This window comes from Liquorilactobacillus uvarum DSM 19971 (assembly GCF_001434935.1).
GTDB classification, from domain to species: Bacteria; Bacillota; Bacilli; order Lactobacillales; family Lactobacillaceae; genus Liquorilactobacillus; species Liquorilactobacillus uvarum.
In genome coordinates this window covers 57,672-114,427 of the sequence record NZ_AZEG01000008.1, presented here as the reverse complement: position 1 = coordinate 114,427, position 56,756 = coordinate 57,672, and the positions used below count along the sequence as shown (strand labels likewise).

55 protein-coding genes and 1 other annotated feature (1 of these 56 only partly in view) are annotated in these 56,756 nt (G+C 34.4%); of the genes, 12 read left to right on the top strand and 43 right to left on the bottom strand.

Annotated elements, in window-relative coordinates; genetic code table 11:
* Positions 1-413 precede the first annotated feature (413 nt).
* The 3 genes from FD20_RS05820 to FD20_RS05810 are packed head-to-tail and all read left to right on the top strand — an operon-like array spanning position 414 to position 2,740.
* The gene (locus FD20_RS05820) at positions 414-1,337 is read left to right on the top strand and encodes an ABC transporter ATP-binding protein (RefSeq protein ID WP_057736639.1); all 924 of its coding nucleotides are present in this window, start codon (positions 414-416) and stop codon (positions 1,335-1,337) included.
* A complete protein-coding gene (locus FD20_RS05815) occupies positions 1,327-2,100 on the top strand; it encodes an ABC transporter permease (RefSeq protein WP_057736637.1) in 774 nt (257 codons plus the stop codon). The genes FD20_RS05820 and FD20_RS05815 overlap by 11 nt, the downstream gene beginning before the upstream one ends.
* A gap of 1 nt (position 2,101) precedes the next feature.
* The gene (locus FD20_RS05810; RefSeq protein WP_057736635.1) at positions 2,102-2,740 is read left to right on the top strand and encodes a TetR/AcrR family transcriptional regulator; all 639 of its coding nucleotides are present in this window, start codon (positions 2,102-2,104) and stop codon (positions 2,738-2,740) included.
* A gap of 641 nt (positions 2,741-3,381) precedes the next feature.
* On the opposite strand, the gene FD20_RS05805 is transcribed toward FD20_RS05810, so the two are convergent.
* A complete protein-coding gene (locus FD20_RS05805; protein WP_057736633.1) occupies positions 3,382-4,296 on the bottom strand; it encodes a LysR family transcriptional regulator in 915 nt (304 codons plus the stop codon).
* A 171-nt stretch (positions 4,297-4,467) separates the two neighbouring features.
* On the opposite strand from FD20_RS05805, the gene FD20_RS05800 reads away from it, so the two are divergent.
* Positions 4,468-5,325 (top strand): DMT family transporter, encoded by an 858-nt coding sequence (locus tag FD20_RS05800; protein ID WP_057736631.1) that lies wholly within the window; start codon positions 4,468-4,470, stop codon positions 5,323-5,325.
* Positions 5,326-5,620: 295 nt separating this feature from the next.
* Positions 5,621-6,589 carry a DUF1307 domain-containing protein gene (locus tag FD20_RS05795; protein ID WP_057736629.1) on the top strand — a complete coding sequence of 323 codons (969 nt, stop codon included), beginning with the start codon at positions 5,621-5,623 and terminating at the stop codon, positions 6,587-6,589.
* 227 nt (positions 6,590-6,816) lie between these two features.
* On the opposite strand, the gene FD20_RS05790 is transcribed toward FD20_RS05795, so the two are convergent.
* From FD20_RS05790 to bioB, 14 genes are all read right to left on the bottom strand, one after another.
* Positions 6,817-7,731, bottom strand: coding sequence for an alpha/beta fold hydrolase (locus FD20_RS05790; protein WP_057736628.1), 915 nt, complete (start codon positions 7,729-7,731; stop codon positions 6,817-6,819).
* A 111-nt stretch (positions 7,732-7,842) separates the two neighbouring features.
* The gene (locus FD20_RS05785) at positions 7,843-8,241 is read right to left on the bottom strand and encodes a GNAT family N-acetyltransferase (RefSeq protein WP_057736626.1); all 399 of its coding nucleotides are present in this window, start codon (positions 8,239-8,241) and stop codon (positions 7,843-7,845) included.
* A gap of 225 nt (positions 8,242-8,466) precedes the next feature.
* The gene (locus FD20_RS05780) at positions 8,467-8,805 is read right to left on the bottom strand and encodes an AzlD domain-containing protein (protein WP_057736624.1); all 339 of its coding nucleotides are present in this window, start codon (positions 8,803-8,805) and stop codon (positions 8,467-8,469) included.
* A complete protein-coding gene (locus FD20_RS05775; RefSeq protein WP_057736622.1) occupies positions 8,806-9,543 on the bottom strand; it encodes an AzlC family ABC transporter permease in 738 nt (245 codons plus the stop codon).
* Between the two features lie 53 nt (positions 9,544-9,596).
* The gene (locus tag FD20_RS05770) at positions 9,597-10,523 is read right to left on the bottom strand and encodes an alpha/beta hydrolase (protein WP_162255625.1); all 927 of its coding nucleotides are present in this window, start codon (positions 10,521-10,523) and stop codon (positions 9,597-9,599) included.
* A 936-nt stretch (positions 10,524-11,459) separates the two neighbouring features.
* A complete protein-coding gene (locus FD20_RS05765) occupies positions 11,460-13,286 on the bottom strand; it encodes an FAD-dependent oxidoreductase (protein WP_057736618.1) in 1,827 nt (608 codons plus the stop codon).
* A gap of 293 nt (positions 13,287-13,579) precedes the next feature.
* Entirely contained in the window at positions 13,580-14,728 is a 1,149-nt protein-coding gene (locus tag FD20_RS05760; protein WP_057736616.1) for an MFS transporter, read from the bottom strand.
* Positions 14,729-15,205: 477 nt separating this feature from the next.
* The gene (gene asd, locus FD20_RS05755; RefSeq protein ID WP_057736614.1) at positions 15,206-16,297 is read right to left on the bottom strand and encodes an aspartate-semialdehyde dehydrogenase; all 1,092 of its coding nucleotides are present in this window, start codon (positions 16,295-16,297) and stop codon (positions 15,206-15,208) included.
* 534 nt (positions 16,298-16,831) lie between these two features.
* Positions 16,832-17,176 carry a fluoride efflux transporter CrcB gene (crcB, locus tag FD20_RS05750; RefSeq protein WP_057736653.1) on the bottom strand — a complete coding sequence of 115 codons (345 nt, stop codon included), beginning with the start codon at positions 17,174-17,176 and terminating at the stop codon, positions 16,832-16,834.
* A 10-nt stretch (positions 17,177-17,186) separates the two neighbouring features.
* Positions 17,187-17,579, bottom strand: coding sequence for a fluoride efflux transporter FluC (locus FD20_RS05745; protein WP_057736613.1), 393 nt, complete (start codon positions 17,577-17,579; stop codon positions 17,187-17,189).
* Between the two features lie 150 nt (positions 17,580-17,729).
* Positions 17,730-18,137, bottom strand: a complete 408-nt coding sequence (locus FD20_RS05740; RefSeq protein WP_057736611.1) for a VOC family protein — start codon at positions 18,135-18,137, stop codon at positions 17,730-17,732.
* A 69-nt stretch (positions 18,138-18,206) separates the two neighbouring features.
* Complete coding sequence (locus tag FD20_RS05735) at positions 18,207-19,403, bottom strand: MFS transporter (RefSeq protein WP_235807720.1); 1,197 nt, start codon at positions 19,401-19,403, stop codon at positions 18,207-18,209.
* A gap of 184 nt (positions 19,404-19,587) precedes the next feature.
* Positions 19,588-20,394, bottom strand: coding sequence for an alpha/beta fold hydrolase (locus tag FD20_RS05730; RefSeq protein ID WP_057736607.1), 807 nt, complete (start codon positions 20,392-20,394; stop codon positions 19,588-19,590).
* A 131-nt stretch (positions 20,395-20,525) separates the two neighbouring features.
* Positions 20,526-21,488, bottom strand: a complete 963-nt coding sequence (gene bioB / locus FD20_RS05725; RefSeq protein ID WP_057736651.1) for a biotin synthase BioB — start codon at positions 21,486-21,488, stop codon at positions 20,526-20,528.
* A 169-nt stretch (positions 21,489-21,657) separates the two neighbouring features.
* On the opposite strand from bioB, the gene FD20_RS05720 reads away from it, so the two are divergent.
* Positions 21,658-22,200 (top strand): biotin transporter BioY, encoded by a 543-nt coding sequence (locus FD20_RS05720; RefSeq protein WP_057736605.1) that lies wholly within the window; start codon positions 21,658-21,660, stop codon positions 22,198-22,200.
* A gap of 277 nt (positions 22,201-22,477) precedes the next feature.
* Here FD20_RS05720 and FD20_RS05715 read toward each other — a convergent pair whose 3' ends face one another.
* The 11 genes from FD20_RS05715 to FD20_RS05665 all read right to left on the bottom strand — a co-directional run bounded on the left by FD20_RS05715 (position 22,478) and on the right by FD20_RS05665 (position 34,039).
* On the bottom strand, positions 22,478-22,726 hold the full coding sequence (locus FD20_RS05715) for a hypothetical protein (RefSeq protein ID WP_057736603.1): 249 nt from the start codon (positions 22,724-22,726) through the stop codon (positions 22,478-22,480).
* A 604-nt stretch (positions 22,727-23,330) separates the two neighbouring features.
* Positions 23,331-23,906 (bottom strand): aggregation-promoting factor C-terminal-like domain-containing protein, encoded by a 576-nt coding sequence (locus FD20_RS13720; RefSeq protein WP_057736602.1) that lies wholly within the window; start codon positions 23,904-23,906, stop codon positions 23,331-23,333.
* Positions 23,907-24,374: 468 nt separating this feature from the next.
* A complete protein-coding gene (locus FD20_RS05705) occupies positions 24,375-25,769 on the bottom strand; it encodes an MFS transporter (protein ID WP_057736600.1) in 1,395 nt (464 codons plus the stop codon).
* A gap of 157 nt (positions 25,770-25,926) precedes the next feature.
* Positions 25,927-26,418: a GNAT family N-acetyltransferase gene (locus tag FD20_RS05700; protein WP_057736598.1), complete on the bottom strand. Its 492-nt coding sequence runs from the start codon at positions 26,416-26,418 to the stop codon at positions 25,927-25,929.
* 140 nt (positions 26,419-26,558) lie between these two features.
* Positions 26,559-27,512 carry a zinc-binding dehydrogenase gene (locus tag FD20_RS05695; protein WP_057736597.1) on the bottom strand — a complete coding sequence of 318 codons (954 nt, stop codon included), beginning with the start codon at positions 27,510-27,512 and terminating at the stop codon, positions 26,559-26,561.
* Positions 27,513-27,662: 150 nt separating this feature from the next.
* Complete coding sequence (locus FD20_RS05690; RefSeq protein WP_057736596.1) at positions 27,663-28,262, bottom strand: cadmium resistance transporter; 600 nt, start codon at positions 28,260-28,262, stop codon at positions 27,663-27,665.
* 487 nt (positions 28,263-28,749) lie between these two features.
* Complete coding sequence (locus FD20_RS05685) at positions 28,750-29,847, bottom strand: cysteine desulfurase family protein (protein WP_057736595.1); 1,098 nt, start codon at positions 29,845-29,847, stop codon at positions 28,750-28,752.
* 13 nt (positions 29,848-29,860) lie between these two features.
* Positions 29,861-30,958: a quinolinate synthase NadA gene (gene nadA / locus FD20_RS05680; protein WP_057736594.1), complete on the bottom strand. Its 1,098-nt coding sequence runs from the start codon at positions 30,956-30,958 to the stop codon at positions 29,861-29,863.
* Positions 30,955-31,791: a carboxylating nicotinate-nucleotide diphosphorylase gene (gene nadC, locus FD20_RS05675; protein ID WP_057736593.1), complete on the bottom strand. Its 837-nt coding sequence runs from the start codon at positions 31,789-31,791 to the stop codon at positions 30,955-30,957. Before nadC ends, nadA begins: the two co-directional genes overlap by 4 nt.
* Positions 31,792-31,797: 6 nt before the next feature.
* The gene (nadB, locus tag FD20_RS05670; RefSeq protein WP_057736592.1) at positions 31,798-33,264 is read right to left on the bottom strand and encodes an L-aspartate oxidase; all 1,467 of its coding nucleotides are present in this window, start codon (positions 33,262-33,264) and stop codon (positions 31,798-31,800) included.
* A gap of 553 nt (positions 33,265-33,817) precedes the next feature.
* Positions 33,818-34,039: a DUF3923 family protein gene (locus tag FD20_RS05665; protein ID WP_057736591.1), complete on the bottom strand. Its 222-nt coding sequence runs from the start codon at positions 34,037-34,039 to the stop codon at positions 33,818-33,820.
* An 81-nt stretch (positions 34,040-34,120) separates the two neighbouring features.
* Between FD20_RS05665 and FD20_RS13545 the strand changes: the two genes are divergently transcribed.
* Entirely contained in the window at positions 34,121-34,411 is a 291-nt protein-coding gene (locus tag FD20_RS13545; RefSeq protein ID WP_057736590.1) for a hypothetical protein, read from the top strand.
* A 57-nt stretch (positions 34,412-34,468) separates the two neighbouring features.
* On the opposite strand, the gene FD20_RS12945 is transcribed toward FD20_RS13545, so the two are convergent.
* The 5 genes from FD20_RS12945 to FD20_RS05640 form a co-directional block, all read right to left on the bottom strand.
* Positions 34,469-34,621: a helix-turn-helix domain-containing protein gene (locus FD20_RS12945; RefSeq protein WP_157060857.1), complete on the bottom strand. Its 153-nt coding sequence runs from the start codon at positions 34,619-34,621 to the stop codon at positions 34,469-34,471.
* A gap of 314 nt (positions 34,622-34,935) precedes the next feature.
* Complete coding sequence (locus tag FD20_RS05655; RefSeq protein ID WP_057736589.1) at positions 34,936-36,309, bottom strand: aspartate kinase; 1,374 nt, start codon at positions 36,307-36,309, stop codon at positions 34,936-34,938.
* 221 nt (positions 36,310-36,530) lie between these two features.
* A complete protein-coding gene (locus FD20_RS05650; RefSeq protein ID WP_057736588.1) occupies positions 36,531-37,067 on the bottom strand; it encodes a GNAT family N-acetyltransferase in 537 nt (178 codons plus the stop codon).
* Between the two features lie 141 nt (positions 37,068-37,208).
* Positions 37,209-37,526, bottom strand: a complete 318-nt coding sequence (locus tag FD20_RS05645; RefSeq protein WP_057736587.1) for a MazG nucleotide pyrophosphohydrolase domain-containing protein — start codon at positions 37,524-37,526, stop codon at positions 37,209-37,211.
* 157 nt (positions 37,527-37,683) lie between these two features.
* Positions 37,684-38,211, bottom strand: coding sequence for a nucleotidyltransferase family protein (locus FD20_RS05640; protein WP_235807719.1), 528 nt, complete (start codon positions 38,209-38,211; stop codon positions 37,684-37,686).
* A 288-nt stretch (positions 38,212-38,499) separates the two neighbouring features.
* Here FD20_RS05640 and FD20_RS05635 point away from each other — a divergent pair, with 288 nt between their 5' ends.
* Together FD20_RS05635 and FD20_RS05630 are read left to right on the top strand one after the other, a co-directional pair.
* Complete coding sequence (locus FD20_RS05635; protein ID WP_057736585.1) at positions 38,500-39,093, top strand: TetR/AcrR family transcriptional regulator; 594 nt, start codon at positions 38,500-38,502, stop codon at positions 39,091-39,093.
* Between the two features lie 119 nt (positions 39,094-39,212).
* Complete coding sequence (locus FD20_RS05630) at positions 39,213-39,815, top strand: ECF transporter S component (protein ID WP_057736584.1); 603 nt, start codon at positions 39,213-39,215, stop codon at positions 39,813-39,815.
* 177 nt (positions 39,816-39,992) lie between these two features.
* On the opposite strand, the gene FD20_RS05625 is transcribed toward FD20_RS05630, so the two are convergent.
* Both FD20_RS05625 and FD20_RS05620 read right to left on the bottom strand, forming a co-directional pair.
* Positions 39,993-40,961, bottom strand: a complete 969-nt coding sequence (locus FD20_RS05625) for a D-2-hydroxyacid dehydrogenase (protein WP_057736583.1) — start codon at positions 40,959-40,961, stop codon at positions 39,993-39,995.
* A 40-nt stretch (positions 40,962-41,001) separates the two neighbouring features.
* Entirely contained in the window at positions 41,002-41,511 is a 510-nt protein-coding gene (locus FD20_RS05620) for a 2-thiouracil desulfurase family protein (RefSeq protein WP_057736582.1), read from the bottom strand.
* A gap of 298 nt (positions 41,512-41,809) precedes the next feature.
* Positions 41,810-42,051: a binding site (T-box leader), on the top strand.
* Between the two features lie 74 nt (positions 42,052-42,125).
* On the opposite strand from FD20_RS05620, the gene FD20_RS05615 reads away from it, so the two are divergent.
* From FD20_RS05615 to FD20_RS05605, 3 genes are read left to right on the top strand one after another with little or no spacing between them, the layout of a single operon-like run.
* Positions 42,126-42,848 (top strand): hypothetical protein, encoded by a 723-nt coding sequence (locus tag FD20_RS05615; protein ID WP_057736581.1) that lies wholly within the window; start codon positions 42,126-42,128, stop codon positions 42,846-42,848.
* Positions 42,835-43,767, top strand: coding sequence for an isocitrate lyase/PEP mutase family protein (locus tag FD20_RS05610; RefSeq protein WP_057736580.1), 933 nt, complete (start codon positions 42,835-42,837; stop codon positions 43,765-43,767). The genes FD20_RS05615 and FD20_RS05610 overlap by 14 nt, the downstream gene beginning before the upstream one ends.
* Positions 43,767-45,065, top strand: a complete 1,299-nt coding sequence (locus tag FD20_RS05605; RefSeq protein ID WP_057736579.1) for an MFS transporter — start codon at positions 43,767-43,769, stop codon at positions 45,063-45,065. Before FD20_RS05610 ends, FD20_RS05605 begins: the two co-directional genes overlap by 1 nt.
* Positions 45,066-45,119: 54 nt before the next feature.
* On the opposite strand, the gene FD20_RS05600 is transcribed toward FD20_RS05605, so the two are convergent.
* The 10 genes from FD20_RS05600 to FD20_RS05555 all read right to left on the bottom strand — a co-directional run.
* A complete protein-coding gene (locus FD20_RS05600; RefSeq protein WP_057736578.1) occupies positions 45,120-47,378 on the bottom strand; it encodes an ATP-binding cassette domain-containing protein in 2,259 nt (752 codons plus the stop codon).
* Entirely contained in the window at positions 47,368-47,799 is a 432-nt protein-coding gene (locus FD20_RS05595; protein WP_083489050.1) for a MarR family winged helix-turn-helix transcriptional regulator, read from the bottom strand. The genes FD20_RS05600 and FD20_RS05595 overlap by 11 nt, the downstream gene beginning before the upstream one ends.
* A gap of 181 nt (positions 47,800-47,980) precedes the next feature.
* Positions 47,981-49,054 carry a S66 family peptidase gene (locus tag FD20_RS05590; RefSeq protein ID WP_057736576.1) on the bottom strand — a complete coding sequence of 358 codons (1,074 nt, stop codon included), beginning with the start codon at positions 49,052-49,054 and terminating at the stop codon, positions 47,981-47,983.
* Between the two features lie 611 nt (positions 49,055-49,665).
* Complete coding sequence (trpB, locus tag FD20_RS05585; RefSeq protein ID WP_057736575.1) at positions 49,666-50,856, bottom strand: tryptophan synthase subunit beta; 1,191 nt, start codon at positions 50,854-50,856, stop codon at positions 49,666-49,668.
* 394 nt (positions 50,857-51,250) lie between these two features.
* Positions 51,251-52,156 (bottom strand): magnesium transporter CorA family protein, encoded by a 906-nt coding sequence (locus tag FD20_RS05580; RefSeq protein WP_057736574.1) that lies wholly within the window; start codon positions 52,154-52,156, stop codon positions 51,251-51,253.
* A gap of 270 nt (positions 52,157-52,426) precedes the next feature.
* The gene (locus FD20_RS05575; RefSeq protein WP_057736573.1) at positions 52,427-53,029 is read right to left on the bottom strand and encodes an ATP-dependent Clp protease proteolytic subunit; all 603 of its coding nucleotides are present in this window, start codon (positions 53,027-53,029) and stop codon (positions 52,427-52,429) included.
* Positions 53,030-53,273: 244 nt separating this feature from the next.
* Positions 53,274-54,269 (bottom strand): HoxN/HupN/NixA family nickel/cobalt transporter, encoded by a 996-nt coding sequence (locus tag FD20_RS05570; RefSeq protein WP_057736572.1) that lies wholly within the window; start codon positions 54,267-54,269, stop codon positions 53,274-53,276.
* A 384-nt stretch (positions 54,270-54,653) separates the two neighbouring features.
* Positions 54,654-55,496 (bottom strand): D-amino-acid transaminase, encoded by an 843-nt coding sequence (gene dat / locus FD20_RS05565; protein WP_057736571.1) that lies wholly within the window; start codon positions 55,494-55,496, stop codon positions 54,654-54,656.
* A gap of 179 nt (positions 55,497-55,675) precedes the next feature.
* A complete protein-coding gene (locus FD20_RS05560) occupies positions 55,676-56,110 on the bottom strand; it encodes a MarR family winged helix-turn-helix transcriptional regulator (protein ID WP_057736570.1) in 435 nt (144 codons plus the stop codon).
* A 17-nt stretch (positions 56,111-56,127) separates the two neighbouring features.
* Positions 56,128-56,756: the 3' portion of an SIR2 family NAD-dependent protein deacylase gene (locus FD20_RS05555; protein ID WP_057736569.1), read on the bottom strand. 109 nt of this gene lie beyond the right edge of the window; the window shows 629 of its 738 coding nt (coding positions 110-738); its start codon lies off the right edge, out of view; its stop codon occupies positions 56,128-56,130.

Sequence of the window (56,756 nt, the reverse complement as noted above, 5' to 3'; positions counted from 1 at the left end):
AATTATGGCACAACTGTTCAGAAATTTATGTACCAAATACTAGGATAGGAGCATAATAACTGCCCTTCCTTTGTATAATATAGCGATAAGTATATCATAATTGTAATTAAAATATAATCTTCTTATCATACCACTATTACACATATGTAGATCAATTTGTAATGCCCTTTTTGGAGATCTGTAAGCATCCAATTTAGCTTCTGTGTAACTGTTAAAGTAAGATTTATGATACAATAATTACTTTTTTGAAAAAATGATAAAAACTTTTATGCGTGAAAATGAGTGTGCATATAATCTTAAAACACTTAAAAAAAATACATATTTTAAAAGTTATGCTTATTTTGATATTTGCATTTTATTCGATTATAGTTTACATTGTAAACATAGATTATATTGTAAACAAAGGAGAAAAAATGACATTAGCTATTAAATTGAGCCAAATCTATAAAAGTTTTAACAAGCACCCCATTTTAAATGGTGTAAATTTAGAAGTTCAGCAAGGTGAAATTATCGGTCTGTTAGGTCCTAATGGAGCGGGAAAGTCAACGTTGATTAAAGTTATGACTGGTCTAACAAATCCAGATTCTGGTGAGGTATGGCTATTAAATAACACATTATCTAAAAATAAACATCGATTAAGGAAGTACTTAGGCATAGCCCCGCAAGAATTAGGTATCTACCCACATTTAACAGTTAAACAAAATCTGCAGAGTTTTGGAGCGCTTAATGGTTTATCCACTAAACAGATTAAAGAAAAATATTTGCAAGTAATAGGAATTTTTAAATTAAAAAAATGCGAAAATCAAAAGGCAGTAAATCTGAGTGGTGGTCAAAAGCGCAGGCTTCATTCCGGTATCGCGTTAATGAGTCAAGCAAAGATTATTTTTCTTGATGAACCAACTGTAGGCGCGGACGTTGATTCGCGTAACCAGATCATTTGCGCCGTTAAATCACTTAGTAAACAAGGAGTTACAATTATTTATACAACGCATTATCTGCAAGAAATGGAAGCTCTCAATGCAAGAATTGTTTTTTTAAATCAAGGTATAGTTCAAACTACAGGAAGCTTGGAAAGGATTCTTCAGAAGTTTGCTCGACCATCACTGGAACTTTACTTTAATAACCAACTACCTGATTTGAAGGGCTGGGAAAGAGAAAATGATCATTTGAAGTTAATCAATTTAGAAAATAATCGAACCTATGTTGATTACTTGCAAGAAGCTCTTAATGATCCAGAAATTAAAAAAAATCAATTAACTAATGTTAAAATTTTGAAATCAAATTTAGAATCGGCTTATCATACGTTATTAGAAAAGAAGATTACCGGTGAGAATTAAACAAATATTAGCTGTTATTAAATTAAATACTCGTTTGCAATTATCCGAACCTACTGTACAATTTATTATGATTTTAATTCCCCTGATTATGGCTCCATTTATGTTACCTGCGGCTAAAAATCAATTAGTTGCAGAAGGTTATTTAGCTGCTAATGGATCTGAACAAGTCATTCCAGGTTTGGCGATTTTATTTTCATTTTTTTCGATTCAATTAATTATTCAAATGTTTTTTGATGAAACAAAATGGAATACTTGGGATCGCCAACAAATTTCAGCAACTTCATTAACTGAAATTATTACGGGAAAAGTGTTTGTATCCTATTTAATTCAATTGTTCCAGCTTACTGCAGTGATTTTGATCAGCAGTTTATTATTTAAGTTCTGTATCAATGGCAGCTGGAGTGCCTTTATCATTGTCATCATATCTTTTGCCGCAACACTGACTTTTTTTGGCATCTTACTAGTCAGCTGGACAAAATCTGCATCGATAGCGCTGGCTTTATCAAATTTTCTCGGCATTTTAATGGCTGGCTTGGGTGGAAGTTTATCGCCAGTTAGCACATTTCCTAATTGGGCAAAAGCTTTAGCGAAAATTGACCCCGCGTATTGGGGACTCACGGCTATTAAAAAAATTAGTCTTGACCAGGGGAATTTCAATACTGTTAGCCATTGTTTAATAGTACTTTGGAGTATGACGATAATTTTTTGTCTAGTGTCCCTGCTTGGTTTTTATCATCGACCGTTGAAAGAAGGAAATAATTAACATGAAACCTGTTAAGCCAACAAAGGAAACTTTAAGTCGAACTTACATCTTACAAATTGCACTTGATTTACTCGATCAAATAAGCCTTCAAAAGTTTACCATGCGCAAATTAGGACAAAAAATGAAAGTTTCACCGATGGCTGTTTATCGTTATTTTCCAAACCAAGGAGCACTTTTTGACGGAGTAGTCGAATTGATTTGGAAAAAAGCGTTGGTTTTCAAACCCAGCAAAGTGAACGATAGCTGGCAAGCACAGGTAATTACCTTGATGTCCCAATTACGACAAACTTTACTAGAGCATCCGCATATACTGCCTTTGATCTCAACCCACCCAATAGTAACTAAGTCAGAATTTATGCTAATAGAAAAAATTTTGACTAAGTTAAAGACAAAAGGCATGGATATTCAACCAACAACAGTTTTTTTAATCAATTCATTGACTGTTTACACATTGGGGTTTGTTTGGGCTGAAGCGATTGAACCAGAAGACGGTGGGAAAGCAGATCCAAAAGTAATGAAAGAGTTACAGGATAATTCAGTCCTTTTAAGTGAGCTACTGCAAGCATTACAGACTGAACAATACACTGCTGATCAACAATTTTTGATGGGGCTTAAAGCTCTTTTGAATGGTTGGGAATAATGGAAGTCGGACTTTATAGAATGGTGATGCATATAAAAAAGCGTTCCTTTTCAGGGACGTTTTTTTATGTATTTAACTAATTGGTCTTTAGCCAGCCTTTCGCAGTATTGATCCATTCAGTAAAACTAGAGTGTTTTTCCAATTCAGACAGTGATAAGTTTATTGTACTATTCAAGCTTCCTCTTGCAGTGGATATTGTGTTAAATCGTTTAAGTGAAGCATTCAAGTAGACTTTTTCATTTTTATTAACTGTAAAGGAAGTCACAGCTCCAAGAACATATCAAATCGGTTGAGTAACTTGGTTGAAGGAAACCATCTTAGCTTCACTATGAAAAGTGCTTTGAATTTTTTATTATCAAACTTCACATCCCCGGCTATTGCAATCAAAATCGGGTGCTCGTTGACTAGCATTTATGTGCTTATTCGCGTTATCTATTATGGATAATTCATTAAAAACTTTATTTTAAGTAACCTATTATTTTTTGTATGGTAAGGGTTTTACTTTAACTGACACTATGTTCATATTATTTAGAAGCTGAAAACACACTATATCTATAATATCGTGTTAGTATTTAAATTTTTACTGACTTTTGAAACACATCCTGATTATTTAAACATCGGATTAATGCTTCCCAGCCCTACTAATTGATATCATAGGAAATCATCTCTTTTTCCCAATTCTTTGCCTCCTTTTTTACCAACTTAATGAAATTTTGAGTGGCAGGAGATAACCACTTGTTTCTATGATATACCATCTGTGTTCTAATTCTGTTTTCCTTTGTTAGAATGCAGGTTAGTTCGTGGTTCATCCATTCTTTTCTTACTGTAATTAATGGCAGAAATGAAGTACCTGATCCACAAATAATACATTGCTTTAAAGCTTCGATGCTCCAAAACTCAAGCGTTTCACTCGGAGTATAGGAATGTTTGTTCAATAATTCTTCAAAAAAATAACGATGATCGCACCCGCGACTAGTATATAAAATCACTTCGTTATCAGGAAGAAAGTCTTTCAATAGGTTTCCCGCTTTGGGGGACTGCTGATTTGATAATACAAGCGCCATTTTTTCAGTGACCAAAGGGATAGCAGTTAGTTCTTCGTTAGTGATTGATCTACCCATGAAAAAAGCAAGATCCAATTGACCTAGTTTCAGTTCTTCAAATATGTCTTCATCGGTCAACGGTTTGAGAACAATTTGAACTTGAGGAAAGTTTGCTTTGTAAGTACGAATAATTGGTGGAAGTCTATATGTTGTTAACGACTCAGATGCCCCAATCACGAGTGTTCCGCTGACTCCTTTATTGTTTGTAGATAATTGACTGGCCTTTTCTATTAACTCAATAATTTCATTAGTATAAACCAACAGCTGTTTCCCAGTTTCTGTAAGTACTATTTGACGCCCTAGCCTATCAAAAAGTGGTTTTCCTAACTCTTTCTCGATTTCCTGAATATGTCCAGTGACTGTAGATTGAGCATAATTCAGTTTAGCCGCGGCTTTCGTAAAACCGCCATTATTAACAATAGTTTGAAATGTTTTAAGTTGTCTGATTTCCATTAAAAAGTTCGCCTCCTAATTTATATAGTTCTATTAAACATCGTTTATTCCGATATATCAATTCGGAAACATCTATTTTACTGATAGATAATTTATTTTTATAATTATTTTATTGGTTACAAAAATATACGGACGAATATCTTTCGTCACATGAGAGGAAGTTGTTTAGCTATGGATAAAAAAACCTCATTTATTCAATTAAGCACGGCGATGATAATTTTTGGGACTATCGGTTTTTTTTCGCGCCTATCAGGTCTGCCTTCGATGGAACTTGTTTTTATTCGCTGTGTCAGCGCAGTGATCTTTTTGGCTATTTACTGGTTTTTTAGCGGATGGTATAAAAAAGAAATCTGGGCAATAAAAGAAACATCAATTGTTATAATTGGTGGAATACTACTTGTATTAAACTGGCTTTTATTTTTTTCTTCACTTGAACATACAGCAGTTACGATTGCAATTTCAATTTATAATCTTGCACCGATTATTGTTCTTTTAATTAGCTGGGTGTTTTTTAAGGCGCCAATTCAGAAGCTGGGATTGCTTTCTGTTGTGCTTGCATTTATAGGCTCCCTCTTTATCTCAGGAATCACACTAAAAGCAATGCAAAATGGCCAGTCCTTCGTTGGACCGCTAGATTCCATTGCTGCTGCATTTTTTTATGCTTTTGTTATTTTAACTGGAAAAAAGATCAAGCGGCTCAGCCCTTATGCTGTGACCTTAATACAAACCTTGACAGGAGTTGTCATGCTTTTTCCATTTGTTAATTACTCACTTTACACGGAACTAACATTGTCTGAGTGGTTTTACAGTATCCTTACAGGAGTTGTGCATACAGGAGTCGTTTATTTACTTTTTTACGGAGGGATCCGCCGACTCAAAGTGACAACTGTTTCTGCTCTTACTTACTTAGACCCTTTAGTTGCAATATTAATCGATGTATTTATAAGTGGATTTGTCCCTAGTTATCTTCAAGTCTTGGGAATTATAATTATTTTTGTAGCTCTTTCTTATACTTTGATTGATCATTGATATATCAGTTCTTAGAGTCATAATTTGTTGATATGCAAGAATAGTCTGTTTATTTAGGAGAATAATTGTTAAGTTTTTCAAAAACAAAGGGCAAACCTATAGAAATATTTATTTTTTGAATTAGCTTTTGGTAGTGGTTCCAATTTTTACAATACGATTCATATACAGTAAGAGTCTTGTAGGCTAATAAAGTAGTGAAGTAGGCTGTTAACTTTCCAAAGCTTTCCTCACCAAGTAAAATAAACTTGTAGAGATGTCGCTTAATACTATAAGTTGGTTAAGGGGGGAAATTAAAATGAAACGCTATCATTTTTGGGGGAGTATTTTATCAATTTTTGTCTTTATTTTTATATTAGCGGCCTGCAGCCTTTTACCAGAGAAACAGGTCCACTATCAGCGCTTTCGTAGCGGAACTGATACTCGATTGACATATTATGCGCGAAGAGACAAGGTTATGCGACAAGAAACGCAAAGTATAATTCTCTACTCTGCTTTAGGTGTCACTGACAAGGAAAGTGCACAGCAAATACTTGTTCCATTTTCAAAACGTTTCCAAGGAATTGATGGTTTGACCGAAAAAATCACTTATAAAAAAACATATGCTCAGGAGAAGTTAACAATAGACTATAGCAAAGTCGATATCGATAAGATTAGAAATCTTCCTGGTATGTATTATTCTTCCAATGCTAAAAATAATAATATTAGTTTGAAAAAGAGTGAAGAACTTCTGGAAAAAAACAGATTCGTTAAAATAACTGATGATAAATTTAAAAAATTTACTAAGAAAGAGTTAACGCAAAAACCTTATTCAATTAAAGACTTTAATAAAATCAAGCTTGCCTCCTCTAGTATTGACTCAGATGCCACAACTATTGCCGAACTAAGAAAACAACTTGGTAGACCCGATCGAACTCAAAAGACACAGACCGCCGGCGTGGAACGTAGTATGTATCTTTGGTATCTTTCTCAAAATAAGGCAGCGTATATATCTGTTTATGCAATCGGAGAACAAATCAGAACAAAGACCCTTAGCAGATATAGTGTCGCTGGAAAGAATATTTCGAGCACAGTTTTTGATTCTCTCGAAAATGGAACTGCTTATGATGCTGTAATTACGGTTTTAGGTGAACCCGCCAGAGTAACCGTGTTTTACAGTGGTACCAACTCTTACACAACGTTGATTTATCGCAATAGAACTACAAATAAAAATTACAGATTTTATTTTACTAACAATGAGCTTGTTTCGAAAAGTGAAAGTAATTAAATTAACTTTTTGGTTTTACTCATGATGCTTGGTTTAAGGGTCTTCCTCTATGTGCTGCGCATTTTATTTTTGTAGATCACAAGAAGAACCACCTACAAAAGATATTTAAACCCATTGTAGTCTTACTAGAATACTTTAAATATAAGCCGTCTCTTTTTGAGTTCGGTTTTTTTATATATTTTATCGACTCAACATACTGAACAAAGTATTGCACCAAACAACATAAATCATTTTTCTTTTTCTACAAACCGTCTAATTGCCCTTTTTACTTGGTCAGCATGTCCGTCAATAGTGTGACCCCCAGTTTCAAAAATGGCAGCTTCGGCTTTAACACGGATGAGTAAATTTTCTACGTTTTCATATTTTGCCATTGGATCGTCTTTTGCATGAATTACCAATATAGGTATTTCCAATCTCTCAATCGTATATTTTTCGTAATGCGACAGCATGTCCATATTTGTAATTTTAGTATCTGCTAAAATTCCCTGTTTGCGAGGCTTTACAGGGAGCATTGTTTTAAACAAGTCATTCTTGTTTACATCAGCTCCCATCATAGAGTTGAATATAAAACCAAAATATTTCGTAAAAAACCACATAAAAAAGTCATTGATTAGTAGTTTTGGCGGCCCCACTGTTCCGAGCGCTTTTACTTCATCTGTGTTTCTTTTTTTATCAGGTACACTTGATGATAAAAGAATCAACCCTTTTGACCTATCCGGGTACGTTAAAGCAAACTGGAACCCAGCAGCGCCACCAGCAGATGTTGCGAGTATGTATGCCTGTTTGATGCCCAATTCATCAAGTATTTCAATAAATACTTTTGCTTGGTTTTTCGGAGTTGGATTGTTAGGTAATTTCGATCCTGGGTAACCGAAACGTGAAATAGATACTTTTCTGTACTGTTCCCCTACTACTTGATTTAAGCTAGTGGAGCCCTGATCATATCCCCCAAAGATTCCGTGTGAAATAAGAATTACTTCACCTTTTCCTTCGTCGACATAAGACATTATTCCAAATTTTGTAGCCATAGTTTTTATATTATAGGATTCAAGTCTTTTATAAGCAGTTTTTATGTCCTTATGATATTGATGAACAATAATAATACCCAAAATAACGATTAATATAATTAAAATATATATCAATATTTTCTATACCTCCAATAGGCCTAGACTAGTAATTGCTAGTATGCCAATCATTTAAAAGAACATCCTCCATTAATGGCAATAAATTTGTATCATAAGCAAATAGTGCTGTCAAAAGGGCGTTCTTCTTTTCAGAAATGCATTATCGATCCTTTCAAAATTTACCTTTGGGTAATATTCTAACGCTGAAGGTGCTGATAAAAGAAGCAAGGAAACATCAGGTCCGATTTGTGAATGAAGGCTCTCAATTAACCTTCGCCCTATTCCATGGTGTTGATAAGTTTTATCAACAGCTAAATCCGATAGATAGCAAGCATAACTATAATCTGTTATTGCCCGAGCGATGCCAACAAGTTTTTGGTTATCCCATGCGGTCCAAAGAATATCAGCATTCTTGAGCATTAATTTTAATCGAGGTAAATCATCTACAGGACGATGAATACCTGAATTCTTAAAAATTTGTGCTAAATCAACAGCAGTTATTTCTTTTTTATTAGTATAACTAATCAAAAGTTTTCACCTCCAAGTATAAATAATTTATTTATTTCTAGTAATCATAGCGCTGAACGTTGAGTAAAACAATATGATTTTCAATGAACATTATTTGCTAAATCTTAAAAAATAAAAAGATACAAAGTAATGAAGTTCGAAAGTAGAACATACACCCAACACCACTCTAAAAAAATATTATATCTGTATATTTGCATTTAATAACATCAATTTCTTCAAGTGCTTTCATTGTAGTAAACAATTAGAAAAAAAGCGTAATAGCCCCATTGAGACAACTCCAATCACTACCACTAAAACCAGTGATCGTGTTAGCCAACCTAAAACAACTGCGGGTATGCTGGCTAAAAGAGCTAACAAATTAATTCCTGGAAGCTGGTTAGGATGAACGACAAAAAAGTTTTCTGCGAAGAGAGCTGTCATCATTGCTAAGGGTAAGTAACGTAAAAAGCGCAAAAGCCACTCGGGAAATTTGATAAATTTAGCAAAAATGAACGGGAATATTCGCGGAATCCAAGTAACAAGCGTACATAAAGTGATTACAGTATAAAATTTAGAAGAATTCATCTATGGGTTGCCCTCCTTCTTTTTAGTCAAGAAAGTAATGATAGCGCTCGCAGCAATAGAAGATGCCAATGTTGCCACTGCTGCAGAGGTAAGACATAGTAGAATCCACAATAGCCCAATTGTCAAAAGCACTGTTCCAATCAGCAAAAAACGAGACTGCTTATCTTGTTCCCACATAGCTCCAGCGGTAAGAACCCATAGACCGGCAAACATTGCGGTTAAAGCGAAGTCGAGCCCCCACTCCTTGGGATTAGTAAGTATTGTACCGAGCAATGATGATAATAAGCCGCTAATCCACCAAGCCATCCAGGAAGCTACATTTAAACCATGCATCCAACTGGCTGACGGATTTTTACCAGCTGCTTGTGCAAATGTCATAACACCGAAGGATTCATCAGTCATTAAGGTACCCATCGCTATCCCTGAAATGAAAGATTGTTTTGGAAAAAGCTGAGTTGCTGAAAGAGATTGTAAAAACATTCTGAAATTTACTAAAAAGACCATCAAAACAATTGAACTGGTAGAAGCTCCTGTTAGCAGCATGCTAACAACAATAAATTGTGCAGAACCAGCGTACAACACTGCAGAATATAAGAAAATCTGCCAAATCGAAAAACCTGCAGAACTGGCTACAACACCAAATGTGGTACTGATAGTAATATATCCAATTAAATTTGGAATTGCTGCACGAATTCCGTCCCCAAAACTTGAATATGCGGTTGCAGAATGAGATTTCATCTGGTCTTCTCCTTTTTTATAACAATCAATTTATATCACATAAATCAACTTTTTTACTTTTTAGCAATGGTTCGTTTGAAAAAATTCAACATTGCCAAGTTGGTCTCTTGACTTTCGGCCCATTCCCAATGTGTGACATTAAATACATGCTTCAAATGTGACCCTTGCGAATGTAACCATATCTTAGTTTGAAATCTGAGTTGGCTTTTTTTGAGAGCTTTTAAAAAAAGCTTCGTTTGCCACCAAAAGCTATCTTCTTCTCCTCCAATGACCATTATTGGTGGGAGGTCAATATTTTGGCATACTTGCGAAAAATCAATGGTGTCAGCAATTTCAGAGTCTTGGCCGATCATCAAGTCAAGCTGCAAATTGGCTGCTTGACTCATAATTCCCTTTCCTAAGGCTAGTTTGCTAGGTTCCATTACACCACAAACAACAGCCAGAGCATCAAAATTGAATTTAAGTGCCTCAACTTCATAAAGAGATTGCAACTGAAAATTTTTTTGAATACACAGTGTCAATCCAGCTAAATGTCCCCCCGCAGAATCGCCTACTAGTAGAACACGTGCGAGATCAAATCCCTTTTGTGGACCAAACTTTTCTAACCAATGCAGACTTTCAAAAATATCTTCTATTATTTTTTTGAGTCCAACCTGTGGAAGTAAGCGGTAGCTCATAGACATAACGGCATATCCTTGAGAAGCTAAAAAACGGCAATAATTGTCATTTAGATGACAATCACCATACATCCAACCACCACCATGAATATCTATAATGGTTGGTAGTTTTTCAGCACTTGAATTAGCAAGTGGAAAATACAGGTTAAGTTTTTGCAATGGATCTGCTTTACTAACATAAGAATAATTAGTTTGTGCAAAAGACCCGAGTGGCTTTTGCTGTCTGAGAATTCGTTTTTGGTCTTTTTTGGCAATCTCTTGCCAATTATGCATGAGTTGAACCAGCAGTGTATCACCTGCCACCATACAATCATCCCGTTTCATAATTATTAATCAAATCAAATATTAGTAAGTGTTAAATACATAAAAAACTAAATAATTGATACCATTATAACAAAAAAATCCTAGAAAATTTAATTATCTGTTATCTTTTTAAGTGTATGCTGCACAATTAAATGTTTCTTTCAAGCAACATATTTATGTGATAGAAATCAAGTTATTCAATACTAATTGTTTTAATAATAAATGTTTATTGACTCTAATAACTATTTACAATTTTTATTTTTAAATTTAAACCTTTGATCAGAACTTTTTTTGTTTTATGATATCATTATGATATCATAAAGATATATTTTGGCAAAGGAGAGGTTTAAATATTGTCGTGAAAATCGTTGGACTTGAGAGAGGTAAATATATTGGGGAATAATACTATTTAGAGCATTCTTTTTTATGATGAATCTTTGTTTTTTAAGAGTATAGTGAATTTAATTGTAGTTGTACTTGCCTTAATTATTACTTTTAGAGCTTTGGGGCATTTAGAATTATTAAAATAATGTTGAAACCAACTAAGAATCTCGTGATCTGGGGTGCTATTTTTGAGGAATCAATTTCTCAAGGTTTGTTTTTGTCAGGTTGGCTTGCATTTAATTTGTACGGAGATTCATCTCATAATCTCATAAACTGACTAAAGCATCGGTTTATTCCTCAGTTCTGAACAATTTTATATTTACTAAAAAACATTCACAGAGAACGTATTACAAGCTTCAACTATTGCTGGCGCTAGTCCGGATATCGTATGAGTATGTGCTAATTGAGGTGGTCTTAAAAAAGAGACGTGTTTTTTGTATATTATCCTTAAAACTAAATGAATATCGTTATATAAAAAATATCTCATATTCATTAGATTTTACCTAATAAGTATAAGACATTTAAATACAAAAAATTTGTGTTTTTTATTGTTTATAATGTTTCAATATACGATTTAGCATTTATTGATGCATGACGACCTGAGTTAACGTTGTGCGCGCATGCGGAACCACCCAAAGTAATGGTATATACATTACGATACTGCATTGCACTGTCCATTCCCGAGATGTAAAGGCCATTAATTCTTTCAAAATCGTCATCAATTACTTCGAATTTTTGATTTGAGCCAACTCCGCCAATGCCAATCAAATTTGAAGGATCTAGACGCGCAATATAAAATGGTCCCTCTTCAATTGGTATAATCATTTCGGCCTCTTTGGCAAATTCTTCATCTCGACCATTGTGTGCAAATTTATTATATTTCTTGATGGTTGCCACTAGATTCTTTTTAGGTACATCAATTTTTTGGGCAAGTTCCTCAATTGTAGCGGACTTATAGAGCGATTTTCCTTCATTTTTTTCAACTGCTTCGGCTAAAACAGCTTTCGCATTTGAAACATTTTTAGTAATCTCATCGTAAATCTTTTGAGTGAAAATTTGGTATGTTACTTTAGTCGCTCCGATAGCCATTCGTTGATAAAGTAGATTATATTTTTTGACATTTTCATTGACGAAACGCTTACCATTTTGATTAATCCATACAACGGGACCACCCGACGGTAATGACATAAAACCATTAATTGGATCAATATAGAGATGAACACCTTCATGTGGTAGAGCCTGAATGTAGTTCATCATAAACTCCGGCGATTCTCTCAGCATGTCTTTCGCTCTCAAAGACATGGCTATTTGATATCCATCTCCCGTGTTACTTGGCATTGAGCAGTAGTGCAAATTTTTAGTTGGCCAACCTTGCTTCTCGATTAGTTCTGGATTGTGACCAACACCTCCAGTTGCTAATAATGTAGCTTTCGCATTAATCTTTATGATACCTTCTGCTGTTTGAGCATACACACCTTTAACTCTGTTTTCATCAAAAATTACGCTTTTGGCCGATGTTCCAAGGAGAAAATTGACCCCTAATTCATCGGCACGTTTTTTCATAAAAGGAACATACCCCTCAGAAGCAAATCCCCCCTTATACCAGTGAAAAGTAGGAAACATACAAGTTCCATGATAATCATCAACCTTACTCAGCTGAACACCTTGTTTCACCAACCAATCAATATTATCAGCAGAATTGTTGACTAAGTCCACCCAGAAGGAGCCATCAACACGATATTGTCCCATCTCCGCTTCTTTGGCAATTATTTTTTCTTTTTGAACATGAATTCCGGCTGACTTTTGCATCTTTGTATTAATTCCAAAGATACCTTCAACGCCACCACCATTTCCAGCAACAAAACTGTTTTTTTCAATAACAAGGGTGTTCATCCCATCTAACCCTGCTTGAACTGCCGCCGCTAATCCAGAGATTCCTGCGCCAATAATTAAGAAGTCAGTATTAATTTCCTTACTGACATTTTCTGGAATTTTCCGCCAAATAGAGTAAGCATCTTCACGTATGTCAACGTCTGGTTTCAAAGTATTAAGCTTTTCAGCAGTATTTTTACTAGTTTGAAAGTTATGGAAACTATTTATATCTCCGCCTGCTTGAAGTACAGTTTCTTGAACTGCATCCAGTAATCCCTGACGAGAATGGGAAGCACCTGAAATCGCATCAACTTCGAGTGTTTGATTCTCTATGATTTGCTTAGGTAAATGTGTGAAAACTGTCTCCTCTAAACCTCCAGGGATCATTTTCTTTTGAGGAGTGATTTTGATGATTTTATTATTCTCAATTTCAATTTCAAGCGGAATCGTCTCTCCCTCATATTCCTTAGCAATAACTCGATATTTTCCAGATTTTAATTCTGACATATTAAATACCTCCTAGGCATAAAAACAACTGGTAAGGATACATAAAACTCTTTCAGTCTTATATGGTTACGCTTTCAATAAGTATATTACCATTTTAAAACGTTTTATTCAATCAACTTGTGATTAACATCACATATATTTTGCAATAATTTATGGTTGTTTGGGTTCCTATTACTTTATTACTTGCACAAAAAATCGTATTTAATAATAAAATTTTTATGCTAAATAAAAAAATACTCCTTTGCAAGAGTAATAATTTGTAGATGTTCGATTAAAAATATCATTTTTTAGTTTTATGTGTTGGGTTTCTGCAAAAACATGCCAAGTACTGCTATCACAGCGTGTAACAAAGCCATTAGAACAAAACCGAGAGCGAAATTGGTAAAAGTTACCACAGCCCCTCCAATCAATGGACCAATTGCTCTGCCAAGCGAAGCAGCAGTTCCCCCGATAGATTGAATGGAAGCACGATTATAATCTGTGGCGAACCTATTAAGAAGAGCGGGAGTTGTTGTTAAAGCAAGCATATCTCCAATTGATAACAACGTAATCCCAAGAACAAAACGCCAATATGACTCTGCTTCAAAAATGCTGAGATAGGAAGCTCCAAATAGCAAAATTCCTATAAGCATCCTTATTTTTTCATTTTTAAAAGTGTTTCTAAAAAAACGGTTGAGTACAGGTTGGAAAAACACAATTTCGATTGTTGAGATTGTGAAAAGAAAACTATATTGCTGAACGGAATTGTTTTTAGAAAGCATGTAGACAGATATATTGCTGTTCCATTGCTCATATCCAATCCAAATGACAATTAAAATTAAGCAAAGTGTTGTTAGACTAAATAGATTTTTTCTACTTTTTTTAAATGGCGTTTGTTGATTCATTTCTTTCGGTTGATGTTGAATTTTAATATTTGGAATAAATACTAGTGTCATAACAAAAGTCATAAAAAAAAGCAAAAATGCTCCCAGAAACACCGACTTTATATTGATTGAAAAAAGTATACCAGATAAGAATGTAGAAACACCCATGCCTAAATTAGCTAACCAATAAGCTGTTGTAAAAAGATTACTGTCATTTTTTTGTCTATAGGCTATGTATCCATTAATGCTTGAGTTAAGAATACCTAGTCCTAAGCTATACAAAACAAGCAACAATACATAAAGCGGCCATGTAGGAAAAAATGTGAGCAAAAGCATGGATGGTATAACGATTCCTTCACCTAGAAAACTTGTTAATTTGGGATGCCAGCGATCAAATAATTGGGCACCCAAAAGATTGCCCACCACCATAAAAATAGAAAAAGCCATCAAAACATAGCTAGATGTAACAAGACTCTTTCCTAAATCTTGATGAATATATAAGGTTGTAATTGGCATTATTAGACCAATTCCCATATTAACAAACATACTGGCGGAAAGAAGTGAAATGTTTTTTTTCATGCTATAACTCCAAGCGTCAGCGGTAATAAGAATCTAAATATACTGTTAGAGACAAGTAAATTTTATCTGATCATGCAGGTAGATTTAGTTCTTATCTACTGGATTGATTTTATAATATAAACAAATTCAGATCTATTGAGTAGTGTGATTTGGATAACGGTTTGTTGATATAACTGCATTTTTTCCTAGAAACTTGTTTATTCAATAGATCGTTCAAACGCAAAAATTTTGAATTTAATAAACATTTCATTATTAGACAAAAAAGGTTGATTCAAAACTTGAAATCTGAGCCAGCCTTTTATTATAGATGTGTTGTGTTCCATAAGTCAAAATTCTGTCTAATTTTTGAGCTACACATAAGCAAAAAAGCACGAGATTCGTAATTTGCGTTAGTGCTCTAATTTTACTGACTTACGGCAATATTTCTTTGTCACCACTTATATTTTAGTAACTAATTATTTTATTATCGTTCTTAAATTAATTTGCTGTAATGTACCCTTGAGCCTTTAACAATTCAGCGCATAGAATTGCTCCACCTGCTGCTCCACGAGCTGTATTATGTGAAAGACCAACAAATTTCCAATCAAAAATCTTATCAGTCCGTAAGCGGCCAATCGAAATCCCCATACCGTTCTCAAAATTAACATCAAAACGAACTTGCGGTCGATCATCTTCTGTCAAATATTGAATGAATTGTGCAGGTGCACTGGGTAGTTTCAATTCTTGCGGCACACCACGGTAGTTTTCGAGTGCCTCGATCAATTCTTCTTTAGTTGGTTTTTGCTTGAAATTAACAAAAGCTGCCGCTGTATGACCATATAAAACAGCTACTCGCAAACATTGACTTGTAATTATTGGCGAAGTTGCAGGAATAATTTCCCTTTTTTGATCATCGACTTGACCCCAAATTTTCAAAGGTTCTTTTTCGGATTTCTCTTCCTCACCGCTAATAAAAGGAACGACATTATTTAAAATTTCGGGTGCATCTTTAAATGTCTTGCCCGCACCAGAGATCGCTTGATATGTTGTTGCCACTACTTGAGTTGGTTCAAATTTGCGCCACGCTGACAAAGCAGGAGCATAACTTTGAATCGAGCAATTAGGTTTTACCGCAATAAACCCTCGTGTGGTTCCCAGCCGCTCGCGTTGATATTTGATAATGCGAGTATGATCTGGGTTAATTTCTGGAACGATCATTGGTACGTCAGGTGTCCAACGATGGGCACTATTATTAGAAACGACCGGTACTTCAGCTTTTGCATATGTTTCTTCAATCTTTTTGATTTCATCTTTGGACATACTGACAGCCGAAAAAACAAAATCGACCTGCTTTGCAATTTGACTAACTTGATTTACGTCCAAAATAGTTAGCTCTCTAACAGCCGTTGGTACAGCTTCATCCATTTTCCAGCGTCCAGCAACAGCTTGTTCATAAGTCTTGCCAGCGCTCCGTGAACTAGCAGCGACTAAGACAACTTCAAACCATGGATGATCCGCTAATAATGTAATGTAACGTTGACCAACCATACCGGTTGCCCCTAAAATACCAACTCTTAATTTCTTACTCATTGTTTTGACCTCACTTTATTTTTATACTCCATATCAATTTTACTTATCGTAGTCATAAAAGGCATTTGTGAACTGGTACTGAAGATCAAGCATGATTAGTAAAAAGATATACAGCTGTGTTATTGATAAGGAAGACATACTTAAACTAGCCGTTCTCAAAATGAATTTTAATAACTTCGAGTGTTTGTTTCAAGACGCTTAGAAATTAATGGTAGTAACAACAAACTTATTTCCTTTGCAATTTATCATCAGTGCATGAAAGAACTCATTTAGTATACACTAGACTAAGGCCCTCTAAAGCATTGTACCAGACAGGTTATGTACTTCATTTCGATAGTTATGAAGGTATGGTAGCACTACTAAAAAGGAATGTCAAAACAGCTTTTTAAAATGTATTCTGTAGACATATTAATATACTATGCGGTATCTTATAATTTTCAAAATATTAATTTAGAAAAAATTACAGTAATTCAAGTTATACAATGTGCGTAGATGAATTATCACTATTAAAAAATAATACTTTGTTTTTTGAGGCTATATCAACTTACCTAAAAAATATCCGGTAATAAGTAACCCGAAACCACCTAAATAACTAAATAGCATATAGTTTATTCCCACGTAAAGATGTTTATTGTTAAAAAGTCCTATTAACTCGGAATTCAAAGTTGAAAAAGTTGTAAATCCCCCTACTACTCCAGTTCCCCAAAAAAGAAAGTAATTCACTTGAAGATGAGAACCAAACATTAATCCAAGTAAAAATGCACCGCTAAGATTAATTAAAAAAGTTGCTAGTGGCCAGTTTTCTTTGAAATGTTTTTTTATTTTTAGTGTTAGTTCAAATCGCAGCAAAGATCCGATAGCAGCACCTAAACCAATCATATATATCAACTTATTCTTCTCCTCGTATCATTTTACTTCCTAGGCAGCTTCCTATAAGCGATCCTAAAAAAGCAAGTATAAGTCCTCCAAAAATGTTGCTTGTTAAATAGAAAAATAAATATTCAGAATTATGAAGGAGGGTTAATTTTAAAATATCAAGATTAAAACTTGAAAAAGTTGTAAATGATCCTACGAAACCGGTGCCCAAACCAATTGTTAACCATTCCGCAAAGTTTTTAAATGTTATAAAAAAATATGTCAAAAAGCTTAACAAAAAACAACCAATAAGATTGACAATAATAGTACCATTAAAGCTAAAACATACACTGCATAGGTAACGCAATATACCGCCCCAAAAAGCAAAGAATAGTACACTTAGAATATTTATTAGATTTTTTTTCAATCAATTATCCTCCTCTGAAATAATCATCCGTACTTTCCAAGGCCAAGTCTGTCTCAGAGAAAAGAGTTTTTAATTATAAGTAACTCGCTGCTAGGCAGAGCATGTTAATTTTAATGGTAATCATGTTTGTCAAAAAGCTATTAAGGCAAACTAATCTTCAACTACCAATTCTACTTTAATTCTATCAGGATCTTCAAAATAAAGAGCATAATGCTCATTTCCGCCTGCATAGGGATATTCATCTGCATATAGTTCCTTGTATTTTGAAGAATTCAATTCTGATTTTATATGAGCAAGAATTTCTTTATTTGAAATTGAAAATGCTAAGTGATTTAGACCAACTCTTGTCCGATTATAGGGTGGTAGCAGTTTACTTCTTTTGGCTTGAACAAAAACGATATAGCAAGAATCATCTTTAGTATAACTTATACCATTTTTCCATTGCTGATAAACCTTATAACCTAAATGTTTGACCAATAACCATTCCCAAAATTTTTTAGAAGTGTACAAATCTCTGACGTATATTTCTATATGATTAATCATTCCTGTTTTGCCCACGCTAACAGCCTCCGGTACATATTGCCTTTTAATTAACTTAATTTTTTGATAATGACACATTGAAACAATTCAATTTGAAAGCTTATTTTTTTTAAAATACAGTAGCAATGAGAAAAAAACTACTAAAAAGGTGCCTAAAACTACATAGGTCCATTGCTGCCAACTGCTAATAAAAAAGCCAAAAATAAAATCACCGACAGGTTGAACTCCATCAAAAAATAAAAAAGTTAAGCCAAATATTCTGCCTAAAAATTTAATGTCTGTTTCATTTTGAATAAAGGTAGTAATGCTGCCAAAAAATCTTGCTTGAAAAATACCATAGCTTAAAGCGATTAGAATCCAAGTAAATAGAGACAAAAAAGTTCCACAAATAATAAGCACGAAACCATAAATAAGTTGTTCGTAGTATATTCTTTGAGATGTAACTTCGCTTTTTTGGAATGTTAGCCATAAGCCCCCTAATAGAGCTCCAATAGCAGAAATTGTTAGAAACAAACCATAGCTTGTTGACACCCCTTCAAAAAAATGATGAGCAATATAAGGTGCGGCTAACAGAAAGCCAGCATAACAAAAATTAAAAAATCCCATAGCCAACATGTACATTAATAAATTGGGATGCCCTTTAACATATTTGAAGCCAATCAGCGTACTGGTAATAATCGACTCTCTCTTAATCTTTTTCTCTTTTTGATTCTTTTTATATGGAATTAATAAATTCATTAAAAGAGCACCAATATACGAGATAGCATTAATTATTAAAAATTCACTGAAATCAATATTCTTAACTGCTAGCAAGACTCCGCCAATAAGTGGTGCACCGACATTAGCCAAATTAAAAAAAGTATTAGAGACTGCATTAAATTTCTGCAAATGTGCTTTTTCGACCACTTCTGGTGCAATTGCCTTAGCTGCAGGGTAATTTAACGCAAGCATTAAATTCAGAATAAAAGTAATTACAACTAACAACCAAATTTGCGGTTGCTGATTATTTATGTAAAAACCACTTATAAAACACATTAACGCTGAGACGACATCTGTCCATATTAAAACTTTTTTTCGATTGTACTGGTCGACTAATAATCCAACTAAAAAATCTCCTAAAAGAAACGCTAAACCTCCAAGCCCTTCAATCAGTCCTAACAATTTAGTATTGCCGGTTGTCCGAACAATTAACCAATTGAGTCCCAATACGTAAATAGCAGAACCTAATTGTGAAGCAAATGGACTAAATACAAGTGGAAAATATGTTTTTTTTGATTTATTCATCATAATTACTAAGGATACATTAAAAAAAAGATGGAGACAATACTCATATCCCATTTAACAGCGGCACAACACTTTTTACAAAGCCAAAAAAATTAGAATTTTATAAATAAGATAAAATTTTTCAATCAATTAGTTAGTTTCATTTGCAATTTGTAGTATATGTAATGGGCTAGTGGCTAGTGTACTAACTAAAAAAAGTTTTGACACATGCCGAAAAAATGTTTCCCTGATCTATAGGCAGATTGTGCCCTGCATCTTTTAAAACCACTAGATTACTTTTTTTAAAGTTCGATTCTAACGCAGATTGTTCCTTATAGCCAACATCATGGTCGTGTTTGCCTAAAATAAAAAAGGTTGGAATTTCCGTGTGCCATTCTTTTATTTTTGGTTCGTCTGCTAATTCATAATATTTAAAATTATTATCCTGTAGTTCTTTAATAAAATTGAAATTGCATTTTTCTAGTCCAACAACAATTTCAGCAAGATACTTCTTCCAAGTTAATCCATTAATAACAATGTTCATCTTTAAAAAATCGGCGATATACTTACTTGATGCATGAGAGGAAAACATTTTTTGCTTAGTACGTAAATGTTTCTCGGTTATTCTCTTTTTTGAATTTGCAGTGACAACTGGACAAGATAAAAAAAGCCCTTTTACTCGAGCAGAAATTTTGTATGCAATTCCGAGAGCTAAGTACCCACCATATGAGTGTCCGCAAATATAAAATTTATCAATATTCAGTGTGTCAATAAGTTTTATAATCAATTCTACTAAATAGTCACTACTGGGATGAGGATCTGAAAAAGAGTCACTTTTTCCCATACCAGGGAGGTCAATGTATATTTGTTGATATTTTTCGCAATTAAGAAATTGGCTGTAATTGATTTTCATGAAGTTCAAGTCTAAACATAGACCGTGAAGCAAAACAACTGGCTGCCCCTGTCCTTCTATAATGTAGTGAATATTAATACCATCAATTGATCGTTTCATTTAAAATCTCTTTTCTTTAAAGGAGTAGATGTCTACCTTAAAATGCAGACAGCATTTGCTGCAGCGACACCTATGTAAAATTTCATTTAATTCACAAGATCACTCACAGTTTATTCTATATTAGTATTTTATCAGTTATTTTCTATATTTAAACCTAAAGTTCTAAGAATATCTAGATCTACGTTTTTATTTCCACCTTCTTCTGTCAGATAATCGCCTAGAAAAGTTGAATTTACTAACAAAAGTGCCATTGATTGCAAATATCCAAAATGTTTTTCTCGTCCGGCGCTTAGTCGAAGCTCCTTATTAGGAAAAATAAACCTCATCATAACCATTATTTTTAAGCACTTAAGTGGTGTCAATTCGTTTTTCCCTGCTAGGGGTGTTCCGTCAATTGCAAGCAGAAAATTAACCGGTATAGAAAAAGGATTTCTTCGTTTCAAATCAAAAGCAAGTTCCACTAATTCCTCGTCTGTTTCACCCATGCCGCAAATAAAGCCAGAACAAACATTAATTTGATGATCATGAACTTTTTCCAAAGTTGCACATCTATCATCATAATTATGTGTTGAAGCTATCTTGCGATAATTTTCTCTTGGTGTATTTAAGTTGTGATTTATTCGATCTATTCCAACGTTTTTGAGCTGCTCTAATTGCTTATCATCTACAAAACCAGCAGATAAACAAATTTCAAGATTAAGTCTTTTCTTTATAATAGGAATTATTTCGCAAAGTTGGTTCACCTCTTTTTTAGAGGGTTTCGTTCCGCTGAGTGCAATACAAAAAACAGTTGCATGATTCTTTTTCGCTAGAATTGCTTTTTTTAAAATTACAGCATTTGGAACTAAACCATATTTTTCAATTTTTTCAGTACTTCTTCGCGATTGGGCACAATACCCGCAATCTTCATTACAAATACCTTGTTTTGCGCTTAAAAGAACATTTAATCTTAAAGAATTTCGAGACACTTGATTTTTTAAATAAACACCTGCAGCAAAAATTGACCACCACTCTTCTTCACTGTGCAGGATGTTAAGCGCCTCCTCTTCTGTTATTTCTCTGTTTTCAATTAATATTTTTTGTGCCAGTTTCATATAATCCAATTTTATCTGTCCTTTCAGTTAACTATTTTTATAGATTTAGTTGACAATAAAATAATCACACATAAGGCGTAAAAAGGCAAGGTTTGGTTAACTGTATTTGACATTAAGGTTAACAAAGATGTATTGTTTAATTCGTAATTAATTATTTAGGAGGTCTCTTATGAAAATAAGAACGATAACGCAAGTTGCTTTAATGACTGCTATTTTAATTATGCTAGGGTTAATACCAGGCATTCCATTAGGTTTTATTCCAGTACCAATTGTTTTGCAAAACTTAGGAATTGTACTAGCAGGCGCTTTGTTAGGTTCAAAGAAAGGAACTTTAGCAGTTTTAATGTTACTTATTTTGGTAGCTTTGGGTTGCCCTTTTCTTCCCGGTGGTCGTGGCGGAATTGCAGTTTTTGTTGGCCCTTCCGGGGGTTATTTGGTCAGTTATTTACTTTGTCCTTTTATCATGGGAGAAGCTTTAAAATTATTTTCGAATAAAAACCAACTAGTGGATTTTGCTATAATTTGGATTATTGGCGTTGTTTTCATAAACACATGTGGAGCCATAGGTCTGAGCGTGATAACAGGAATACCGTTGCTGAAAGCTATATTTTCTGTCTTGGTTTTTATCCCTGGGGATACAATAAAAGCAATTGCAGCAGTATTTATATTTGAAAAACTAAAAGCTAATGCAGCTTTTAGGAGTAACATCTAGTTTGGTACAGGGTCATTAATTAGAGGGTTTTGAATTGAAAATTCTATAGCGTCGTATCATTTTTGAATAAAGGGCTATAAAATCAGTAGAGAATTAACATTGTTTAAATGTGAAATGTCTAAAATAAAAAAGTTGTGGCAGAATTGATATCGATCTCTGTGTCACAACTTTTTTAATATACAGTATACTTGCAAACTAAAAGACAATTATGCCAAGCGAATAAAGTTGAATGTCTCGTCAAACTGTCTAAGTAGGATTACGTATATGTTTTTTAGAATTAAAATGCTAAATTCTCGGTTGAAGCATCTAACCAGTCATACTGAATTAATTTTTTCATTTTTTTATTTACAGGAATCCAGAGACCGTTTCGCAAAAGATCAAACATAACTTGAGTGAAAAGTTTGTCATTTTTTAATTTGTCAGGTTTATTGATTAAAAGTAATTCATTAGTCTCTGTTTTACAGATAATTTGTTGCTTTCTGACCCCAACTATTTTAGCTGAAACAATATTCAGATTAATATTCATAAAATTATCTCCTTCTATAATTGACATTGCAGCCTTTGACTCAATGTAATTATTATAGGTGATAATTGTTAACATCTTTTGAAGCTAAGATTAGTTCTTTGATAAGAAAAGGCACGAGTTTAAGAAAAAAAGTTAAAAAGCAACTGGCGTTTAGATATTATTTGTAATTTTTATAGTAATTATACTTTTTGTTAATTTTAACGTTACATAATTCTCTAGTGCATTAACAAATTATCAATTAAACGTTTGAAATGAAGCCTATCTGTATTTTGCACAAATACAAATGTTGCCATTATATCTCTTGTCTACAGATTCGTGGATACTTTAATTATCAATGAAATTCTTGAGTTTAAGTGGTATTTTCAAAAGTACTACGGTATACAATTATTTTTTTGCATTTATCGAGGCTTTTATAAAAACACAAGAAGATTGAAATTGTATTAACAATTCAAAATTTTAAGTATTTGGAAACACCATCCAGATTATGCAATATCCTCAATTAAAGTTAAAAAAGAATATCAAAAATCAATTCTGATTTTTGATATTCTACAAAACATTAATTTAGCTTGATCAGAGAACTTAATTAATCCAATCAGCAATTCTTTTAATACCAACCATAAGTTTCCCAATGTGTTTTTGCAGCAACCCAAGATCCATAACGAGAGGCTACATATTGATTAGCAACTTTTTCTTGATTAGCGGCTGATAAGTCGCCATTCAAGTAACTAAGAGTTAATTGATATTTACCATAATACTGTCCATTTTGAGCAGTATATGAACCGCCTGATTCTTTTTGAGCGATCCAATCCTTAGCTGCCTCTTCTGCACTTGAACTAGATGATGTTGATGTGCTTGAATTTGACGTACTTGTATTATCACTTACGCTAGAACTTGAGGTAGCAGTGTTTGCTACTGTTGTTGTATTTGTATTCGAATTTGTTTGGTTTCCGTTACTGAAGCTGCTATTTGTGTGGTAAGCAGCAATACCTTTTACGGGATGATATTTATAGTGATAACTGTATCTATATTGTGAAGTTGATCTGTTATATTGTGCTGCAATTGGTTGTCGATTTCCACCATGATTCGGTTGAATATTGTCAGCGTTAGCTGTTGTGACTTTAAGGGCAAAAATACTAGTTGTTGCAAGAGCCACAGCAGTAAATTTTTTTCTTAATTTCATATGGTTATATTCCTCCTATTAGTTCCTTGACTTAATCGACTATGCTGACAAGTATGGACTAATAACATAACAGAGGTGTTTTAACAAGATTACTAATTTTTTAAGATTCTAAAATAAAGTCAAACTAGTGTAACATTAGTAATAAGGCATTCAAAGTTTAGCAAGAATTATTAAGTATTATTAATTGTTTGATTTAGTTTTTGTTAATTTGTATTAAAATAATGCTTCATCCTACTAACAGCAAGATACAGTACCATTTTTAGACGAAATATCAACAATAATTCTCCTATAACAAAAAAAGACTGTAAATTCTTTATTTAAAAGTATTTCACAGCCTTTGTGTGCAATTTTTATTGTGTAACTTTTCTAATTAGAGCCAATCAGATTGCAGTCTTTTAAATTATTCTTTTGCAGATAGCTAATGTACCTACCTTCTCAGCTGTTCAAAATGCTAATTATGTTTTGCAGTTATTTTTTTACGATACGTGCCACAGCCCAGAATAATATTAGTATTGCAACTAATATTATTACTGACAGTACTATGAGTGCCCTTTGGGTCCCAATAGCAGTCAAATAGACTTGATTGCCATTTTTGTTTTGGCTAAGTGCTACAATGGCAGAAACAATTGATGTACCAGTTGCTCCAGCAAATTGCTGTAATGTGTTTAAAATAGCATTGCCATCACTTTGCTGTTCCTCTGTTAGTACAGACAAACCGCTGGTCATTATATTACCAAAAGATAAGCCAATACCAAACATGTATAAAAAGTACATAATTAATATCATAATATTACTCATTTTCAAAGCTGAAAAAGAAAAAAGTAATAAAGCAGAAAAAGTAACAAGACTGCCAGTATAAATTGGCTTTTTAGGACCTAAAGAATCTAAAATACGTCCGCTGAACGGGGCCAATGCAGCCCCCAGCAAAGCACCAGGCAAGACCAATAATCCTGCTACGGTTGAGGAGGACTTGTTGACCAGCTGCACATAATTTGGAATAAGGAAAGATAAGCCTAACGCAGTGATTTGAAGGCAGAAAAAAGCGATGGCATGTCCCGAAAATATTCGGTTTCCTAATATATAAAAATTAATAGCGGGTTCTTTGATGGTTAAAGAGTGCCAAATTAACAATAACAAACTGAGCAAACCTAACACTAGTGCTCCCCCCAAGGACCAGTGCCAAAAGGGGCTACCTAGATGACTAAAACCAACAATTAGACCAGTGAAAGTTGTGATAAGCAGCAATACACTGAGAAAATCAAATTGTGAAGGCTGAATGCGCGTTTTTTGTTCAATGCTTTTGTAACCTATAATCAATGAAATCAAAATCAAGGGAATTAAAAGATAGAAGATATAGCGCCAACCAATACTAGCGACAACTATCCCTCCGAATGTAGGGCCAATTGCAGGTGCAATTGCTGTTATTAATGTACCTAATCCCATCATCATGCCGATCTGGTTATCCGGAATCTGTTCAAGAATGATGTTAAACATAAGCGGTAAAGCAATTCCGGTTCCACACCCTTGAATGATGCGACCGAATACTAATAAGGGAAAGTTTGCAGCGCAGGCATCAATAATCAAGCCACACAAAAAAAATAAATTAGCTGTTATGAATAATGAGCGCGTTTTAAACTGTCGTTTTAATGTGGCTGATAGTGGTACTATCATAGACACAGTCAACAAGTAACCGGTGGTCATCCATTGTACAATATTAGTGGTAACATTAAATTCAGTCATTAACACAGGAAAAGTGATATTCATCGCTGTTTCCACAACAACTCCAGCAAATGACATCAAACCAGTAGCAAGTATTGCAGCTATCACTCGTAGACGGATCCTCATATTTAATGATTCATTCATTATTATCTTCCTTACTTTACTTTTAAAACATAAAACAATTTTGTCTATTAAGCTGTCTAATCTCATTTACACTTCAAAAAACATAATTTTTTTAAAAAACTCTCGATTCTCATTGTAAAAAACGTTCTTTGCGAAAGCCCTAGCTGCAAAAGTTGCTTTAGTTTTTCGACCTACGCGGGTTGAACTTTTCCAATCTGTAAAGTTGTTCATCTAAAGTGGTAACCCCATTTTTGAATGAATACCCCATTTTTTGATAAAATTTTAATCCAGTAATTGAAGCGGGAATCTCAATTCTATTAGCACGTTTAAAATATTCATCTCGTTCTAAAGTCTCAATTAATCTTCTACCAATACCGTGTCCTTGATAGTTAGGTGAAACAAAAATATTAAACAAACTGCTCTGATCTTTTTTGCCCCAGTATGGTCCAATTGAACCAACCGCAACTATCTTGTGTGCAACGTCATCAATAAAAACATAGCAATGAAAGAATTTAGACTTTTCAATAAAATCACTGCTGGTTAGATTTTTAAGATCATCTTCTAAATATTCGCGTGAATAGTCTTTAATATTAGTTGTGAACATTGTTGTAGCGACCAATTCGGCTACCTCATCCGCGTCACTATTTTTAAATAAACGGCTTTTTATCACTGCTAATTTCCCTCTTTTCCCATGCATGTCTTCGTTATACAACTATCAACTGACATTATATCCTTGCAGCATTTCAGATAACTATTATAAGCTGAGTATTGAGTGCAAGATAGTCAACTACAATCAAAATTGCTTGTTAATCAATCGCACCTCATTAGAATTTTCCCGTTGCTTTGACCTGATTCAAGCAATGCATATGCTTTCTTACCTTCTGATAATGGAAATATTTTTGGATCATTAATAGTAATTTTCCCATTAGAAAAATAATTAGCTAGTCTGGAGAATCTAACTTGTCTTTCTTTTTGGCTGGTTAAATAATCCCACAGGTCTCCAGTCATAATGCTTTTTGAATTTTCAAGCAGTTTTATCATGTCGACTTTGTCCGGATCTCCACCGGCCATTCCGAAAAAGATAACCTTTCCTCTATGTTTAAGGAGTGAGATGCTCTGATTTAGGGTTTTTCCAACTCCATCGAAAACTGTATCAAATTGACCGTTTGCTTTGTTTTCCCAATTACTCGACCGCAGATAAACTTCGGTTGCTCCTTGCTGTAAGGCTAAATTTTGCTTCTTCTGAGTGGAAGTCACACCATAAACTTTGATACCATCTGCAACAAGCATTTGAAGAAGAATTTGTCCAACACCACCACTAATGCCTTGAATAAAAACTTGTGCATTCTTTTTATTTTTTGCTAAATCATGAACTAAAAAATCAGCCGTTAGACCTTGAAGCCCAATTGAAGCAATTGTTTTTTCTTCAATATAATTTGGAACCTTTATTATTTTTGAGGCCGATACAGCTACCAACTCTGCATTTGAAAACGGAGCATCAACAAAAAACACCTTATCTCCAAGGTGTAAATCAGTAGTTTTCTGACCTAATTTTACAATCTTACCTAATCCTTCGTAACCATTGATATATGGACTATGTGATTCAATATGGTAATCTCCTCTGCGCCTATAGATATCTGCAAAGTTTAGTCCAATGTATTTCATTTTTACCAAAACTTCATCGGTTTTTAACCTAGGATCAGGTAACATACCATATTGTAGAACAGAATTATCTCCAAAGTTTTCAAAATATAATGCTTTCATTGGATGAGTCCTTTCAAAAAGATTTATAATTATTGTTATTGTAACGATGAATAATGAGACGTTCAAGTTTTTCTTAATTAACTACAAAACAAACCATGCATCAATTATATACATGATTTGTTTTGTATGAAAACTTCATTTTTAATTATGTCAGTTTAAAAAATGCATCAAAGTGCCACTTTCCCAGAGAATATAGAAACCTAACCCAATATAAACAAAAGCCGTAATGTAGTCGCCGAATCTTTCCAAAAGATTTGCAACCCAAGGTATTTTGCTTAAAAGAAGACTAGTTAGGCAAAATAATGAAATCATAACTAAAAAGGTGAGTATCACAGTAATACTGCTAGCTAGCGTCATCTGGGCAAATAACGGGACGTAGATACCTATATTATCAGCACCACAAGTAACGATGGTGATAGTAGCTACACTCAGAAAAACATTTTTTTTACTTTGCAGATGTTTTTCCACAGCAGCTTCAGTATCCTCTTCGTTTGAGATGAGGAGATGAACTCCCATAAAAATTGGAATCAAACCTAATAAGCCAAGTAACCAATCTTCCGGTATTAATTTTAAAATATTTGCTATAAATAAACTAATTACAACTAAGACAGCAGTTCCAAATAAATTTCCCGCATAAACTGACCAATGATTTCTTTTGTTAACAGTCCCAAAAATAATCATCAGAACAACTAAGTAATCAATACTCGTTGAAATATATGCGGTAATTCCTGTAAAAATAGTTTGCAGCAATTTATTCCACCTGCTCTTTTACAATTTATTTCATATGTTATCATAAACATATGAAAACAGCAACATGTCAAATGCTGAAAAAGGCTTTTTTGAACAAGTCAAATTGTTTTAAGTAAAACAATTATTTAATAAATAATTTTCATTTGAAAGAGTCAGAACGAATATTAAAACTACTGAGCAATTCAACTTATTTGCAGCTGCTTAATATCCTTGAAAAAAGGCAGTTAAATGTTAGCGAAATCTATGAACTGCTAAAGGGCAGAATAATCTGTTTCTCACTTTATCTTGCTATTTTGTGCAACAACCAGTTGGTGAGTACAAAACGAGCTGGTAAAACTATCTGCTATCGGTTGGATAATCAACAAATTATTAGAACTGACCACGTAATTAGTGACGAGATTCACAATAAATAATTGATTACTTAGTATTTTAACAGTTTTGCATTAAAAAAACTGTCACTGTCATTTATTTTCTATTTTTAGATTCCTTATCCGTACAATTTATTCAATTTGTCAGTAAAAAGCCTTATTTCCGCAATAGTATTAACGGAACTAAACGAGATGCGAATATACCGTGTTGTTTCCTCTTCGGTCATTCCCAAGGACAACAAAGACCGATTAGGCCTTGGGTCTTTGATGCTGCAAGCACTCACAGTTGAAAAACAAAAACCTAATTGCCCCATCCTAGTCACTGCTTCTTGTGCCTGAACATGTGGCAATATCAATCCGCAAATTCCAGGATAAGTTCCATGTAAAACTTGAATTTTGGGTGAAATGTTTCTTTCAAGACTTTCTTGCAACTTTTTTAAAAGTGCATAATTTGTTTTAGTTTTGGGATATGCTTCTTGAAAAACAGTTGTCATGCTGACAATACCGGGCACATCCAAGGTTCCTGGTAGAAAACCATTTTGTTGGAAAACATTGTTATACTGTGGAACCGTTAGGGCGTTTGGTGAGATAAATAATAGACCGCTTCCCTTAGGACCATTAAATTTGTGCCCGCTACAACTGAAGCCAGTTATGCCGGAAAAATCTAGAGGAACCTTTGTTGCTGCCTGAACGGCATCTACAAATAGCGGTATATCGTTTTTAGCTGCAATATTTTTCAACGAACTAATGTCTTGAACAATTCCCGTAATGGAATTAACAGCTTGGATTACTATCAAAGCTGTTTTGGCAGAAACATTATTTTCCAAAATAGTTGGTGTAATTTTGCCTTTTCTGTCTACAGGAAGAATGCGAACTTGTGCTTGTTTTTCGTCTTTTAATCTATCCAAAATCTGATAAATCGATGAATGTTCAAGTGGACTTACTAAAATTTCATTTTTTCCATCCCTAATTCTTGCCAAGGCGCTAAGACCAACTTGGTTACTTTCTGTTCCACCACTGGTAAATATAAGACCATCTGGTATTACATTGAGTAATTTTGCAATAGTCTGTCGTGATTCATCAACCAATAAATTACTTTGATTGCCAAAAAAATGCAGACTTTCACTATTCCCATAAAAGTTTTCTGCCACTTCCTTATAGGCCTTTAAGGCAGACATACTCATTTTTGTTGTTGCTGCATTATCGAAATAAATCATTTGTATATCCATCCTAACTAAGATTTAACATTGTATCTAGAGCTTTTTTTGCCCAAAAGGCGGTCTCATCATTAACTTTGATAACATTCAAATCTGCTGAATTATTCACTAAACTATCCATCGTAAAAGCCAAGTGAGGAAGATCGATTCGATTCATCAAAACACAAGAACAGGCAATTGGATTCAACAACATTACTTTCTTATTGGTATATTCTTTCTGCAGCCGTTTTACTAAGTTATTGTCTGTTCCTACAGCGATCCTTGTACCCAATGGTGCTTGCTGGATGTATTTAATAATGGCAGCTGTAGAGCCCACTTCATCAGCTGCATTAACTACATCGTTTTTACATTCGGGATGAACAATAACTTTTATATCGGGATAAGCTAAACGTAATTTTTTTATTTGTGCTACATTAAATTGCTGATGTACAGAGCAGTATCCATTCCATAAAATAATCTTTAATGCTTGTGGATCATCCGCAAGCAATGTATCAGTTAACGGATTCCAGACTCCAAGTTCACTTTTGGCAATTCCTAGTTTTAAAGCTGTATTTCTCCCCAAGTGTTGATCTGGTAAAAAAAACAGTCTCTTTTTCTTTTTTAGAGCCCATGCAACTACTTTAAGTGCATTTCCTGATGTAACAACAATCCCATTCTTTTTTCCGACAAAGCTTTTGATGGCCGCGCTAGAGTTTACATAAGTTACAGGCATAATGTCTGTCCCATATTTTTGGGTTAAATAATTCCAGGCTGTGGTGACTTGAAAGGCATTAGCCATATCTGCCATTGAACAGCCAGCTGTTGGATCAGGAAGAATCACATCTTGATCGTTATCTGTTAAAATATCTGCTGTTTCAGCCATAAAATGCACACCACAAAAAACGATTTTACGTGCTTGTTTGTTTCTAGAGGCAACTTGAGCCAATTTGAGTGAATCGCCTGTTGCATCTGCAAATTGAACAATTTCGTCTTTCTGGTAATGATGTGCAACCAAAAAGAGATCTTTGCCAAATTCTCGCTTAATTTTATTAATACGTTTGACCTGCTCTTTAGGATCCTCATCATAGTATTGAGCTAATTTTAATTTCTCCGTAATATTTGGTAAATTCATGACTTGATAACACCATCCAATACGAAGCTGATATCTAGTGGCTTAACTTCATTGGTCAGGCAGCCAAGAGAAATAAAATCAACACCACAGTCTTTATAACGAGCAATGTTTTCAAGATTTATTCCCCCAGAAGCTTCTGTTGTTATATGCGCAGGTACCTCTTGCATCCATTCCTTAATTACCTTAGGTTCTTGATTATCAAACATTATAGCGTCAACAGTACTTTTAACAGCTACTGCAAGTTGTTCTTTTGTTTCAATTTCCACTTCAACCTTTGTCATTGGACCAATATTTTTGGCGACTAATGACAAAGCTTTTTTTATTCCGCCTTTTGCTGCTAAATGATTATCTTTTAACATTAGGCCAGCGCAAAGATCAAAACGATGATTCTGTCCGCCCCCAATTTTAACTGCATATTTGTCAAAATACCTGAGACCTGGTGCAGTTTTACGAGTATCCGTGATACTTATTGTTGAATCTCCCAATCTTTGAACTGATGTATTTGTAGCTGTTGCAATTCCACTCATTCTTTGCATTAAATTTAAAATAACTCTTTCACTGGCAAGAACATTCTTAGCTGCTCCATTGATTCTTCCAATAACAGTACCAGCCTTAACTTCTTGTCCTTCTGGAATAATATCTTGATAATTCATTCCTCGCAAAATATCACAAATGATACGCGGAATACCTTGCCCGCATACTATTCCACTCTTTTTTGCAATCAATGAACCACTGACTTTTTCAGACTCAAAGAAAAACTCACTGGCATCTCCAAAGGAAAGATCCTCCAGTAAAAATTCTTCGATCTTTTTTTTTGCTAATAAATAATTCATCAAATTCTAGACTCCCTTAATATAATTTGCACCTAAACTTTTTGGCTGTGCAAGTGCTGATTTAGCAATCAGTTCGGCGCATATGCATAGATTGGTGATAGTTAGGTTCTCAGATGATATTTTTTCAGGACTTAGCTCTTTATAATTAAACTTGTCAAGCCATTTTAAAAAAATATTTAAGTTATTTTTTGAACGAACAACACCAATTTGTTTCCAAGTCTTTTCCAACAACTCATCTTTTGAAGGTAAAACAGGCTCAATGTTGGATTTATATGTAAGATCATCATATTGCACGAAGTTTTTATTGTTGTTTGATGGTGCTTGCATAATTGATTGGGCTGCTTTATCTGCGCTAACCAGACAGTCTAGCAAAGAATTACTTGCAAGTCTGTTAGCACCATGAACTCCATTGCAGGCAACTTCTCCAATCGCATACAATCGTCTAATTGAGGTTTGTGCTTCAAGATTTGTTTTAATTCCTCCCATAAAAAAATGAGCTCCAGGTTGAATTGGAATCTTTTTTGTTGTTTCAAAATCGATTTGGTGATTTATTAAATTGCGGGTGACACCTGGAAATTTCTGTTTAAAAGACTGGATATGTGAAATATCAAGAAAAAGTTTGTGCCCCTTTTGTTGCCAAGCTTTAAGTTTTCTTGTTACAACGTCACGTGGAGCAAGGTCTTTTTGCGGAGTATTTTGCATTATTTTATTGCCGTTTTCGTCAATCAAAATAGCTCCGGCACCTCGGATTGCTTCTGTTATCAATCCGTAGCATTTACCCTTTTTCGTTAGCAATGTTGGATGAAACTGAACATATGCCATGTCTTTTAGTTCAACGTTGTTTCTAAAAGCAAGTGCTATTCCATCGCCTGTTATGGTCTGATCATTGGTGGTCAAGGGGTATAGATGTCCCAAACCGCCTGAAGCTAAAACAGTAAAATCAGCGTATTTGACCGTGACTTTCCCATTTTTATTCTTAGTTACAACACCTTTACACTCACCTTTTTCTATAACAAGATCTAAAACAGTTGTGTTTTCCTCCCACTTGATATCATTTCTGATTATACTTTGAACAAATTTTGTTAGCTCATGCCCTGTTTGGTCACCTTGCGCATGTAAAATTCTATGAAAACTGTGTGCACCTTCCAGACCAAACGCCAGCTGACCGTCACTCGATCTGTCAAAATTCATTCCTTGAGAAATTAAATTGTCAATCAGTTTTGGACCAAGATTAACAAGTTGTTTGACAGCTTGCTTGTCATTATGATAATTTCCAGCTTTTAGCGTATCTTTTTCATGCTCTTGAGGAGAATCTCCCTTATCAAGTGCAGCAGCAACCCCACCTTGAGCAAGCATTGAGTTACTATCTAAACGTGTTTTTTTCGTAATAATTGTTATATCGTAATCAGAAGGAAAAAGTGTTGCAATATAACTCCCAGCCAAACCAGCACCGACAATAATAACTTTTTTCATTTTGCATAAACCCTCTCAGTTTTTAAGTTAAAGCAATTATGAATTAAAAAAAGCAGGGTGTCAAGACACCCTGCTGATGTAAAAAATTATTTTTAATTTAAAGATAAAGTATATGAATACTAAATTATAGTTTAGCAATTAATCAACCAGCACGAAAAAGCGGATTTTTCTATAATCAACAAAGCTTCGTGTTTTACTTAAGATAGCCTGTTCAGCACTATTTTTGTTACAAACACCTCATACATAAACTCAACAGTCGAAGCCTTTTGTAGAATATAAAAATTGCTGAAATCAAAGGCAATTGATTTATAATCGAATCTGAGTTTTTTACGAAAAGAGTCTCTAACAAAATTATTTTTTGTCGCAAAACTCATTTTGTTCGTGTTATTTGTCCTCAAGTAGTAAGAACCAACAATCAAAATTGTTCATTATTTATAGTTCTCAACTTTTTTATGATAAATTTAAGATTAAATTCAGTACAAAAACTTCTTTAGCTGTTATACTGTGCGTGTATAACATACGAACTGCATTATTACTCACTAGTGACGGAAGACTAGTGAGTTTTTTTATTTTTTTTAATAAACAACCAAATTACAAATTGAATAATTGCAATTATTGCAAAAAAACAAATCAAAATAATTGATGTTAATATTCGAATCATTGGTGTTTGGATAACACCTGTTGCATCAACCTTTCGCAGTAAGATAAATGTTTCAGCAGTTAAAAAAATGATTATCCAGAATATGTTCAGGTAATGCCATATTTTAAAACTCATACACGCCCTCCTTTATGCATTAAATATTTGATTTTTAATGATCTAGAGAACTTTAAAATAAAGAAAAATTGACTGAACAGCATGGCTGAAGAAAGCAAACAGACAACGCGCAAACTAAAACTTATTGAAAAAACATTAATAAGACCTACACTGCAGCTAAAACAAAAACTCAGAAAAAGACTTGCAAGCCTGATGCTTCTTAATACTTTTTTCTTTTCCAAAATTAATATGCATAAAACTATCCTAATCAAAATATCTATTAAGACAATAGTATTAGTTGACATAGCTACAATCAACCGTCCCGTTAAAAGAATAATCAGCGCAACAGTTATTAATAACGTAGAGTCCTCAGATCTTGGCTGCTTGGAATGAAGTTGTTTTCTGCCTAAAAGTTCATCTGTTGAAATTTCGTAAAATCAACAAGTTTTGCTAATTTTTCAATATCTGGTAAATTCCGACCTGTTTCCCCAAACTAGAAATAGTTTTTCTAGATACGTGGAGTTTTTCTGCTACACTTTGTTGCGTTAATAGCCGTTGCTTACGAATCATTTTTAAATTCAAACTAAAGTTATCATTAACCATATTAAGAATCTCCATTCAGCATATTTTAATTTTGAGATTTTGTCGAGCTATCTTCTCTAGCATTACCTTGATACCAGGCCTGATACTTCTTTTTATAGCTAAACTTAGCTTTGCTTTTTCATGAGCGTCTCGCGATTGAGCGTAGAAGCCTGATTATTGAAACACCTTAATTCATATAATACAAGAATAAAAAAAGGAACTTGATCAAAATAATTTTGACCTAGTCCCTTGCTCAAGTGTCGATTTTGGATTGTTAAAAAAATAATCAGTAAAAGTAGCTAACCTTTTTTACATTTACAATTTTTTAAATGAATTTATTTTTCCACAGAAACCTCTGCTTTAAAAAAAGTTTCATACAAAGCGGTAATAGCGCGACTTTCATCAGCTGCAGCAATTCCAAATAACATACTGATCTCCGAAGAGCCTTGGTCAATCATTTTGAGGTTGATTCCAGTTTGAGCTAAAGCTGCCATGGCTTTAGCTGCTGTGCCGACAGTTGAAATCATACCCTCACCGACAATCATCAAAAGTGCAAGTTCTTTTTCTTGATAGACTTTATCAGCATTAAGTTTTTCTTGCAACTCTTGCAGTAATGCTTTTTCATCTGCTGCACTCTTGAACTGATCAGACCGTAAAATCAGCGTAATTTCATCTATGCCAGTGGGAATATGCTCAACGCTTAAATTGTGTTCAGCCATAATGTTCAATGCTCTTGCTCCAAAGCCTACTTCTTCATTCATCAAATACTTTGCAATAGAAATAGACATAAAGCCTCGTGAACTTGCGATTCCAGTAATGTGATAATCATTTTCAGAACGCGTTTTACTTATCAAAGTTCCAGGAAGTTCAGGCTTATTGGTATTTTTGACTCTAATAGGAATATCCGCCATGATTGCTGGTCGTAAAGCCTCATGATGCAACACCGAAAAACCAGCATATGAAAGCTCGCGCATCTCTTGGTACGTTAAATGATTGATTTTTTTCGGTTGACCAACAATTTGTGGATTAGCCGCAAAAATAGCGTCAACATCGGTAAAGTTTTCATACAGGTCTGCTTTCAGTCCCTTGGCAAGGATTGCCCCCGTAATATCAGAACCTCCGCGTGAGAAAGTAACACGCTGTTTGTCTTTCGAAATTCCAAAAAAGCCTGGAAATACGATGCGCTCTTGAGTCTGACTAAGCTGTTCTAAGTTAGCATAAGTTTCAGGCAAAACACGTGTATGCCCATTTTGAGCACAAACATAAAGCCCTGCCTCTTCTGGACTGACATATTTAGCTGGTAGTCCATTTTCATTAAAGTATGCAGCCACTAACTGCGCATTGTTATCTTCCCCGCTAGCCTTGAAAGCATTTAAAAGCTGTTCATACGAAGAATAAGAAGCAGTAATCATTTTCTTAAGATTTTTTTCCAATTGGTCTTTGATTTTTTGGTCAAGATCTAATTCCTTGATGATTGACATATAGCGCTCTTTGATAGCCGACAAGGTTTCTTCAATGTCTTGACCTGTCTGGACTTGCTTAGCCAAAGTGATTAGATTATCTGTTATTTTGGTATCAGAAGAAAAACGCTTGCCTGGTGCAGAAACTACTACAACTTTCCGATCTGAATCTGATTTTATAATATCAAAAACTTTTCTAATTTGTTTAGCATTGGCAAGTGAACTTCCACCGAATTTTGTTATTTTCAAGAATCACACATCCTAATAGTCTTTTATTTATTATGTTGATTAGAATATCAAAAGAATTGTTATAAAACAAGGAGTAATCTTTAATAAAACTTTTTTTAGCTTTCAGAATCGAAAATATCCGCTTAATAAGCGTTGTAGTAAACCAAAAATTTTATTCATAATTGAGAGTGAAAGTCTATTCTATTAATTAACTTTCACGAAAAAATTTTTTTAAACGCGTTCTACCCTTTTGCCCATTCTGAACGCAGAATATCCAAAATTAGAATATCAAATCTTTTGCCATCGCGCAAAACAGCTTCTCGTCTTCTGCCACCTAATTTGAAACCTAATTTTTCGTAAAGCATATGTGCAGCATGATTATATTCAACTACTTCTAAGTCAAGACGATCCAAGTTGAGTTCGTTAAACGCGTATTTCATCATTAATTTTAAAGCATCCGTGCCATACCCAAGATGCCTATCACTTTCGCAACCGACACCAATTGCGAGCGTCCCACTTCGATTGTTCCATTCGATATTATAGATTGAGACAAAACCAACTGGCGAATCATTCTCAAGCGGACATATCATAAGCTCAATTATATCATCATCCGCATCATACATAGATTTGATTTCGTCATTATTTTTTGGCAGTGCTATAGCAGTATCCACGTTTCTAAGAAAATAAGTATCCTCGTACCAATTTTCAATTATTTCAAAATCCTCTTCGCGTACTGCTCTAAGCTTAACTAACGAACCTTCAAACATTTTAAAATCCATTTTTTCTCCTTTTGAAATTGTGCTGTTTCATTTCTGGAAAAATTAATTTTTGTAAGCAATTTGATTCTATAGTTTTACATAAATGAGCCAAGCATACAAAAGGGTTATCGGACTTATGTAGTAAAGAAGCATGATCAATTATCAATCTTTGAAGCGGTTAGTTAGTTTTTTTTCACTAAAATCTAGTATTTCGCTCGGTTCGATATCATATTTTGAACATATGATCAAAGTTTGATCAATGACATCAGCTAATTCTTCTTTTAAATTCTCAAACGCTTCTTTTTGTGTTTTCTTCTTTTCTCCTGGGTGATCTCGTCCAATTTCATAAGTTCTGATAGCTCGGGCCAGTTCACCGATTTCTTCGCACAAAAAGTTCATCCTAATTTCCGGTGAGAACTTGTACCAGTCTCTTTTTTTGTAAAATGCAATTAACCACTTTTGATGGCTTTTTAACCCCATAAAAAATCCCCTCCGTATAATATGACTACTCATCAATTATACAATACGATTGCACTGAATAAAAACTTGCTTAAAGATAAAGCAACCCACTGCTTATTGTACGCTAAAAGTCTTTATTTTGATATTTTTGGTAAAATAAGTCATCTTTTTACAAAATTTAGAACTGTATTTTGAGTTGTGGATATTTTTCAACCCAATTCTTACGCTGAATCCGTTTTTTGAAAATGTTTATGTGTTGTTGGTCGCCACTAAACGCAGGTACTGGACGACAAATGCAATTAACTAAGTCATCCACTCCGTAAGGTATGATCAATTTAAGTATTCCATTTGTATCAATGTAAGCGCCGATACATGTTGATGTTTCAGCAAAATGTGCAATAGCATCTTCTATAGACTTGAAAGGTTGTTGATTTTTGAAATCATAATTATGCATGTAAACTTCATTCTTAAGTTGCCAATTATATTCAGGATACTTTTTTAAAAGTTGTTGTTCCACTAAGAAATCATACTCTTGCGGTTTTGAAGGATCAAAGTAAACAAGATCAACATCACTTTGGAAGAACACAGGTTGATTGCTTAAGGTTTGCCAAATACTATTACGAATACTTCCTGCAGCTAATACACCTTGTTTCAGATTGAGTCTCTTTATAATTTTTAGGATGTGTACTATGTCTTTATTCCCCAAAATAATTTTTTCACAATTATTTCATTCTGCAATGAGCACATTAAGATACTAACTTCCTTTCAAAAAATTTTTTCTTAAAGTATACCTTACTTTGTTTAATTTGCAATTTTTCAAAAATAATTTTCTCATATTCGTTTCGGATGATTTTAAAAGTTATTATTGAGCTTAATTAAAAAAATCCCTATCTGAATTGAAAGAAACGGGAAAATATAATTGACAAAGGCAGACTTTTAAAATAGACTTTCAATAAGGTGTCACGCGTGTTACTTTATATTTTAGGAGGTTCATATGGCTAGAAAAGCAAATGAAAAGTTACGGGAAGTTAAAAGATATGAAATATTAAAAAATGCACGTCAAATTTTATTGAAAAAGGGTTTTGCCAACACAACTATGAAAGATATCGCAAGTGCAATCAACCTCAGTCGCAGTGGACTATACCTTTATTTTTCTTCGACTGAAGAAATCATGCAAGCTATAATTACCGAACGTGAACACAAAAGATTTGACGTTGTTAGAGAAGATATACTGAGCAACAGATCTTTTGAAGAAGTTTTAGATAAATACCTGAGTCTGCAAAAAGAACGGTTGCTTAATATATCCAAGTCACTGTTGATGTCTGGTTATGAATATTATTCTGAAAATTCAGTTGAGGCTACGAACTTTTTATCCAAAAATTTAGACGAGATGCGCAGAACAATCTTAGGTGTCCTTAATTTGGGAGTTGTACAGCGTCAAATTGAAGAGAACCAATTGGCGACAATTGGCGATCATTTTATTTTGACTATTGAAGGTTTGAGTGTTTTTTGCTACCTCCACCAAGCATCAGAAAAATATATTGATGAACAACTTGATTTATTAAAAAAATTAATAAATTACAAATAAAAAATAGAGAAACTAGAAAGAACTCTAATTTTTGATCTATTTTTTGTCGATGTATTTTTTTTATAATTTCGATAACCTTAGAGTTTGTGTTTAAAATACGATAAAGAAGGTATTGTAAAATGTTAGATAATAGAAAAAAAATAAGGCGTATCACCATTTCTGGTATTGTTATGGCCATTATAATTGTTCAAAGTCTTTTCCCAATGCTGGGGTATGTTCCAATTGGATTAATCAATTTGACAACTATTCATATCACTGTCATCATTGTCGGAATTTTATTTGGATCTTTTGAGGGCACTGTAGCTGGAACGACTTGGGGCGTGTTTTCATTTATTAATGCATGGACAAGACCGACAAGTCTCGTTCAAACGCTTGTTTTTACGAATCCTTTGGTTTCGATTGTTCCTCGAATCATTGTTGGACTACTAGCAGCGGTCATCTTTAAAAGGCTTTCTCATTTTAGTTTAGTTGTTCGCTCAGTTATAACAGCTTTAATATGCTCAATGCTCAATACACTTTTAGTGCTGGGGACCATTTATATAGGTTTCCGCACGCCCGCTGTTGCACATGCATACGGGTTGAAAGATGCTGATTTGCTTGGAAAATTGCTATTAGGTGTTGTTGGAACAAATGGTATTCCAGAAGCGATTCTTGCGGGAATAGTTGTTCCAATTATTGTTAAATCTCTTTCGGTAATTTTGAAAAAAAATAATCTCGGTTAAAAATATTTTTGTGTCAGCAGGTCCAGTATAGTTTTCGACAAGTTGATTAATATGGTCAAAGTATTGTAGACTATTTGCACTATGCAATTTACTCGAAAATAATTGGTCAAAAAAACAACTCAAAAGCTTTATAATTAGGCTGTTTGCATATAGAAAAATGCAGTTAATCATCGTACTTTATTGATGATTAACTGCATTTTTTGTATTTCCAGCCAAAAAAGCTGTTATGTTATCAAGGCATATCTTTAGTAATCGCTGACGAGTTTCAACTGGGGCCCAAGCAATATGCGGGGTAATAAAACAATTTGGAGCAGAAAGCAACGGATTGTCCGTCTGAATTGGTTCGGATGAAACTACATCTACTCCAACAGCAGATATTTTGCCGCTATTTAAGGCAGCAGCAACTTCTTTTTCATTCAAAAGCCCTCCGCGTGCTGTATTGAGTAAAATAACTCCATCTTTCATTTTTGAAATTTTTTTCTGATCAATGAAACCGCTTGTTGACCTGGTTTGCGGAATATGCAAACTGATAACATCTGCTTGCATCAGCAAATTATCCAATGTTACCTGTTTTACCCAATCTATATCCACTTTTTTTGGTCTATGATTATAAAAAATAACTTTCATCCCCATTGCGTGAGCGATTTGTGCTGTTGCTTGTGCAATTCTTCCGAAACCAATCAAGCCAAAGGTTTTTCCGGCTAATTCGATTAACGGTGTTTTCCAAAAAGTAAAGTCAGGACTTCTTTGCCACTCATTTTCATGAACAGCTCTATTATGCAATCCAACTTGATTTGTGATTTCCAACAGTAATGCAAAAGTAGCCTGTGCAACGGCTTCGGTTCCATACGCTGGAATATTGGTAACCGTGACTCCATTTTCGTTTGCAGCTTCAACATCAATTACATTGTATCCAGTTGCTAACACACCAATATACTTGAGACTAGGCGCTTTTTCAATAATTTGACGGCTAATTGGAGTTTTATTTGTAAATATTATTTCCGCATTGCCAATTCTTTCTAGAATTTCAGACTCATCTGTATAAGATGTTCGAGCATATACCTTTAAATCCCCTAATTTTTCAAATTCTTTCCAGCTTAAATCGCCAGGGTTTAAAGCATAACCATCTAAAACTACTAATTTCATTTAATAATCATTCCTTTCAAAATTGTGCCGGCATGAAGTATCAGTGGATTTCGGATTTAAGCATTTTAGAAACATTTGCAGAAACAAAAGGCTTAACTTTTGCATAATTTAATTCTAAATCAGAATAGACTTGGATGCCCTCAGTTTTTAAAACATGTGCGGTTATGCCGCTTCCATGCAATAACTGTCCGTTAAAAAGACCAGTGTAAACATTGTTTACGCCGCAAGACGGACTGTTCTCCTTTAGAAAAGCTACTTGAACATTATTTCTTCGTACAATTTCCAAGACCATTTGCGCACCTGCAATATATTTAGCAGTCACATCATTTCCATTGCATTCTTTAACATATGCTTTTCCATTCAGGACATCCCCTGCACTACCTCCGACAATTTCTGCGGATGGTCTTGGAGTAGAAAAACCAGTCATTATTTCTGGACAAACAGTGATTGCCTGACCATGCGTAACAAGCCATCTCACTGTCATATTTTGTGCATCTGTTCCATTGTAGCGTACTTTAAAACCCGCTAGACAAGAGCTTACCAGAATCACTTTTTATCGACCTCACTTGCTAATTATGCCAATATTCATTATCAATCATTTTTTTATTAATGGTAGTATACCACACCAAATAAAACAACTGTTATTCGAATAATACTTAACCATGTTTAGATTTATCAATAATCTATTTAAAAAAACAAATTAAACTGAAGTAATCAGGAAAATTGGCTTTTAGTGTTAATCCCTAATAAATTTCGAAAATTGTTTATTGTTTAAAAATAATTATTTTTAATTTCCCTATTGACAAGCAGTTTTGAATTATCTATACTGCAATAAATTAGCAAATGATTATAAATCGTTGAGAGGAAGAGTAGATTTACTCATTTTTTTTAGAGAACCTGTGTTGGTGGGATCAGGTAAAAATGACTGATTGAAAGTAATCCTTGAGTTATCACTGCGACAGTATTGAGATTGAAGTGGTGATTGGGCTTGCCCATTACAGCAAATGCGCATGAATACGTGCGTAAGAGATGCAATTTCAATATTTGAGTTGCGAATTAAGGTGGTACCGCGTTTGTAAACGTCCTTTAGGTTATTAATAACCTAGAGGGCGTTTTTTTGCCTATAATCATAATCTAATTTATTTAAGAAAGGATGGAAATCTTATGCAATCAACAAGAATCATTCCAGTTGCTGCTGATGCAATTCTACTTCACCAACTAGAAAGAACAACAAATACTTCTGTGTTCGTTAGCGCGCGCCTGTTAGCACGTCAATTTACTGATCAAGACAATGAGGGGCTTCTATGTTTGTCAGAATACGCAAATTTTTTGCGTAATCTTAGGCTAACTACTTCAGCAGAACTTCTAGCTGATGGACAATCAGGCTTTGGAAACGCCTTGAACACATACTATACGGCATGCGAATTAGCTCGATCTGGAGCCGATCGGCTAGTATTAAATGATCAGTCTTTCCCTGCTCATAGTCTTACTCCACAACAGCCAGTTTCTTTACTGAATTTTGCGGGTAAGTTAAAAGCAGCTCAGGACGGTTTAAAGGGAAAGTCCGCGAAGTTAGTCGTGAAACTTGATGGAATTCAGTATTACGGTATTTCTGGAATTAAGGAAAGAATAAAGATCGCTAAAAAACTCGGTATTGCGAGTATTATAATTGGCCATCTAAATAATGAGTTATTTTTAGAACTTGAAAACAAGGTTTCACTTACGAATATTGGCTTAGCCCAAGACAACGAGCTTATTTCAAGAGCCGAGCTTGAACAAGCAGTCCCAGCGTTTATCATTCCAATCGCTGATTCAATTAAATATCAAGAAAAAATGACAGCTGAACTAATTTCACGACTGGAGGAAAAACAATATGAAAAACTTTGATCATTTAAGAAGATATTTTGATAAAGCTGTCCATACGGATAATCACATTACAGATATGATTGTTGCACCGGACAGCCTTTCAGCTAGAATAGCAGAAAGACTTGGTTTTAAGGCTATTTTCGCAGCCGGGTACGCTACAAGTGCCAGTAATTTGGCAATGCCAGATCGTGGAATTGCAGACTTCTCTATTATGCTCAATAAATGCCGTGAAATCATAAACGCTGTTGATATTCCTGTTTTTGCGGATGCCGATACGGGTTATGGGGATTTAGATAATATTCGTCGAACTGTCCACAATTATGAAGCAATTGGAGCCGCTGGAATTTTTTTAGAAGATCAAAAATGGCCTAAACGTTGCGGCCATATGTCTGGAAAGAGTGTTGAAGCCCCGCATGTTCTAGCCGAAAAGATCAAAACAGCTGTTTCCGAGAGAAAAAACAATAATTTTTTAATCATGTCAAGAACTGATGCACGTGCAGTAAATGGATTAGATGATGCTATTAAACGCAGTCGACAATACTTAGCGGCTGGAGCTGATTTAGTTTTCATTGAAGCTCCGCAAAATATTGAGGAATTAAAAGAAATCGCTGCTGCTTTTCCGAATACACCACTGATGGCAAATATGATTGAGGGTGGTGCAACACCTATGCTGACCTCCAAAGAATTATGCAGTTTAGGTTTTAGTATAGTAGTGCATCCAACTGCTTTAACTTATGCACATACATTTGCGACTGAGCAGTTGCTTTCTAATTTGAAAGAAACTGGCACAACAGCTGGACAAGAAGACAAAATGATTACTTTTGATCGTTTCAACAATTTTATTGGTCTTGACGAAATTAATCAACGAGAACAACAATACGCTCCAGAAGAAATGAAAAAAATGCTACAGGATCTAAATATCAAGAAGGAGTCGTGCTAATGGAAAATAAGGAATATATCTTACAAAACAGACTTAATACTTCGAAAGAATCAACCTTATTCTATAAAGTTTTTGGATTGGTTGTTGCTGGAATGATGATTGATGCAAGTGATGTTTATATGTCCAGCGCAGTAAATGCTGATATAATTGCTCAGCATTTTGCAACTTTAAATCAAGGCTCAATCTTTTTGTCTGCAGGTTTTCTCGGTTTGTTTATCGGGTCAATTGCCGCAGGATTTATCGGTGATTTATGGGGACGAAAAAAAGCTTATCAGTTGAATCTTCTCCTGTTTGGAATTTTTACCTTTATTGGGGCTTTTTCACCAAGTATCTATTTTCTAATTTTTTTCCGTTTTATTGCTGCTTGTGGATTAGGTGCTGAAATTGTGACTGGGTACTCATTAATTAATGAGTTTGCTCCTGTGAAAACACGTGGACGCTGGTCTGGAGCAACCGCAGTTATTGCTAATTTGGGCGCACCTTTGGCTCTTCTTTTAGCAACTTATTTTATACCTCGTTATTCTTGGCGTTCAATGTTTCTTTTTATCGGGACAGCCGCACTTATTTTATGGGTTATTCGGCGACATTTTCCTGAATCTCCACGTTGGCTGATTTCCAAAGGAAAATATGCCGAAGCTGAAAAAATAATTTCTGCATTAGAACTTAATGGATCATATTCTGATACAAGCGACCATAGTGCACATCAGATGCAACAGTCCAAAAATCCTAATCTGAAACGTGGATTGTTTATCGCAACAGTTGCGGTATCGGCAGTTATGATTTCACAATATACATTCACTTCTTGGGCCCCTACTTTATTAATTGAAAAAGGAATAAATATTGTGCATTCGCTGGGATACTCTATGATCATGATGACCGGTGCTCCAGTCGGAGCCTTAATTGGTGCACTGCTTGTAGATTGGATAGGCCGAAAGAAAACTATTATTCCAACGTTTGTTATCTCAGCTATTTTGGGACTGATATATACACAACAAACCAATCCAACAACGATAATTGCAATAGGCTTTTTGCTGACAATGACTTTTTATATTTTAATGGCCTCCGTAGTTGGAGTTTATGTTTCAGAACTGTTTGTTACTGATTTTCGTTTTCGAGGTGCTGGGACAGCTAATGGAATTGCAAAATTATTAACCGTTTTAACCCCTTATTTTGCAACATGGGCGATTCAAGAATTCTCAGCTGATTTAATTTTTTATTTGATCGCAACAATTATGCTGATCGCAGCAATAGTAGTCCTACTTTTTGGTCCAGAAACAAAGCAGCAAGAAATTCGATAATACTCTAATACCAATAAGAAAGGCAAAACTGAATGTACGCAGTTTTGCTTTTTTCTATTGTCCATAATAGTCGTTTAAACTCTTTGCTGTTAGTGTATTGTTGTTCTTCATTAATTGCTGAACATATCCTTGAAAAAGCACCTTACCACCTGCTTGACCAGCAAATGGCCCCATATCGATAATCCAATCTGCCTGCCCCATTATGTGAAGATTATGTTCCAATATTATAATAGTACAACCGGCAGCAATCATTGTTTTAAACAAATTGACTAAGTTTTGAATATCCGCTTCGTGCAAGCCACTTGTAGGTTCATCCAGAACTATGATATTGGTATGCAAGTTAATTAGTAATTGTGCAATTTTTAAACGTTGAAGCTCCCCACCTGAAAATGTATCAAGCGTCTGCCCTAACTTTATATAGTCTAAGCTGACTTTCATTAAACTATCTAAAACTTTGTGTAGTTTCCCAGTATTAAATAATTTAGCAGCATCTTTGACTGACATTTTTAAAAACTGAGCTATATTGATTCCCTTCCAAAACTGCTTCAAAACTTCTTGATTATAACGCTGCCCTTGGCAAGCTTCGCACACATATTTTGTTTTTCCCATGTATGCTAAGTCAATTTCAACGTATCCTTTACCTTTGCAAATCTCGCATGCTCCTTTGCCATTGAAACTGAAAAATGATACTGGCTTGTGTGTGTGTCTGGCAAATTTTTCTCTAATATCATCAAATATTCCTAAATAGGTTAAAATATTTGATCTATTGCTCGTATGAATGTTTCGTTGACTCAGAACAATTGTTTGCGGATATTTTTCGACAAATAAGTCCCTTATGAGTGTGCTTTTCCCTGAGCCTGCTACTCCAGTAACCACTGTCAATGCTTTTTTTGGCACTTTAATAGATGCATTATGTATATTGTGCAAGGATACATTCTGCAACATATAAAATTCTGTAAAATAGCGCTGTTCAGTACATAATATTGGCTTTTTTGACAATTCTCTTCCTGTTGCAGTTTTTGATTCTATCAACCCTGTGAGAGAACCGTGATAGGTAAGATAACCGCCTTCAGTTCCAGCTTTTTCACCTAAATTAAAAACTTGATCAGCTATTTTTATTATATCTGGATCATGGTCGATAATTAAAACAGTATTGCCCTTATGACAAAGATTTTTGAAAATTCGGTTAATTCCCACTAAGTCATGAGGATGAAGACCAACACTTGGCTCATCAAAAATGTAGAGAATATTTGTCAGTGAACTTGTCAAATAATTAGCCAGCCTGACACGCTGAGCTTCCCCACCAGATAAACTAAGTGTTGAACGATTAAGCATTAGATAATCAAGTCCAACCGATGAAAGACTACGTAATTTTTCTTTTAAGTCACCAACAACAACCATGACTTGCTGCTGGTCAATTGTCTGAAGCCAGTCATATAATTCAGCAAGTGTCATTTGAGAACAATCAGCAATAGAAGTTCCCTTTATTTTAGCCGACTCAACTTTTTTATTGACCCTTGTTCCATGACATTCAGAACACACTGCAGTTTCGGTGATCTTTGCAATCTCTGTTGCGTATTTTTTTGTCTCTTTAGTTAGGAAGGTTTCTCTTATTCTGAGTAACAAACCTATATACTTTGCTGTTTTATGCCACTTTTGGGTTGGTGTTGTTGGAGTCTGAGGCTGACCATACAGAAATAGATCCAACTTTTCCTTTTCCCATTTTTTAAGCGGGAGATTATTATCAAAATAACCTGATTCTGTATATCTTGTTAAGCGCCACTCACCTGGACGAAATGTTGGAAAATGGATTGCACCGTCGTTCAAGCTGGAATCCCAGTCAATAAGACGCTCAATAACTATCTTTCTTTTTTTCCCTAAACCTTGACATGCGGGACACATTCCTGCCGGATTATTAAACGAATAATTCATTGAGTAACCTATAAATGGCTGCGCTAATCTTGAAAAAAGAAGTCTTAGTCCAGTATAAATATCAGTGTAGGTTCCGACCGTTGATCTTGAATTACCAGTCATTGGTTTCTGGTCAACGACTATTGAAAAAGGAAGATTTTTAATATTTTCGATTATTGGTTCGGGATATTGTGGGAGCATTTGCTGAACATAGCTAGAGTAAGTTTTATTAACCATTCGTTGTGATTCAGCTGCAATCGTTGAAAAAACTAAAGAAGACTTGCCCGAACCGGATACACCAGTAAAAAGATTTATTTTATATTTGGGGATCTTTAAGTTAATATGTTTCAAGTTATTTGTTGCTGCACCGTATAACTCAATAAATTCTTGATCATCTGCCATTAGTCAGCCGCTCCTTTCCCAACGCATCAGCTAATTTTTCGGCAATTTTGATAAATTCTGCCTGTTCTTCTTGTGATAACACATTAATTGCAATAGTGGTCAGCTTTCGATGCCCGGCATCAATGTTTATTAAAAATTTTCGCCCTTTATCAGATATACAAGTAACTAGTTCTCTATGATCAGTTCTGCTTGGTATCTGTTCAATATAGCTGTTTTTTCTAAGTTCAAAAAGATTTTTCGATAGTTTTGAACGAGAAATGCCCAAGTACTTACTCAACTCTGATGGAAGCATTTTCTTTTTTGCTAATGCCGCTAAGATATCATATTGTATCCATTTTATTTCCAGAGGGTTGACAACGTTTCTTTCAGCAACAAATTCACATTGAAGGTTCGTCAAAGCTTTTTTTATTCGTTCATTCAAATTTAAAATTCTCCTTTAATATGATTTCTAATTAAAAATAATTTCTTTTTAGAAATTATATACTTTTTATTTGTTTTAAGCAATAAAAAAGAAATCGAATCGCATTAGCCTATGCGACCCAATTCCATTTTTGCCAATATTTTTATATGTGCACATTTTGCTTGATTTTTCTAAAACTCTACTATTCAAAAAGAGATTCTTTAATAATAATTTTTCGTTGTTCAAAATCGACTTTTGTTTCTAGACCATATGGCACAATGGTCCTCGGATAGGCATGTCCAAAGTTAACGTTAAAAATAATAGGAGTTTCCGTATCTTCAGTCACTGAGGTTATTATTGTCTTGTATTCATCATAGTAGATTTCATTCTGTGGTTTACCAATGAGTATAGCTTTAACCGCTTCAAAAACACCACGTTTTTTTAAAACGGTAAGCATTTTTTGATACAGTGTCGGGGAAGGCTTTTCTTCACTTGTCTCCAGAAAAAGAATTTTTCCTTTCCATTCTTCACTTGACGGAAAAAGTTCGTATTTTTCAGCAAGAGATTTTTCATGAGGATAGCGCTCATTTCCCAAAATATCATAAAAGCTATCAAGGCATCCACCCAAAAGTTTCCCTGTTACGCTCCCACTGCCGCGCAGCACCTCATATCCTCTTTTTTCCAAATGCTTGATTCGTTTCGTCCCAAGTGCTTTCTTAGAAAAGTCTTCTCGCTCTTCATACCAGCAATCACTAGAATTGATTTCTAGGTAATCTATTCTTTTAAAATAATTCAAAAAGAACCCTCTAGTGTAGTTCAACATACTACTATCTAATTCAGCAAGGTCATTGATGAAATTCGGACCATAAAATGTATTCATCCCTAATTTATAGAACATAAGATGATTGATGGTTGTGTCTGAAAAACCAGTAAATAGTTTCGGATCATTTTCAACTGCTCTTCTAAATTCTTCATCTTCCAATAAGTAAGGTATAAGACGGTAAGTATCATCTCCGCCTATTGCACAAATTATCCCTTTGATTGATTTATCAATAAAAGCATCCTTTAAATCTTCAGCCCGAAGTTCAGGGTGCTTTTTAAGATAATCAATTCCCTTTAACGCGTTAGGCATAAAAACAGGTTTTAACCCCATCTCTAGTAATCTGTTTTTACCTTGTTTTAACTCATGGCTGTAAAATGGCTCTCCTAAAACACCAGAAGATAGACTAACAATTGCAACTTTATCACCAATATTCAATGCTTGCGGTTTTCTCATAACACTCAATTCCCTTTTATATGCTATATAGTTTGTTTGCTATAGATAGAGACGCTAAACTATTCCTTAACAAGCGATATATTTTCAACATTATTTGAAAAAGAACAACTTACATTCAATTTATAGTTATATATTACTTGAACTTTGAAGATGTTGCCATGAGTGATCCCAAAGGAAAAAGCTCTTGTATTTTTAGAAAAATTTATATGAATGTACGCCTTAATGGAATTGAAATAGAATCCCAATTTTACCTTCTGCGAAGGCATGAGAAACTTCAATTACATATGTGTAGCTCAGGTTTGAAGCGGTACATTTAAGCTTTTTCTAATTCGAATAGTCATAAATAACAATGTTCAAGGCAATACTTGGCAAAGTAATGCTAGTGCAGCTTCAATTTTAAGAATCAAAGTTTTTTAATTGAAAATATTTAAGCTTACTCAAACTCAATAAATCAAACTTTATTATAGTGCTCCACAATAACATGTTTTGTTTTTATATTAGTGTAAGTTCTGAATGTGCTTGTAGTTATTAGTTTACAACCTAAGTAAAACAGGAAATATAAGGTCATATAAACTTTTTTAGGTACTGTTTATTGAAATGAACTACACAAATTAAATTTCTTTGTTCATGTAATTAGCAACTTGTTCAACATCTTTGTCGCCACGACCAGAGATATTGATGATTACAATTTGATTTTTATCCATCTTTGGAACTAACTTGATTGCTTCAGCAATTGCATGTGAGCTTTCTAAGGCGGGAATTATTCCTTCGGTTTTGGAAAGAAGACCAAAAGCTTCAACTGCTTCCTTATCGGTTATAGGAACATATTCGGCACGATGAGTATCCTTTAAAAAAGAATGTTCTGGACCGACTCCAGGATAATCAAGCCCAGCTGAAATCGAGTATGCCGGCAAAACCCTTCCCTCTTCGTCTTGTAAAACATAAGTTTTCATTCCATCAGAAATTCCAACAGTCCCGTTAGTCATTGTCGCTGCATTTTCAGGATTATCCACGCCCTTTCCTGCGGCTTCAGCACCAATCAAGCGAACATTTTTGTCGTCAATGAATTCGGCAAATGCTCCAATTGCATTTGAGCCTCCTCCAACACATGCGATAACAGCATCTGGTAAGCGATCCTCTTTTTCAAGTATCTGGCTGCGAGCTTCTCGACTGATGACACTTTGAAAGTCCTTAACGATCGTCGGATATGGATGTGGTCCGACCGCTGAACCAAGAACATAAAAAGTATCATCAAGATGCTCCGCAAAGTATCCTAACGCTGCGTCAACTGCATTTTTCAAAGTCGCTGTACCTGCAGTAACAGAATTAACAGTTGCTCCCATCAATTCCATCCTAAAAACATTTAATCTTTGACGTTCAACATCTTCAGCACCCATGAAAATTTCACATTCCATTCCAAATTTTGCAGCTGCAGCCGCAGTTGCGACTCCGTGCTGACCAGCACCTGTTTCCGCTACAACTTTTTTCTTTCCCATTCTTTTAGCCAACAGGATTTGTCCCAGGACATTATTCAATTTATGTGCACCAAGATGATTCAAATCTTCACGCTTTAAATATATCTTTGCCCCACCAAGATAATTCGTCAAACCCTCCGCGTAATATAATGGTGTTGCTCGACCAGAATAGTCCTTGAGATAATAAGTTAGCTCATCTCGAAATGTTTGATCATCTTTATATTTATTATAGGTTTCTTCTAATTCGTTTAATGCAACCTTAACTTTATCCGGTACATATTGTCCGCCAAATTCTCCAAAATAACCTTTTTTATTTGTATTTTCCATTAGTTTGATCCCCTTTATATTTTTTGAAAGAGAGTCTGTCTGAAAAAATTATAGATAAAAGCCGCATAGTATTCAACTATGCGGCTCTGAAGATAGCGTTATATCCAGAATTATCATACCAGCATAGACTCTCTTTAATACTGAAAATTAAAGTAAGTCTACACTACATCGCAAACTTACTTTCTAACTACGCCAGTTTTGCCAAGTATTTAGAATAAAGTTCATGGTATGATTCTTCCCTTCGTTTTAAAAGTTACCAATATTATCATATAAAAAAAGATCTGCGTCAAGTAGAAATTAAACATCGATAGCATTAACCCTCTGCGGTTTAAAAATTTTATGCGACAAATTTAATCTTGATATGTATCTAACATGTTATTTTTTAGAACCTTAATCAGATTATACGGTGATGTCGCAACGCCTGTATAACCCAATAAATAATAGCTATCGTAATGCCTATTACAATAATCCAAGCTAATGGATTATGTTCAAGTGGCAATTTAACATTCATTCCATAAAAACCTGTAATTATGGTTGGAATTGCAAGAACAACTGACCAGATTGTTAAAATTTTCATAATGTCATTCAGATTATTGCTTAAAATTGTGTCAAAAGTATTAATTAATTGAGTTACGATTTCTGATTCAGTTTCGACTAACTGCTCCACCTGATGTGTTTCAATTTTTGCATCGACTAATGACTCAATCTGATCTTCAAGAAAATTTAATCCGAAATGTTTTTCAGATAACTCTTCAAGCAGTTGTTGATTATTTCGAGTAGCGCTTGAAAAGTAAATTAAGCTTTTTCTAAGACTAGCAAGTGCTATTAGGTTTTTATTATCAGTACGTGTACTTAAAAGATCATTTAGCTCTTTACGCTGATGTCTAATTTCATGCATCGGCAAGAGATACATATCACTTAATTTCTTTAATATTTCAAGTACACTTGTTTCAATATTAGAAGTATCTGTATTAAGAAGTTCAGTATTAAAGATTCTTTTAACTGTCTCATCATTAAAATGGTTAAAAGTAATAATCTGATCATCGATTAAAAGAATTACAATCGGTACTGTCAAAAAGCCTTGTTGACTTCTATATGGTATATGGTAAATAAATAACTGCGATTGAGTTTCTTTATCGTAATCATAGTTAGTCGGTTCATCAATATCCGTAACGTATTCAAGAAGTTCCTTCGATAAATTATATTTCTCTCGTAACTTCATGATGTCTTCGGGAAGCGGACTCTCGACACTTAACCAAATTTTGAAAGATCCTATGTTTATCTTTTGAGATTGGATCATAACTATTACCTCCGCTGCTTCTAATCTAAATAATATCCGATATGTTTAACTTAATCCTTAATTTATTGTAACGATTAGTTTATACAAGTCAAATGTTGCGAAAATTTAATACTGCTGTGTCTTTGTTTGTAAAAGCAATAAAAAAAGGTTGTGACAAGCATCTAGTTTTGTCACAACCCTTTCCCACTTAAACTGTAATTTACTCTTAGTGTTTAAAAATTTTCAAGCTCTGCAATGTTCTGCTTGAACAAAACAATACCTGATCTTAAATTATTTTGGTGAAATTTCAGCAAATGTTGTAATTTTCTTCCCAACAATTCCATATTCCTTAGCTTCATCAACAGACATCCAGAAATTACGGTCTGTATCTGCTTCAACTTTTTCAAGTGGTTGACCTGTTGCTTCAGAAATTAACTGATTAATTCTTTCACGTGTACGAATAAGTTCTTGTGCCTCAATCTGAATTTCTGTAGATTGACCCTGAACCCCGCCTGCTGGTTGATGAATCATGTAACGTGTGTTAGGCAAGCTATATCTATTTTCTTTATCTGCACCCAAGAATATTGTAATTCCTGCACTTGCAACCCAACCAGTTCCGATAACACGCACCGTTGGTTTGATAAACTTAATCATATCGTGAATTGTATCCCCGGATTCCACATGCCCACCAGGACTATTGACAAGAATTGTAATCGGGTCATCTGATAAAGCAGCAAGAAGTAGCAGCTGGGATGTAATATCTTTAGCTAATTCTTCGTTCACTTCGCCGTATACCAAAACAATTCGCTGATCAAGCATTTTTTTACGATACACATCTGATATATCGTTAGCATTTTTCTTTTTTTCATCATTTTGATCCATAAACTGTGTCATAAAAAAATCCCTCACTTTCTTTGACCATTGAAGTATACCACAGTTTACAGAATGATTAAAGAATCATAACTCCTGTGTTTTAACGCATGAACTATCCTAGCCCAGATTGTTAAACGTCAACTTTAATTTGAATGATTTGCTTTTGATCTAGAACTATTTTATTTTTGGGTGAGTTAAACACAACATATATTTTTTATTAGTATACTCTCTAAGTAATAATCGCACACATCTTGAAAAGACATGACTATACTGTTTCTCTTTTTTTAATGAAGAATTTCCAAATGAGGTATGCACAACCCCACATGGCAATAAAGGCAAAAACCAATATATAACCCAGATAATTGAAATCAATATTTTGAACCCAGCTTTTAACGTTTGTCATACTTGTTACGACTTGGAGCAATTCAATTCCGCCGATAACAAATGCTGCAATGACCGAGACAGTAGTCACTGTCAGGTTATAGTAGACTTTGCGGACTGGTGTATCAAACGCCCAATTATAGGCTCCAGACATCATGACAGAATCAGTAGTATCCATTAGATTCATCCCGGCTGCAAAAAGTATAGGCAACGCAATGATACCTAACCCTGAGATGCTTGACTGTGCAGCACTGGCAGATAAAGCAATCAAAGCTATTTCAGTTGCTGTGTCAAACCCTAGTCCAAATAAGAAGCCTATTGGATACATCTGCCAACTATGATCAATACATTTAAAAAGAGGAGCCAACAAGCGTGCAAGAAAACCACGCGATAATAAAAGCTCATTTAGTTTGTTTTCATCGAATTTTCCTTGTTTCATTTTTTCAAGTGATTTGTACATGCTGATCAAGATCAAAAGATTAAATAACGCAATAACAATTAAAAAACTGCCTGAAACAAGTGAACCAATACGTCCGCCAACTGCTTCTAAGAAAGGTAATTTAACTTTTGCCCATTTAACTGAGATGCTGACAACAATTGCCATTAAAAAAACAACTGTTGAATGACCTAAAGAAAAGTAAAACCCGACGCCGTAAGTTTTTTTATTCTGCTGAACTAATTTGCGTACTGTATTATCGATTGCTGCTATATGATCTGCATCAAAGGCGTGTCGTAACCCAAGCGAGTAAGCTAAAAAGCTCATTCCCCAAAAGCTAGGAGAGTGGAATCCCGCGATGAGCAATAAAACAATTCCGATGACATGCAGCCCTGCACTAGCTGAATAGTATGGAATAGAACCGCGCAATACTTTATTTTTCATAAATCAATAAACCCCCATCAATTTCTTAATGTAAGTGTACAAAGTGTCGATCAAACTGACGTTGCCAAAAATGCAAAACGCAAGATGTTATCATTTGTTAACATACTTTGTTTTTTATGAAAATATAAATGCAGAACTTGCAATTCTATACAGATATGCACTAAACTGCTAAGACTTCAGACAATACAAAAAACTCTCTCTAAATTTAGTTTTAATGGGTAACCGAAAACTATTAAATAAAGAGAGAGTTTTTTGTACTGAAGAGTTTTTTCGCCACACAAGTAATTTGTGGTTTATCTACAGACAAATAAAAGAACAAAAATAAACTACATTAATTTCATCCTTAATTTAAAAGTAATTTTTTAACCACTAGGTCACAAACGGCTATTTATTGATCCATTCAATATATTTATCTTGCAAAAGTGCGGTAATTTTACCTATCTTTCCATTATTGATTGGTTTCCCGTCTACACTAACAATCGGGACTACTTCCCAGATGGAGTTTGAAACAAAACATTCATCGACTTTCTCTAATTTAGAAACTGGAACAGCTTCTTCTTTAACTGTTAATCCTTCACTGCGCGCAATTTCAAGCAACCGGAGTTTTGTTATACCTGGCAAAACCAGGTTGCCATCTTGATGGGTATATAAAGAACCATCTATAACGAACCAGACATTCGACGCAGATGCTTCAGTAAAATATCCGTCTCGTACAAGAAGCGCATCATCATAACCATTTTGCAGAGCTTCATCAAGTGACAAAACATTCCCTAACAGACTTAAAGATTTGATATTACAATGCAACCAACGTTTATCTTCGACTAGACATGCCGTTTCACCATTTTTCTGTTTATCAACTGGTCGTTCATATGGAATTACATTTCCAGTAAGAACGGGCTTAACTTCTTCAAAGGATGGTATTCTGTGATTCCGAGGAGCTAATGTTCCCCTTGAAACTTGAAAATAAATTTCGCCACCATCAATGTTCTCAGCAGCAATCAGTTTTTCTAAGTTGTGCTTTAATTCAGATTTAGTAAAGGGAAGTTTTAAGCGAATTTCATCTGCACAGCGCTTCAATCGTGCAAAATGTTCATCAAACATAAACATTTTTCCACCATAGACTCTTAACGCCTCATATAAACCGTCTCCAAATTGGTATCCCCGATCTTCAATGTCAATTTTTACCTCAGACCGTTCAACAACTTGATCATTCCATAACACATGCATATTGTTCACTTTCCTCTCCAACCTATTAAATAAAACTATATTTTTTAGACTTCTTTTAGGTGATAAATGATAAAATTCTAATTAATATAAATTTATACTTGCGTGTTACAAAAGTCAATCTATAAAAAATATAAGAATCATCCCAAGTAGTTAAATTAATGCTTGTTATCACTCAGAAACTATTCATCGCTCTTTTCTTCAAATAATGTAAATTTGTTATTAATCAATTCAACGAATTTTTCTTTTGCATTTGGTTCATGAAAATACGAAGACATCAGAATTCCTAGTTGGTCGAAACATTTATATACGGATGGCATGAAACGAACTCCCTTATCCGTCAGTTGCAGATCCAACTTTCTCCAACCGTATTCTTTTTTTACCAAACCTTCAATTTCGAGTTTTTTGATAAACCGTGACATTGTAGATGGCGCAATTCCCATCAATTGAGAAAGATCTTGTAGATTAATACTTTTCAGTTCATTGATTGTCATTAAAATATAATTGTAAGTTGGTGCTAAACCCGTAGGTTGATAAGCTTTAATTGCTATTTTTTCAGTTTCTCTTGCCAATCTATTAGTTGCAAAATAGGTACAGTTATCAAGTGACAGTTCCATTGCAAAAAACCTCCTTTTTATTTTTCAATATATTGAAAAATAATCGCTAATTGTTTGAAGACCCAGTCTAAATCAGCATGTATCACTAATTCAGCCTGTGAGTCAAAACTCGTTGGCCATTTATTGATAATTACCATTTTGCGAGGATGCCCAGGTACACCGTGTGCTGCTTTAGTTCCACAAAGCAACAGTAGATCAGCATTGTTAACCATTTTTTGTCCGCGCTCAAGTTCTTTTTTAATAGCTGTCATATTTCGTTCGACAAATATAGGCAAAACTAACGAGCCATCCAGAGGACAACGAGGCAGAGAGTGGCTCGCTATAAACTCCATATCAAAATAATGATGTGCAGCTACACAATAATTATCGTTGATACTTCCCCAATACTCAACTACATCCTTTGAATTTGCGCTGGTATGCAGATGATCCAAATTCATTGTGATTATTCCAGCAAGCAATTTCTTTTTTTGCATCAAAGTCATTACTCTATGCGCCAAGCTTGGCCTGTTTTGCGGTTGAAAATGAGTTTTACGATAAAGGCGATAAAACTCTGCAGGATTTTTCTGTGCAAACCGGTTTGTTAACAGTTTTAAGAGATCGTCATGAAATTTTGAATCTCTCTGGGTAATTTTTTGCATACCCTCCA

Excerpts from the sequence above, each read along its gene's own strand:
- FD20_RS05820 (WP_057736639.1), top strand. The coding sequence starts at position 414 with ATGACATTAGCTATTAAATTGAGCCAAATCTATAAAAGTTTTAACAAG.
- FD20_RS05810 (WP_057736635.1), top strand. The coding sequence starts at position 2,102 with ATGAAACCTGTTAAGCCAACAAAGGAAACTTTAAGTCGAACTTACATC.
- FD20_RS05805 (WP_057736633.1), bottom strand. The coding sequence starts at position 4,296 with ATGGAAATCAGACAACTTAAAACATTTCAAACTATTGTTAATAATGGC.
- FD20_RS05800 (WP_057736631.1), top strand. The coding sequence starts at position 4,468 with ATGGATAAAAAAACCTCATTTATTCAATTAAGCACGGCGATGATAATT.
- FD20_RS05795 (WP_057736629.1), top strand. The coding sequence starts at position 5,621 with ATGAAACGCTATCATTTTTGGGGGAGTATTTTATCAATTTTTGTCTTT.
- FD20_RS05780 (WP_057736624.1), bottom strand. The coding sequence starts at position 8,805 with ATGAATTCTTCTAAATTTTATACTGTAATCACTTTATGTACGCTTGTT.
- FD20_RS05775 (WP_057736622.1), bottom strand. The coding sequence starts at position 9,543 with ATGAAATCTCATTCTGCAACCGCATATTCAAGTTTTGGGGACGGAATT.
- FD20_RS05765 (WP_057736618.1), bottom strand. The coding sequence starts at position 13,286 with ATGTCAGAATTAAAATCTGGAAAATATCGAGTTATTGCTAAGGAATAT.
- FD20_RS05760 (WP_057736616.1), bottom strand. The coding sequence starts at position 14,728 with ATGAAAAAAAACATTTCACTTCTTTCCGCCAGTATGTTTGTTAATATG.
- asd (WP_057736614.1), bottom strand. The coding sequence starts at position 16,297 with ATGAGTAAGAAATTAAGAGTTGGTATTTTAGGGGCAACCGGTATGGTT.
- crcB (WP_057736653.1), bottom strand. The coding sequence starts at position 17,176 with ATGATTGGTTTAGGTGCTGCTATCGGATCTTTGCTGCGATTTGAACTA.
- FD20_RS05735 (WP_235807720.1), bottom strand. The coding sequence starts at position 19,403 with ATGAATAAATCAAAAAAAACATATTTTCCACTTGTATTTAGTCCATTT.
- FD20_RS05730 (WP_057736607.1), bottom strand. The coding sequence starts at position 20,394 with ATGAAACGATCAATTGATGGTATTAATATTCACTACATTATAGAAGGA.
- bioB (WP_057736651.1), bottom strand. The coding sequence starts at position 21,488 with ATGAAACTGGCACAAAAAATATTAATTGAAAACAGAGAAATAACAGAA.
- FD20_RS05720 (WP_057736605.1), top strand. The coding sequence starts at position 21,658 with ATGAAAATAAGAACGATAACGCAAGTTGCTTTAATGACTGCTATTTTA.
- FD20_RS05715 (WP_057736603.1), bottom strand. The coding sequence starts at position 22,726 with ATGAATATTAATCTGAATATTGTTTCAGCTAAAATAGTTGGGGTCAGA.
- FD20_RS13720 (WP_057736602.1), bottom strand. The coding sequence starts at position 23,906 with ATGAAATTAAGAAAAAAATTTACTGCTGTGGCTCTTGCAACAACTAGT.
- FD20_RS05705 (WP_057736600.1), bottom strand. The coding sequence starts at position 25,769 with ATGAATGAATCATTAAATATGAGGATCCGTCTACGAGTGATAGCTGCA.
- FD20_RS05695 (WP_057736597.1), bottom strand. The coding sequence starts at position 27,512 with ATGAAAGCATTATATTTTGAAAACTTTGGAGATAATTCTGTTCTACAA.
- FD20_RS05685 (WP_057736595.1), bottom strand. The coding sequence starts at position 29,847 with ATGATTTATTTCGATAATGCAGCAACAACAAAAATGAGTATGTCTGCC.
- nadA (WP_057736594.1), bottom strand. The coding sequence starts at position 30,958 with ATGAATTTACCAAATATTACGGAGAAATTAAAATTAGCTCAATACTAT.
- nadC (WP_057736593.1), bottom strand. The coding sequence starts at position 31,791 with ATGAATTATTTATTAGCAAAAAAAAAGATCGAAGAATTTTTACTGGAG.
- nadB (WP_057736592.1), bottom strand. The coding sequence starts at position 33,264 with ATGAAAAAAGTTATTATTGTCGGTGCTGGTTTGGCTGGGAGTTATATT.
- FD20_RS05665 (WP_057736591.1), bottom strand. The coding sequence starts at position 34,039 with ATGAGTTTTAAAATATGGCATTACCTGAACATATTCTGGATAATCATT.
- FD20_RS13545 (WP_057736590.1), top strand. The coding sequence starts at position 34,121 with ATGGCTGAAGAAAGCAAACAGACAACGCGCAAACTAAAACTTATTGAA.
- FD20_RS12945 (WP_157060857.1), bottom strand. The coding sequence starts at position 34,621 with ATGGTTAATGATAACTTTAGTTTGAATTTAAAAATGATTCGTAAGCAA.
- FD20_RS05650 (WP_057736588.1), bottom strand. The coding sequence starts at position 37,067 with ATGGATTTTAAAATGTTTGAAGGTTCGTTAGTTAAGCTTAGAGCAGTA.
- FD20_RS05645 (WP_057736587.1), bottom strand. The coding sequence starts at position 37,526 with ATGGGGTTAAAAAGCCATCAAAAGTGGTTAATTGCATTTTACAAAAAA.
- FD20_RS05635 (WP_057736585.1), top strand. The coding sequence starts at position 38,500 with ATGGCTAGAAAAGCAAATGAAAAGTTACGGGAAGTTAAAAGATATGAA.
- FD20_RS05630 (WP_057736584.1), top strand. The coding sequence starts at position 39,213 with ATGTTAGATAATAGAAAAAAAATAAGGCGTATCACCATTTCTGGTATT.
- FD20_RS05625 (WP_057736583.1), bottom strand. The coding sequence starts at position 40,961 with ATGAAATTAGTAGTTTTAGATGGTTATGCTTTAAACCCTGGCGATTTA.
- FD20_RS05615 (WP_057736581.1), top strand. The coding sequence starts at position 42,126 with ATGCAATCAACAAGAATCATTCCAGTTGCTGCTGATGCAATTCTACTT.
- FD20_RS05610 (WP_057736580.1), top strand. The coding sequence starts at position 42,835 with ATGAAAAACTTTGATCATTTAAGAAGATATTTTGATAAAGCTGTCCAT.
- FD20_RS05605 (WP_057736579.1), top strand. The coding sequence starts at position 43,767 with ATGGAAAATAAGGAATATATCTTACAAAACAGACTTAATACTTCGAAA.
- FD20_RS05600 (WP_057736578.1), bottom strand. The coding sequence starts at position 47,378 with ATGGCAGATGATCAAGAATTTATTGAGTTATACGGTGCAGCAACAAAT.
- FD20_RS05590 (WP_057736576.1), bottom strand. The coding sequence starts at position 49,054 with ATGAGAAAACCGCAAGCATTGAATATTGGTGATAAAGTTGCAATTGTT.
- trpB (WP_057736575.1), bottom strand. The coding sequence starts at position 50,856 with ATGGAAAATACAAATAAAAAAGGTTATTTTGGAGAATTTGGCGGACAA.
- FD20_RS05580 (WP_057736574.1), bottom strand. The coding sequence starts at position 52,156 with ATGATCCAATCTCAAAAGATAAACATAGGATCTTTCAAAATTTGGTTA.
- FD20_RS05575 (WP_057736573.1), bottom strand. The coding sequence starts at position 53,029 with ATGACACAGTTTATGGATCAAAATGATGAAAAAAAGAAAAATGCTAAC.
- FD20_RS05570 (WP_057736572.1), bottom strand. The coding sequence starts at position 54,269 with ATGAAAAATAAAGTATTGCGCGGTTCTATTCCATACTATTCAGCTAGT.
- dat (WP_057736571.1), bottom strand. The coding sequence starts at position 55,496 with ATGCATGTGTTATGGAATGATCAAGTTGTTGAACGGTCTGAGGTAAAA.
- FD20_RS05560 (WP_057736570.1), bottom strand. The coding sequence starts at position 56,110 with ATGGAACTGTCACTTGATAACTGTACCTATTTTGCAACTAATAGATTG.